Here is a 55,404-nt window from a genome sequence, read left to right on the forward strand (position 1 = left end):
CCTTGCCCTGGAGGGTGGCGCTCGCGTCGTCGACGGTGCGCGTCGTGGAGTCGAGGTTCGCGCTGTCAGCGGCCTTCTGCAGCGGCTGCTGGGCGAGTGCCTGGTCCATACCGCCGTTGATGCTGGTGGGCATCGTGCTCATGGTGCGGGCGTCGACGGGGTTCGCGGTGTCCGTGGTGGAGGCGAACGCGGGGGCTCCCACACCGACTGCCATCACGGAACCGGCCACGACCGCTGCGACCTTCGAGTACTTCACTTGCCACCCTTTCGGTAGCGCGGGATGTCTGTCATCACGCACAACGATTACGGAGCGCGACGGAAACTGTGTGCCGCGTCGCCGCCCGACAATCACCCGATAGAGCGCGGTGTCGGCGCCCCGCGTCGTCGCGCGGGAACGGCTCGGCGGCGGCCGCCGCTCAGGAGTAGGTGCGCCGGATGCGCGCGGCCCGTGCCGAACGCCGGTAGATCAGGGTGCCGCCGGCCAGCAGGAGCGCGCTCGCACCGGCCGCGGTGCCCAGGACACCGCTCGACGCGCCCGTCTCCGCGAGCTGCGTGTGCACCTCGGGCGTCGGGGTCTGCGGGGTGACGGCGGGCGGCTGGGTGCGCTGCGGCGGCACCACCTGCGGGGCAGGCGTGCCGTTCGCGCAGGAGTTGCCGAACGAGGGGTTCAGCAGCCCCACGACGTCCACCGAGTTCCCGCACGCGTTCACCGGCACGTCGACCGGGACGCTCACACTGTTGCCGGACAGCACGCCCGGCGAGCCCTCCGCGGCGCCCCGGGCGGTCGCGCCGCCGCCACCGGCCGCGGCCGCGTTCGCGGCGGCGGCGATGGCCGCTCCGTCCGTCTGCGAGGAGGCCCCGGCGGAGGAGGCCCCGGCGGAGGGGGCCGCGGACGACGAGGAGGCCGCGCCCTCGGCCTGCTGCGACAGGTCCTCGGCCGAGTGGCCGGGGGCGTTCTGCCCGCCCTCTGCCGCGGAGTCCGCGTGCGCGTAACCTCCCGTCACCGCGAGGATGCTGCTTGCCGCAGCAACGGTGAGCAGACCCCGGTTCAGAATCTGTCGTCGCATGGACTTTCTCCGCTCGTGCAAAGGGTGGTGCAGATGACGGACCGCCCCGGAGTGCGCTGCGCGCTCGGCCCGGGGCGGCTCCTGGCCAGCGGCCGGCGGTGTCGCCCGGCCGTCGGTGTCGATCGGCGTACGGCCGTCGTCAGCCGTTGTTCTCGCAGACGTTGCCGAAGGCCGGGTTCAGCAGGCCGATGACGTCGATGGTGTTGCCGCACACGTTCACCGGGACGTGGACCGGAACCTGGACCAGGTTGCCGGACAGCACGCCGGGGGAGTTGGCCGCGCCACCGATCGCGCCGGAGCTGGCGAAGGCCGGAGTGGCGATACCCATGGCCATGACGGTGCCCGCGGCGAAGGCCGCTGCCTTGGTGAGCTTCTTCACGTTTCTACTCCTCTATTTTTCCGGCGCCTGCGGATGGAGCGCCGCCACGGATTTCGTGCCGGCCGGTCCCGGATGACGGGCCCGTGCGCACCGCGCCGATCAGTCAACGAGCATTGATGCCGCCAGGTGACTCCTCTTGCTTCTCCCGAGGCCATCAACCACTCGAATGGAGGGTGGATTTGACATACGGGAGGGAAATGCAGAAGGAGCAGGAACGGCTCCGGCCGCCGGTTCCGCACCGGCGGCCGGAGCCGCGCGAGGGGGCCCTTGCGGGCCTTCCGGACGCGCCCGTGCTCAGCCGTTGGCCTCGCCGTTCCCGGACAGGACCGGGATGTTGTCCAGGATGTGCGAGAGCGGCTCGTCGCCCTGCGACTGGGTCGAGTTCTCGACACACTGCTGGTTCTGCGGCGAGGTGAGGACGTTGAGGTCCTGGACGGTGATCGGGACGACGCCGATGAGCGAGCCGGCGTTGGCCTTCAGCGGCAGGCCGAGGCAGGGCTTGTTGAGCGAGCCCTGGACCAGCGCGAACGACGGGCTCATGTAGCCGTTGGTGTAGGTGTTGCCGTAGTTCTGCTCGGCGCCGTTGCCGTTGACGGTGGTGGTGCCGTTCTCGTTGCCGAGGGCCATCGCCTGCGGGGCGGCGACCGCGGCCGAGATGCCCGCGACGGAGGCGGCCACGGCAGCCGTGGCGAGGAACTTCTTGATCACGGTGGATCCTTTGCGAACGGGAGTGGTGTGCCCCGGAAGACGGGTCGCCGTGACCAACCCCGCGGCGCGCGATTGGTAATGACGTTTCACCCGATTGGATAGTCGTGGACGCGGCGGAAGGATCTCACCAGGTGCGGGGGTGAGTGCCGGGGTTTCGTGTTGACGCGGTGTCAACACGACACCCGGGGAGGTACGTCCGGTGGCGGGTGCCGGATTCGGGTGCGGGCGGTCTGATGGTCGTAAGAGGGCGCAATAATGCGCTCTTTCGCGCGGCTTGCGTGATTTTCGACGCGGTGTCTGCGACGGTGCATTTCTGATTCCGGGGTTTCCGGCGCTTCCGGTTTCCGGCGACGGCGTGACCGGTTCCGGCATGCGTGGGAGAACGCACGGGAGACCGGAGGAGCGCGCGGGCCGTGCGGTGGCCCGCGGGACCGAGTGGCGGGGTTTGACGGGCTCGTAGAGGGAGAACGGCGCGCGATGCCGCAACATCACGACGGACTCGCCGGTCTGACGGTGCTGCACCTGGCGCAGCCCGTCGAGGGCGGGGTGGCCCGCGTCGTCGTCGACCTGGTCCGCGCGCAGGTGCGGGCGGGAGCCCGTGTCGTCGTCGGCTGCCCGGCCCCGGACGGACCCGTCCCGTACCCGGGGCGCGCCGCGGACGGTACGGCCGGGGGCGGCTCCGGTGGCCCCGTCGGGCCCGCTCCCGGCCCCGCCTCCGCGTACGGACCTGTGTCGCTCGGGCCCGACCCGCTCGCCGCCGCCGCGTCGTGCGCGGGCGCGCGCGTCGTGCGCTGGGACGCCCGGCGCGCACCCGGCCCCTGGCTGGCCCGTGAGACCGCGGCCGCTGCGCGCGTGGTGCGGGAGGCGCGGCCCGACCTGGTGCATCTGCACAGCGCCAAGGCCGGGCTGGCGGGCCGGCTCGCCGTCCGCGGCACCCTTCCCACCGTCTTCCAGCCGCACGCCTGGTCCTTCGACGCGGTCGGCGGACCCACCGCGCGTGCCGCGCGCGCCTGGGAGCGGTACGCCGCGCGCTGGGCGGACCGCGTCCTGTGCGTCAGCGACGCCGAACGCCGCGCGGGCCTCGCCGCGGGCGTACGGGCCCGCTGGGCGGTCGTGCGCAACGGCGTCGACCTCGCCCGCTTCACCCCCGCCGCCGAACCGGCCGCCGTCCGGGCCGCGCTGCCCGCGCTGTCGGACGCCGGGCCCGGCACGCCGCTCGTCGTGTGCGTCGGACGGCTGTGCCCGCAGAAGGGCCAGGACGTGCTGCTGCGGGCGTGGCCCGCGGTCGCCGCCGCGGTGCCCGAGGCGCGGCTCGTGCTCGTCGGCGACGGGCCCGAGCGGCAGCGGCTGCTCGCGGGCGCGCCGCCCGGTGTGCTGCTCGCGGGCGCCGCCCGCGACACCCTGCCGTGGTACCAGGCCGCCGACGTGGTGGTGCTGCCCTCCCGTTGGGAGGGCATGGCGCTGGCCCCGCTGGAGGCGATGGCCTGCGGGCGCCCGGTGGTCACCACCGACGTCAGCGGCGCCCGCGAGACCCTGCACCCGCAGGACGCGGACACCTGTGTCGTCCCGGTCGGCGACCCCGTCGCGCTGGCGGCCGCGCTGCTGCGGCTGCTCGCGGACCGGCCGCTGCGCACGGCGGCGTCATTGCGGGCCCTCGCGCACGCCCGCGCCCACCACGACGCGGCCCGCGCCGCGGCGGACGTCGCCGCCCTCTACCAGGACGTGCTCCCGCTCCCCGTCCGCCCGCGGCGGCTGCCGCGGTGACCCCGGAATCCGTACCCGCTCCCCCGGCCGGGCCCGGCGCCGAAGAGGGCAGCCCGGTCCCCGCCGCCCGCCTGCGCCTCCCCCCGGACGCGGAGCCCGCCGACACGGCCGCAGCCCGGCCCGGTCCCGCGGCGGAGACGCCGCAGACTGCGGGCGCGGCGGGGGCGGGCCCGGAAGCCGGTGCGGCCGCGGACGGCGAAGTCGCGGGGGTGTTCTCGGGAGCGGGGACGGGTGCGGGGGCGGGCGCTTCCCGTGGCCCGGACGCGGGTGAAGCGTGGGGCGGCGGTGCGCCGGGAGTGTTTTCGCGGCCGGAGGGTGCGGTGGCCGAGGGGGTGCTTCCGCAGGCCGGTGCCGGGGCGGGGCTGTCCGGGGCGTACGACGTGGGTGGTGCCGCGGAGGACGGGGGCGTGGCGGCCGTCGGCGCCGGGCGGGAGCACGGGCGGGCCGGTGCGGAGGACGGGACGTACGCGTCCGCCGGGGCCCGTCCGCACGACGAGCACGGCGGCGGGCCCGTACCGCGTGCGGCGGGGCTGTCGCGGCGTCAGGCGGCGCGGGAGCGCGTCGGGATGGTGCTGGCCGCAGCGGACTGCGCCGGGGCCCTCACGGGCGTGCTGGCCGTCCTGCCGCCACGGGCGGCGCTGGCCTGCGGGGTCGTCACCGGGTGCCTGCTGGTGGCCCAGCAGCGGGCCGGGCACTACCGTCCGGCCTTCGCGCCCGGGGCCTTCGCCGAACTGCCCGGGATCGCCGCGCGTACGGCGCTGGCCTGGGGTCTGTTCGCCGCGGTCGCGGCGCCCGGGACGCCCGGCTGGGCGGCGCTGCTCGCGGCCGTGTGCGTGACCGTCACGGTGGCGGGTGCGCTGCGGGCCGCGGTGTACGGCGCGCGGCGCCTCGCGGCCCGCAGGAGGCCCGCCTCGACGCTGGTCGTCGCGGCGGACGCGGCTTCGGCGGGGCGTATCGCCGCGGTCCTGCACGCGCGGCCCGAGTACGGGATGCGCCCGGTGGGCCTCGCCGCGCCGGTACCGGTGCGGCCCGCCCCGCAGGAGTCCGAGCCGTCCGCGGCCTTGTCCGCGGCGCCCGCGTCCGTACCTGTCGCCGTACCCGTGCAGCAGGCGCCGCATCTGCCGCCGCCGGTCCTGCCCGTGCTGCCGTCCCCGGGCGAGGTGACGCGGGCGGTGGTGCAGAACGCCGTGCGGCACGCGGTCGTGACCGGCACCGCGGTGCCCGACGCCCGCACCATTGCCACGGTGCGGCTGCTGGCCGCACAAGGGTGCGTGCTGTGGCGGGTCGAAGGCGCGGAGGGTGCCCTGCCGTACGGGCGCGGGCGGTCCGCCCGCGGGCACCTGTGGGGGTACGCGTGCCACCGGCTCGACCCGTACCCGCCGACCGCCGCCCGGACCGCGCGGGGCGCCAAACGGGCACTGGACGCGGCCCTCGCCGCCGCCGCGCTGCTGTGCCTGGCACCGGTGTTCGGCGTGTGCGCGCTGGCCGTACGGCTCGCGGACGGCCCCGGCGTGATCTTCCGGCAGGAGCGCATCGGGCTGCACGGGCGGCCCTTCACCCTGCTCAAGTTCCGCACCCTGCGCCCCGCCGACGAGCGCGAGTCGGCGACGCTGTGGAGCGTCGCGGGCGACCGGCGGATGAGCCGCGCGGGCCGGCTCCTGCGCCGTACCTCCCTCGACGAGCTGCCCCAGCTGTGGAACGTCCTGCGCGGCGACATGAGCCTCGTCGGGCCGCGCCCGGAACGCCCGCACTATGTGGCGCAGTTCAGCCGGACCCTGCCCGGGTACGCCGACCGGCACCGGATGCCCGCGGGCATCACCGGGCTCGCACAGGTGCACGGACTGCGCGGCGACACCTCCATCGCCGACCGGGCGCGGCTCGACAACCACTACATCGACAGCTGGACGCTCTGGCAGGACGTGACGATCCTGCTGCGCACCGCCGTCACGGTGTTCCGCCACGCGGGGAGCTGACGGGCCGTGGACATGACGCTTCTGCTCCCGTCGCGCGGGCCGCGCACGGCCCGCGCGCGGCATATGGCGCGGGCTCGGCATACTGCGCCGCCGTGCGGTGACCGGCGGCCTGCGCCTGCCCGCGCCCTCGTCCGCCTGCGCGGGGGGAGGTGAGGTGCCGTGACGCTCACCGCCGCCGTCGGCCTGCCCTCCGCCGCCGGGCGGGTCGCACCTCTGCTGCGCCGCTACGCCCCGCTCCTGCCCGCGCTGGCCACCGTGCTGCTGCTGGCCCTGCCGGCGTCCGCGGGGAACGTGAGCGCGTCCGGCAAGGTGACGCCCGCCGACGCCGCCTCCGCCGTCCTCGTCCTGACCGCCGCGGTGCGGTGTCTGCGGGAGCGGGCCCGGCCGTTGACGGCCGCCGCCGCGGCCGTGCTCGGCGCGCCGCTGGTGGGGTTCGCCGTCGCCGCTGTGACGTCGCTCGACCCGGGCGCGGGGGCCACCGGATTCCTGCGTTACGTGCAGGTCTTCGTCGCCGTGCCCGCGGCCGTGGTCGTGCTGCTGCGCGACCGGCGGGACTTCGCGGTCGTCGCCGGGGCTGTCGTCCTGCTCGCCCTTGTGCAGGGTGCGGTCGGCACGTGGCAGTACGCCACGGCGCACGGCGCCTCGTACATGGGCCGGGACATCCGCGCGGTCGGCACCTTCGGGCCCTCCGACGTCATGGGGATGGCCACGGTCGTCGCCTACGGCCTCGTCATCGCCCTCGGCTACGCCCTCGCCCCGCCGCCGCCCGGCGCCCCGCGACGGCTGCGGCCCGCGGCGATGTGCTGCGCCGCGCTCCTCGCCGTACCGCTCGCGGTGTCCTTCAGCCGCGGCACGTGGATCGCGACGGCGGTCGCCTGCGCCGTGCTGGTCCCGCTCGCCGGTCGGCGGCAGGTGCTGCGCGCCCTCGCCGGGCTCCTGGCCGTCGTGGCGGCGGGCGTCGTCCTGGTCGGCGGATTCGGCGCCGGGTCTCAGGTGATCGGCGCGCGGGCCGCCAGCATCACGGAGGTCACCGCCGCGCCCGACTCCTCCGTCAGCGACCGCTACACCCTCTGGTCCGCCGCGCTCGACATGTGGCGCGAGCACCCGCTGACCGGCGTCGGCCTCAAGCGCTTCCCCGCCGAACGCGACGGGCACGCGGCCCTCGGCCTCTCCTCGGCGAGCGACACCGGCGGCGCGGGGCAGGGCTTCGCGCGCGAACCCCTGCTCTCCCCGCACAACATGTACCTGCTCGTCCTGAGCGAGCAGGGCCTGCTCGGCTGCACCCTGCTGGCGGGCGGCTGGGCGGCGCTGCTCGTCCTCGGCCTGCGCCGACTGCGCACCGCGCCCGCGGCGGCCCGCGGCGCCGGGCTCGGCGCGATGGGACTGCTGCTGTGGCAGTGCACGGACTTCGGCTACGCCGACATCGGCGGCCCCTCCACCGCCGCGACCGCCCTCCTGCTCGGCCTCGCGGCCTGGTGGGCCCTGCACGCCGACTCCGCCGACCCCGCCAATTCCGCCGGGCCCGAACGGTGAACGCCCCGCTGCGGCCCGCCGCCGCCCTCGCCGCCGCCCGGGCGCGGGCCCTGAGCCGCCTGCGCGACGCCAGGACGCCCGCGGGCACGGCCGCCGTCCCACCACCCACGGCGGGGCCCGCCGACGCGGTGGAGGCCGCCGTACGGGCCGCCGTGAGCCGCACTGCGGCTCCGGACGAAGCGGGTGGGGCCGCGGCATCGGCATTGGCCCCGTCCGGGCCGTCGTCCGGCGTGCGGGGTGCCGGTGGGGCGGAACCTGCGGGGAAGGCGTCGCCCGGGGTGCGGGGTGACGGTCGGTCGAGCGGTGGTGGTCCAGGGACCGTGGCGCCGGGCCCGTCCGGGCCGACGCGCGCCGTGTTGGGTCCTGGTTCGCGGGAGCCTGCGGGGAAGGCGTCGCCGGGGGTGCGGGGTGACGGTGTGTCGGGCGGTGGTGGTCCGGGGGCAGCGGACGCGTCCGGGCCGTTGCTCGTCCCGCGGGGTGCCGGGGGGCCGGGAGCGGGGCCCCGGGGCGCCGGGCGGGGGTTCGTGGCGCGGGCTGCGGGGCTCACCGCGGGGCTCAGTGTGGGCGGGTCGGTGCTCGGGCTGGTGCGGGACCAGGCTGTCGCGCGGTACTTCGGGGCGGGGGCGGGCAGCGACGCCTTCCTCGTCGCCTGGACCGTGCCGGAACTGGCCGCGACCGTGCTCATCGAGGACGCGATGGCGCTGCTGCTCGTGCCCGCCTTCAGTGCGGCGATCGCCAGGGGCGGCACGTCTGTGCTCATCCGCGGCACATTGCCGCGGCTCGCCGCGCTGCTCGCCGCCGTCACGGCCGGACTCTGCGCAGCGGCGCCGCTCGTCGTCCGTGTCCTGGCCCCGGGGCTGCCCGATCCGGCGCTCGCCGCCGCGTGCACCCGGCTGACCGCCACCACCGTGCTCGCCTTCGGCCTGGCGGGCTACCTCAGTGCCGCGCTGCGCGCCCACCACCGCTTCCTGCCGCCCGCGGCGATCTACGTGGCCTACAACGTGGGCATCGTCGCCACCCTGCTGGTGCTCCACCGCCCGTTCGGCGTCCAGGCCGCGGCGCTGGGTGTCGCGGTGGGCGGCGCGCTGATGGTGCTGGTGCAACTGCCGCCGTTCCTGCGGGTGGTGCGGCAGGGGCGCGCGGGGGCCGAGGCCCGGAGGCCGTACCGCTGCGTGCGGGGCAAGGGCGGCGGTGGGCTCGCGGTGGGGCTGGTCGTGCCCGTGGTCGTCTTCGCGGTGAGCCGGCAGGCGCAGGTGCTCGTCGAGCGGTACTTCGCGGCCGGGCTGCCCGCCGGGGCCATCTCGCACCTGAACTACGCGCAGAAGGTCGCGCAACTGCCGATGACGCTCTCGCTCATGGTCTGCACCGTGACCTTCCCCGTCGTCGCCCGCGCGCTCGCCGCCGGGGACCGGGAGGCGGCGCGGCGGCGCGTGGAGCGCGACCTCGCGCTCGCCTGCGTCGTCGTCCTGCTCGGTACGGCGTACGTCGTGGCGTGCGCGCCGCAGATCGTCGGAGCGCTCTTCCAGCGCGGCGCGTTCGGCGCCGCGGACACCGCCGCGACCGCGGCCGTCATGCGCGTCTACGCGCTCGGGCTGCTCGGCCAGAGCCTCGTCGGCGCGCTCGTCCGCCCGTACTTCTCCGCGGCGCGGGCCACGTGGTTCCCCGTCGCGGCGATGGCCGCGGGTCTCGCCGTCACGCTCGGCGCGGACGCGGCCGCCGTGGGGGCCTGGGGCGCGTACGGGATCGCCGCGGGGAATGCCGCGGGGATCAGCGTGACCGCCGTGCTGCTGCTGCGCGGGCTGCCCGCGCGGGCGGTGCCCGTCCGGGTGGGCCCGCTCGCGGCGGTCGTGGCCCGGTACGCGCTCGCCGCCGCCGTGGCCGCGGGTGCCGGGTGGTGCACCGCGCGGCTGCTGCCCGGACCGGCCGTGGCCGGTGCGGGGGTCTGCTGCCTGACCGTTCCGCTCGCTTTCGCCGCCGCGGCCGCCGCGGTCGGCGCGCCCCTGAGGAGCCTGAGCCATGCCGTCTGACGCCGCAGCACCGGCACCGTGGGTGCTGATGTACCACTCCGTCGCCGAGGGCGGCCCGGACCCCTACCGCGTCACCGTGAGTCCGCGGCGGCTCGCCGCGCACCTCGGCTGGCTGCGGCGGGCCGGGCTCACCGGCGTCGGCGTCGGCGAACTGCTGCGCGCCCGCGCGGAGGGCCGCGGGCGGGGCCTGGTCGGGCTCACCTTCGACGACGGCTACGCGGACTTCCTCACCGGCGCGGTGCCGCTGCTGCGGGCGTACGGGCACCGGGCCACCGTCTTCGTGCTGCCCGGCCGGCTCGGTGGCGACAACGTGTGGGACGCGCAGGGGCCGCGCCGGGCGCTGCTGGACGCCGACGGGATCCGCGCCGCCGTGCGGGCCGGGATGGAGGTCGGCTCGCACGGGCTGCTCCATCGCGACCTCACCGTGTGCGAGGACGCCGACCTCGCCGCCGAGGCCGCCGCGAGCAGGCGGATGCTCGCACCGCTCACCGGGGAGGCCCCCGCGGGCTTCTGCTACCCGTACGGGGCCGTCGACGCGCGGGCGGTGGCGGCGGTGCGGGCCGCCGGGTACGCGTACGCGTGCGCGGTGACGCCGCCCGCGGGGCTCGCCGCCGGGCCGTACGCCCTGCCGCGCGCCTACGTCGGTGAACGCGACCACGCCGGGCGGCTCCTGGCGAAGGGCCTCCTCCACCGCCTGCCCGCGGCCCGCTCCGCGCTGCGCCGGGGGGTGGGGTCCGGTGCGTAGGTTCTGCGGGGTGCGGGGAAGGGGGCCCGGCCTCGCGCCTGGGGCGGCTGCGGAGGGGGCGCCACTTGCTGCGGCGTGGCGATGTGCCGGTCCGTTCCGGCCTGGCACGCGGTTCCCCGCGCCCCTGACGCGCCCGGCAGGGCACGCGCCTGCTCCCGCCGAGGCGCACTGCGGGCCTGCGGGCTTCCCGGCGGGGGCACGGGGATGAGGGTGCTGCATGTCATCACCGGACTCGGGGTGGGCGGGGCCGAGCAGCAGCTCAGGCTGCTGGTGCGGCACATGACGGCGGCGGGGGGCGTGGAGGCGGAGGTCGTCGCGCTGACGAACGCCGGGGCCGTGGCCGAGGGGATCAGGGCGGACGGGGTCCGGGTCACGGACCTGGGGATGCGGGGCAACCGCGATCTTGCCGCGCTGCCGCGGCTGACGCGGCTGATCCGGGCGGGCGGCTTCGACCTCGTCCACACACATCTGTACCGGGCGTGCGTGTACGGGCGGATCGCCGCACGTCTGGCGGGGGTGCGGGCGGTGGTGGCGACCGAGCACTCGCTGGGGGATTCGCAGATCGAGGGACGTCCGCTGAGCGCGGGCACCCGGGCGCTGTACCGCGTGACGGAACGTCTGGGCACAGGGACGGTCGCCGTGTCCGCGACGGTCGGGGAGCGGCTGCGCGCCTGGGGCGTGCCGGAGCAGCGCATCCATGTCGTACCCAACGGCATCGACCCGGACCGCTTCCGCTTCGACCCCGCCGTGCGGGAGGCGGCCCGCCGGGCTCTCGGGCTGGACCGGGCGGCCTATGTCGTCGCGGGGGTGGGCCGCCTTGTGCCGGGCAAGCGGTTCGACCTGCTGGTACGGGCGGTGGCCGCGGTCCCGGGCACGTATCTGCTGCTGGCGGGGACGGGGCCGGAGCGCTCCCGGGTGCTGCGGCTCGCCGCGGAGGCGGGGGCCGCGGACCGGGTCAGGATCGTCGGCGGCACCGGGGACGGGCGCGGGGACAGCTCCGGGAACGGTGACGTGCCCGGCGTGCTGGCCGCCGCCGACCTCTTCGTGTCGCCGAGCGCGGAGGAGGCCTTCGGGCTCGCGGCGGTGGAGGCGCTCGCGGCGGGGCTGCCGGTGCTGTACGCGGCCTGCCCGGCGATCGAGGACCTGCCCCCGCAGGACGCGCCCGGCGCGAGCCGCACGGGCGGCTCGGCGGAGGAGATCGCCGCGGCGATCGGACGGCAGCGCCGGGCGGGGCCGGTGCGGCTGGCCGTGCCCGCGGCGGTCGCGCACTACCACATCGCCAACACCGCGGACCGGGTCCTGGCGTTGTACGCCGTGGCGCTCGGGTCCGCCCGGAAGAAAGCAGCTCCTGTATGAGGGCACTCGCACTCCCGAGGTCGGCGCGGTGGGCCGCGCTGCCGCTGGGCGTCGGATTCGGCATGCTCGCGGGTCTGGGCTGGGGCATTGCCGCGACCCCGCAATATGCCGCGACCAGCTATGTGATGGTCGTGTCGCAGCACGCCGACGCGCCGACCGCGCTGGGGTTCGCGCAGGCGTACGGCCGGGTGGTGACCGGCACCGCCGTGCTCGCGGGCGCGCAGGCCGAGGCCGGTACGCCCGCGCAGCGGCTGCGCGGGCACATCGACTCCCAGACCTCCCCCGACGCGCCGATGATCTCGGTGACCGGTACCGCGTCGAGCGGGGCGACGGCGGCGCGTTACGCCAACGCGGTGGCCAAGTCCCTTGCCGCGACCGGCAACCGGGACACCGCCGGGACGGGCGTGAGTCTGCTGCTCTTCGCCCCGGCCGCCGCGCCCGCCGCGCCGTCCTCGCCGTCCGCGGGCCTGTCGGCGGCGGTCGGCGGGAGTGCGGGCGGCCTGCTCGGCGCCCTCGCGCTGCTGGTCCGCCCGGCCTTGCGCCGCACCCCGGCACCGGCCGGCCCCCCGCCCGCCGAGCCCGCAGAGCCGGTCGGCCCCGCCGAAGGGGCCGCTCCCGTCCCCGCGCCCGCGCCGTCCGTCCGGGAAACCGCGTGACCGCCGAGGTGCCGCCGTCTGCTCCCTTGCGGGCCGCGCCCGACGCCGCAGCAGCGGCCGGGGCGCCGCTCGTGGTCAGCGTGTGCCGGGAGGGCGCGGAGTTCGCGGGGCTCGCGGGGGAGTGGGGCGAGCTGTGGGGGCGGTGCCCCGGGGTGACGGGGTTCCAGGGGCACGGGTGGCTGCACTCGTGGTGGCTGGCCTACGGGCGGCGCCGCGACCGGCTGCGGGTGGTGCTGGTGCGCAGCGCGGGGGTGCTGGTGGGAGCGGCGCCGCTGATGCGGACGTACCGGCCGGAGCCGGTCGTGGTGGCGCTCGGCGGGGGGATCACGGACTACGTGGACGTGCTGGTCGCCGCGGACGCTGTGGCCGGGACGGCACCGGACGCGGTGGCCCGCGCGCTCGCCGGGGGGATCCGCGCGGTGGCGCGCGGGGCGGTCGTCGACCTGCGGGAAGTGCGGCCGGGGTCGGCGGCCTTCGCGGTGTACGACGCGTGGCGCGGTCCGAAGCGGCGTACCGCCGGGTCGGTGTGCCTGGAACTCCCGGGGCTGCCGATGGACGAGCTGATCGCGCGCGTGGGCAGCTCGCGCGGGCAGCGCATCCGCGCGAACCTGCGCAGGCTGGACGCCGCCGGGGTCACGGTGCGCGAGGCCGCGCCGCACGAGGTGCCTGACGCCGTGGCGGGCATGCTGCGGCTGCACCGGGCGCAGTGGCAAGGCCGCGGGGTGACGCCGGAGCACCTCCGGCCGCGTTTCGCCGCGCACCTGACCCGCGCGGCGACGGCGATGGTGGCGGCGGGTGAGGCGGCGGTCGCCGAATTCCACCTCGGCGGCCGTGTCGTGGCCGCGAACCTCACCGTGCTTTCCCCCGCCCTGGCCGGCGGCTACCTCTACGGCGCCGATCCGGCGCTGCGCGGCACCAAGGTCGATGTCACGACGCTGCTGATGCGGCACGGCGTGCGGCACGCGGCGGGCGCGGGACGGCCGGTGCTGAGCCTGCTGCGGGGCGCCGAGCCGCACAAATTCCACTGGCGGCCCGAACACGTCGGCAACGAGCGGCTGATGCTCGCGAGCCGCCCGCTCGGCCCCGCGCTGCACGCCCGCTACGCGCTTGCCCTCGCCCGCAGGCGGCTGGCTCGCGCGGCGGCCGCCCGGCTGCCCGTCCTGCGCACCTGGCGGGCCCGCCTGCACGGTCTGCTCGCCCGCCTTCGCCCCCGGACCTGACCTCACCGGGCCCGCCCGCGCCTCCTCACCCTCGCGCCGCCCCGGACGGGCTCGGCACGGCAGCGGCGCCCGGCACCTTCGACGGAGACGCGGCCGACGGAGACACGGTCGGCGAACCGGACGGCCCCGCGGCCTTACCCGGCGGTGTCGAAGCCGTCGCCCGCGCAGGCATACCCGGCGTGCCCGGCGCGTCCGGCACCGGCCCAGAAGTGCCCACCCCCGCCCCCGTACCCGGCGACGGCGGCGAGGACGTACCGCTCGCGGGCGTTGGCGTTGGCGCGGGCGCGGACAGCAGTTCCCGGAAGACCTTCGACGACAGCGGGTTGGCCGTGCACTGCCACACACCGTGCGGGCAGTAGTCGGTGATGGTCTGGTAGAGCGCATGGTGGTCGCTCATCCACCGCAGCATCTGTTCGACGTACGAGGTGTCGTCGCCGTTCTGGAACAGGCCCCACTCCGGGTAGGAGACGGCCTTGCCGTGCTGCGCCGCGAAGTCCACCTGGGCCTGGAGGCCGTACGGCTCGCTGACCTGGTGGTCGAAGGTCTCGCCGGGCGGCTGGTCGTAGGAGTCCATGCCGATGACGTCCACGGTGTCGTCACCGGGGTAGCACTCCGTCCACGGGACGGCGTCCGTGCCGCGGCTGGGCGCGAAGTCGAAGCGGAACTTCTGGCCGGGCACCGCGCGCATCGCCGCGACGATCCGCCGCCAGTACGCCCGCCAGCCCTGTGGGTCGGGGCCGCAGCGGTGGGCGTAGGTCGTCCCGTTCATCTCCCAGCCGAGGACGATCACCGTGTCCGGCACGCCCAGTTCGACCAGATGCTCGGCGAGGAGGGCGAAGTGCGGGTCGAAGGCGCCGTTCGCGCCCTGCCGCAGCAGGCTGCGGACCTGGGCGTCCGAGGTGCGCTCCTCGTTGCCCGCCTGCATCGGCACGTTGAGCACGAACATCCGGTCCGCGGCGGCCCGCCGCCAGTCGGCCCAGGGCTGGAGCAGTTCCTGGGGGCCCTCGATGTCGTCCCATGTGCCGCCGGGCAGATAGGTGTGGCCGACCCGGACCGGGGTGCCGCCGAGCCACTTCTGCAGGCCCGCCAGATTCGCGACGCCCTCGGCACCGGAGTCGGTGAAGGCCCCGAGGTAGGGGAAGGACAGGGTCGCGGACCGGCCGGTCGCGCGGGCCCGCGCGGAGCCACCCCCGTCCCCGCTTCCGCCCGCGGCCGCTGAGCCGAACGCGCCCGCCGCCAGGCCCGCCAGCAGCGTCGCCGTGGCGACTCCCGCCCCCGCTCCCGTGATCCACCGGTGCCGGTCGGCCATGGTCCGTCACTCCTCGCTCGTCGGAAACGACGGGATGAGTGTTCCCCTTCCGGCAAGTCATAACGTATGACCGATAATCCGATGTCGCGGAGTAGCCCAAACGCGCGGTCAGTTCCGTGGTCCGCATTTCCCCTCGCCCCCTGGCAGTGATTGCCGACGTATCGTCAATATGCCCATGGCATACGCGTGCGAATCCGGCCGCCGCATCACTCGCCCGGATGAACTTCCGGCCCGCATAAACCGATAATCCGCAATTCTGCGCCACCGTGTCTGCATGATGGCCCGGCAGCCGACCGGTCACGAACGGACGGAGAGCGCATGAGTTCAGACGTCACCGGACGCCACCGGACAGGACCGAACGAGACCGGTCGACGCCGGACGCCGCCGGACGCCACCGCACAAGACCCGATGGGCCCCGATGAGAACGGACGAGAGGAGTCGGTCGTGAGCGAGTCCGACGCAGCACGGGAAGGCCGCCGGAAACCCGCGCGCACCGCCGTCACCCGCCGACGGGTGATCACGTCCGGCGTGACGTCCGCGGCCGCCGTGGCGGGCACCGTCGCCGCGCTGCGGCCGATGCTGACGGCCGGTCAGCCGACGGGCCCGGCCGGAGCGGTCGCGGTCGGCGGGCCCGCGGGCACCGACGGCAGCGGCGGCGACATCGAGGTGCGGCCCGCGCTCTTCGACGAGGTCTACCGCGGCCGCCGGATCCGGGGCGTCGCCGACACCGGCGAGGACGGCGTGGCCGTCACCGTCGACGGGGAGGCGCTGCCGCTCATGCGCCGGGTCGACGGCAGTTGGATCAGCACCGCCAACCACTACCAGCCCTACACGACGCCGCTGGCCACCGCGCGGGCGGCGGTCGACGTCATCGGCCGGGCGAAGCTGTCCGCGGCCTTCGCGCAGCTGCACCACCACTGACCCGCGTACCACCACCGATCGGGGCGCCACCGGTGAACACCCGCAAGAACCAGCGCAATCTGACCAGCAGCCAGCGCACCCGCTTCGTCGAGGCCGTCCTCGAACTCAAGCGGTCCGGCCGCTACGAGAAGTACGTCCGCACGCACGCGCAGTACTTCGCCTCGGACGGCGAGAGCGGTCTGCGGGTGGCGCACATGGCACCGACGTTCTTCCCCTGGCACCGGCAGTTCGTGCTGTACTTCGAGCGCGACCTCCAGCTGATCGACCCGACTGTCACCGTGCCCTACTGGGACTGGACGGTCGACGACAAGGAGACGTCCGCGCTGTGGGCGGCGGACTTCATGGGCGGCAACGGGCGCGACAGCGACGGCCAGGTGATGACCGGCCCGTTCGCGTACAGCGGGGGCAGGTGGCCGATCACCTTCGGGGTGACCGACGAGAAGTACCTCACGCGCAACATGGGGCGCCCCGACCGGCCGATCGCGCTGCCCACCAAGGCCGAGCTGGACGGGGCGCTCGCGCTCGGCACCTACGACACCGCACCGTGGAACTCGGCGCCCGGCACGCAGGGTTTCCGCAACAAGATCGAGGGCTGGACGGTCAGCGAGACCAAGGGCGGCTACCTGCACAACCGCGTGCACCAGTGGGTCGGCGGGCACATGATCGGCGCGGCCTCGCCCAACGACCCGGTCTTCTGGCTGCACCACGCCTTCATCGACCTCATCTGGGTGCGCTGGCAGCGGCAGCACCCGAAGTCCGGCTATCTGCCGGTGAAGCCGCTGGCCGGGAACGACCCGGAGAGCGGCCGGGTGATCAGCGCCGACGAGCCGATGCCGCCGTGGAACGTGAAGCCGTCGGAGATGTTCGACCACCGGCCGTACTACCGGTACGAGGAGTAGCCGCGGCCCCCGCGGCAGGACGCGAAACGGCCTCCCTGCGCCGTGCGGTGCGGGGAGGCCCGTTCGTGCGTACGGGAAGTGCGCGGTCTACCAGTTGTCGTCGTCGCCCGGGGTGGGCTCGCCGATGGGGGTGGGGTTGGTGACGGGGGTCGGGACGGCCGTGCCCGAGGAGGTGTTGGCGCACTGGTTGCCGAACGCCGGGTTCAGCAGGCCGATCACGTTGATGGTGTTGCCGCACACGTTGACCGGCACGTGGACCGGCACCTGGACGAGGTTGCCGGACAGCACGCCCGGGGAATTGACCGCAGCGCCCGCGGCGCCGGCGTCGGCGGCGGCAATCCCCGCGCCGGCGGCCAGAACGGCGCCCGCGGCGGCGGTGACGGCCGCGGCCTTTGCGATACGCGACATCGAGATCTCCCTGACTGAGATGAAAGAGCGGCCGCAATAAGCTGCGGCTTTGACGCAGTGGGCAACGGGAACGGATCAGCAATAGTCACGCAGGTTGAGCTGAACCGGTGATTCGTTATCGGATTACGCCGTTGGAGTGACAAGCGCCCCGGTCCGGCGCCCCCGGCCGTTAGGGTCCGGCCCATGAGCCAGACCACTTCCGCGTCCGACGCGTCATTGCTGAGCCGGCTGGGCACCTTCATGGTGATCCCGTGGTCCGGAGAGAATCACCAGGACGGCCGCGACATGGCCTTTCTGATGGCCTACACCCTCGGTGACGGGGTCGAGGGCCCCGCGGGCTCGGAGGCGGCCGCGCTCGCCGTCGCGGAGGAGGCGGGGCTGCCGGTCGGCGGCGCGATCCTCGACGTGGCGCAGACGCCCAGGGCGCCCGTCAAGCTGCTGGTCGAGGGCGGCAAGGCGGTCCTGACGATGCCCCACCTGCACGTCGCGTGCGCGGTGCCGGAGGAGTGGACGGCCGCGGCGCGCGGCCGCGGCACGGTGTACGTGATCCTCGCCAGCCGCCCCTGGCCGCAGGCCGTGCCGGGCCGCCAGGTCACCGAGGACGACCTCAAGGCCTTCCTCGCCGACGAGACGGCGCTGACGACCGCCGCCCACTGCTTCGTCCCGGTCGGGTCGCTCACGTCCTGACGCTCCGCCCCGTCCTGCCGCGCACGCCACAAGGCCACCGGTCGTCCGTACGACGACCGGTGGCACCACGACGGGAACGGCCCGCAGCGCCCCGGGACGGGAACGGCCCGCGGGCCCCGGCCGGGAGGGGGCCGGTGCGCCGCGGGCCGGGCGAGGGGCGGGCGCCGCTAGTTGACCAGCTCGTTGCCCGCGTTGACGGCGTCCGTGCCGGCCTGGACGGCCTTCTTCACGGCGCCCACCTTCTTGGCCACGCCGGACTGCGCGACCAGCCCTCCGGCGGCCTGCTGGCCCACCGTCTGGGCGGTGACGGCGGTGCCGCTGAGGGTGCTGCCGAGGTCGGCGGCCTGGGCCGACGCGGTGGTGGCGGCGGTCGCGGACGTGGCTGCGGCGAGCAGGACCGAGCCTGCCGCCGCCTTGCTGAGGAATCGGCGTACGTTCATGGTCCGTCCAACGACCCACCGCCCCCCGAGGGCACGCCGCCTCACCCCCACACGCGGGTGCCCAGCGTCACCCCGGCGGAGGCCATGGCCAGCCCGACGGCCACGCTGAGCAGCGCGTTCCCCGCCGCGTACGCCTTGGCGCCGCCCTCGGCCAGGCGCAGCGTCTCGTAGGAGAAGGTCGAGTACGTCGTGAGCGCCCCGCAAAGCCCCGTGCCGAGCAGCAGCTGCACGTGCGAGGAGGCGGCGCCCACCGCCGCGGCGCCGGTCAGGGTGCCGAGGACGAGGCAGCCGCACATGTTGACGACGAAGGTGCCCCACGGGAAGACCGAGTCGTGCCGGGACTGCACCGCCCGGTCGGTGAGGTAGCGCACGGGGGCGCCGACCGCCGCGCCCGCGACGACGAGCAGCCAGTTCACGCCGTCGCGTTCCCCGGCCGGGCGCTGTGCCGGACGACCTCGCACGCGTCCAGCACGACCATGCCCTTCTCCACCAGGCCGTCCAGCTCGGGGAGGAAGGCACGTACGCGCTCCTCGGTGTCGACGACGATCACCGCCACCGGCAGGTCCTCGCTGAGCGACAGCAGCCGCGAGGTGTGGATCAGGGAGGACGCGCCGAAGCCCTCGATGCCGTGGAAGACGCTCGCGCCCGCCAGGCCCGCACGGCGGGCGCGGTGCACGATCTCGGTGTAGACGGGCTTGTGGTGCCACCGGTCGCTCTCGCCGAGCAGGACGGTCAGCCGCAGCGCGGCGCCGGACAGCCGCCGCTCCCCGTCCGTCGCTGCGCCGCCGGTGCCGGTGCCGGTGCCGGAATTCGTGTCAGGGGTCACGGATGCCATCGTGCCCGCAGGGCCAGCATGCCGCGGGTCGCCCACGCCGAGGCCCACACCGCGCCGAGCGCGGCGGCCAGGGTCGCGGCGGTGTACGCGGCCGCCGTCGCCGCCTGGTGCGCGTCGACGAGCCGCCGGGACTCCACGGCGTACGTCGAGAAGGTGGTGTAGCCGCCCAGCACACCTGTGCCGAAGAACGGCCGGACCAGCCGGTGCGCGGCCCAGACCTCGGTGATGACCACCATGAACGCGCCGATGACCGCGCAGCCCGTGACGTTCACCCCGAACGTCGTCCACGGGAAGGTGCCCGCGCGCTGCGGCCACAGCAGCGCGGCGCCGTACCGCGCGCCTGCGCCCGCCGCGCCGCCGGCCGCGACGACGCCCACCACGGGCCACTGGTCGTGCATCAGACCGGGCACCCCGCGCCGCGCCGGAGACGGGTGGGGCGGCTGCGGCTGCTGCATGCGCGGGCGTCCTCTCGTGCCGTGCCGGGCCCCGGTGGTCAGCGTAGTGCGCGGCCGCTCCGCACCACGGGCGCGAAACCGCGGAACGGCTCGCGGCGCGTTCGGGGAGCGGTCGGTGCGACGGCCCGGAAGGGCGCCCGGCCGCGGTCGGCGACACCGTTGCACGCACGTGACAACGGGCGCACAGGCCAGGGACGTTGTGCCTGCCAGGATGACCGCAGCGCCGCCGCGGCAACGCGATCGGCGTACGACCGCATCATGTCCATGGGGGAATACAGCCATGTCCGTACGTTCCAGAAACCGCCGCGCCGCCGCCGTCGCCGTCGTCGCGAGCGTCACCGCGGGGCTCGGCCTCGTCCTCACCGGCTGCGGCCCGGAGGACGCCACCGGCACCGACGACCCGAACCCGTCGGCCACCAGCACCGCCATCGGCACCGGCGACGGCGGCTCCACCGAGCCCTCCCAGGGCTCGGACGGCAAGGTGCAGCCCGCCAAGCTCAACGGCACCGCCAAGAACGGCCTGACCATCAGCAACGGCTCGCGCTTCGTCGTCATGAACGGCACCCGCGTCGACTTCGGCACCGTCGTCCGCGACCTCGCCTGGTCGCCCGACGGCACGAAGGCCGCCTTCGTGGACGGTGACGGCGACCTCGTCGTCAGCGCCCCCGACGGCAGCAACCGCACGATCGTCGCCAAGAACCCCGGCAACGAGAACTGGTCGCACCCCACCTGGCAGGTGCGTGCCGCGGACACCACCAACCAGCTCCCGAAGCTGAACAACATCTTCTTCGCGGGCCGCAAGGGCGGGGTCTCCCGCCTCTACGGTGTCGCCGCCACCGCGCACAACGGCACCCCGCACGTCCTCAGCCTCGGCAACGAGTCCGGCGAGAACGTCAAACCGCTGCCGCAGACCGGCAACGTCTGGCCCAACGCCGCCGGCAAGTTCGGCGCGGCCGTCTACGCCAACACCGACGACGGCAAGGTCTACGTCCGCGACGACTACCTGCGGCAGCAGGGCGCCGCGATCGCCCCCGGCTCGGAGCCCGCGCCCGCCCCCGGCGACGACGAGGGCTTCGTCTTCGTGCGCTCGGTCGGCGGCCACGACCACCTCTTCCGCGAGACGCCCGGGGACAACGGTCCGGTCTTCAAGGACCTGACCCCGAACGCCACGACCGACTACACCGAGCCGGCCTTCTCGCCCGACGGAAAGACCGTCGCGGCCCGCACCCCCGCGGGCATCGTGACGCTTCCGGCCGACGGCTCGGCCGCGCCCGTCAAGGTCTCCGACTACACCGGGCTGCCAGCGTACCGCGCGTGACGCCCGGTCAGCCGTCCACCCCGCCGGAGACCTCGGCGGCCCTGGCCGCCAGTTCGGCCCGCAGCTCGTCCAGATGCGTGTCGGACACCTCGTGCGGCAGGAACTCCACGATGTCGAGGAAGCGGAAGACCACCTTCGACGGCGTGATCGCGAACTCGTAGTCGGCGAACCCGACCACCGCACCCGTCGCACCCCGCACCGCGCCCCTGACCACATGGTCCGTCATGTCGTCGGGGGAGTCGGCGCCCGTACGGCGGCGGGCGTTGGGCCGGGCCAGGTAGGGGCAGACCATCGAGGCGTACAGCATGCACGCCCGGTGCCCGGGGCCCTCCAGCGTCGGCGCCATGTTCCGGTACGGCCGCCCGGCCGCGAACGCCTCACCCATCGCCGCGCACTCCGACGCGCCCACCACCCGCCACACCGGGCCGCGCGGCATCAGCCGGTCGCACACCGAGCACAGCCGCTCCCGCGCGCACCTCGCGCTGCGCTCGTAGTCGGTGAGCGCGAACTGCGGCTGATCGCCCTCCCACGGAGTGATCGCCGGGACCGGATAGCCCCGGGAATCCCGCGGACGGGCATCGACGGCGGGCGGCACGGGGACGGATTCGAAGCGCACCGCCCCTCTCTATCAGGCCGGACGCGTCCGGCGAAACAGTCGCCGGAAACCCTTCGCGGGGACCTCCCGCGGCTCCGCCTCCGGCTCCGCGGACTTCGGCTTCGGTTCCGGCTCCGGGTGCGCCGCGCGCCAGTCGGCGGCGACCTGCTCGACGTCGAAGAGCCCGCGCATCAGCGGCGGGCCCTGCGGCGGGCGCCGCAGCGCCTCCCGCAGCTCCTCGTTGACCGCCTCCACGATCCGCCGCGCCACCGCCTCCGTCGGCGCGGCCGCGGCCGCCGCCTCCGCGTCCTCCGCCCGCTTGCGCAGCACCAGCGACGGCGGCAGCGCGGACAGCCCCTCGGCCTGCATCTTGCGCCGCACCCACCACATCGGGTCGTACGGCTCGTCCAGCGACGGCAGCGGCTTGCCCGCCCCGTCCAGACCCGCGAAATCCCCGCGCCGCTCGGCGTCCTGGATCTGCTTGTCGGCCCACGTCTCCCAGGAGACCCCGGGCGGCTTGCGTTCCGTCATCGCGCACTCCTCCCCGTGCGTCGCCGCTGCCCCCCAGGTTAGGGCCTGTCGTGTGGATCTCCGCGGCGTCGCGTGCCCCGGCACGCACACCTTCCCCCTGCCTTCGGCGGGAGGGGCCCCCAGCGTTGTCGTCGGTCAACAAAGCTCCGCTTTGCCTCCCTCCTCCGCCTTGCAGCTGGGGGTACCTCCCAGGCGAAGCTCTGGGGGAGCGCCGGACCCCGCTCCTTCCTCCACGGAGATCCACACGACAGGCCCTAGCCCGGTGCCGCCCCGAGCGGCCTGGCGCGGGCCGCGAGCACCGCCACGTCGTCCTCGGCGGCCTCCGGGGCCAGGTGCTGCACGACGCGGGCCAGCAGGGTGTCCAGGGGGCCCGCGGCGTGCGGCAGCACCATGCCGGCCAGGCGGGCGAGGGAGTCGTCGATGTCCTCGCCGCGCCGCTCGACCAGGCCGTCCGTGTAGAGCAGCAGGGTGTCGCCCGCGGGCCAGCGCACGTACACCCCCTCGTACGTACCGCCCAGGTCCGCGCCCAGCGGCGGCCCCGGCGGCACCTCCAGCAGCCGCACCCGGCCGCGCGGATCGACGAGCGCGGGCGGCAGGTGGCCGGCGTTGGCGAAGCGGCAGCAGCCGTGTTCCGGGTCGGCCAGCGCCAGCAGGCACGTCGCCGGGCGCTCGGTGCCCGCCGCCGTGAGCAGCGCGTCCATCCGGCCCAGGATGACGTCCGGCGGATCGCCGTTCCCCGCGACGACCCGCAGCAGCGAGCGGTAGTGGCTCATCTCCACCGCCGCCTCCACACCGTGGCCCATCACGTCCCCCATGGCCAGCAGCGTGACACCGCCGGGCAGCGCGAACGTGTCGTACCAGTCGCCGCCCACCAGATCCGACGCGCCCGACGGCAGATAGCGCGTCGCGACGTCCAGCTGCGGCTGCGCGCCCCCGCCCGGCGTGGCCAGCAGCGCACGCTGCAGCTCCACCGCGATGCCGTGCTCGCGGCTGTAGCGGCGCGCGTTGTCCATGCTGATCGCCGCGCGGTCGGCCAGCGCGACCGCCACCGCCACGTCCTCCTCGCCGAACGCCGGTGACGACCCCGCCCGCACCAGCGTCACCGTCCCCAGCTGCGCGCCGCGCGCCGCCAGCGGCACCACCAGCGCGGAGTGGATGCCCGCCGCGCGGTACGCCGACACCCGGCCGGTGTTCGGCGCGGACCGGCCCATCTCCGCGTCGCCCGGCACGTTGTACGCGAGCGGGCGCCCGGCGTCCAGACAGCGCGGGACGGCCGAACCCGGCTGGTAGTCCACGTGCTCGCCGGGCACCCCGAACTGCTGCACCGCCTCCCGCAGCCCCGTCACCGACGCGAGCGCCGCGCGGCGCAGCCGCAGCGTGCCCGTCGCGGGCGGACGGCGGCCGCCCGTGCCGCCCATCGCCAGCAGCTCCACCGTCGCGACGTCCGCGATCACCTCCACGAGCAGATCGCACAGCTCCTGGCAGGTGCGGTCCACCTCCAGCGTCCGGCCGATCCGCACCGCCGCGGTGTCCATGAGCTGCAGCCGCTCCCGGGCCCGCTCCAGCTCCGCGCGCGCCTCGCGGTCGTCGCTCACCTCCAGCAGCACCATGCCCAGGCCGTGCACACGGCCCTGCGGGTCCTCCAGCCGGTGGTAGCTGCCACGCCACACCCGCAGCCGGTGCGGGGACTCCGCGCGGGTCTGCCCGCTCGACACCAGCTCCCGGGTACGGCCGTCCGCCAGCACCTGGCGCAACGTCCCGAGCCCCGCGTCCACACCCGGCACGACCTCCGCGATCGTACGGCCCAGGTGCGCCTCGGCCGCCACGCCGTTCAGGCGGGCCATCGCCGGGTTGACGTAGACGAAGCGCAGATCCGTGTCCAGCACGGCCACGCCCGCCGCGGTGCCCTCCAGGAGGGCGGCACGCACCCACTCCCCGCCCGGAACACCCGCTCCGGGCGGGGAGACGTCCTCCGGAGCGCCCGCTCCGCCTGCCCTCCCGCCCACCCGCACCTCCACCCGTCCGCCGGCCCTGCACTCCAGCGTGCGCTTCCCTCCGGGGGTGAGCGAGTTTTTGCCCCCCGGCCGGGCGCGGTTGCCCCGCTGGGCGAGCCATTCTCCGCCCCCACCGGCGGGCAGCCGCTTCTCCTGCCGGGAGGGGGACGGTGCGGGGTGCGGTTGCCCTGCCGGGCGAGCCCTTCTCTGCCCCCACCGGCGGGACGGCCGCCGACGCCCCCTGGAGGGGGACGGTGCGGGGTGCCCCCGCAGGAATGCGCATCGACTCCGTCGAGGGTGCGGGTGAGGTCGTACGCGCATTCCGAGGAGGTGCCCCGTGGCGGCACCCGACCCACCCACGCACCGGGTGCGCGATGCCCCGCCGGGCACCCCCAGGGGCGCGGGGAACTGCGCGAGCAACCCACCACCGGCCGGTGGTCCGGAGCGAACCGAACTGCCCCTTTCGGCCGGTCGACTACCCGCACCCCGGTGGGGGCTTGCCGCGCAGTTCCCCGCGCCCCTAAAAACGGATCCCCGGCGCGGCACGCGCAGCCCTAAAAACGGGTCCCCCGCGCCGTACGCGCACCCCGAAAAACGAGGGCCCAGCGCGGCACGCGCTACGGAAAACGAGGGCCCCGGCGCGGCACGCGCAGCCCTAAAAAACGGGTCCACCGCGCGGCACGCGCGCTCCGAAAACGGGCACCCGGCGCGGCACGCGCGCCCCGAAAACGGGTGTCCCGCGCCGTACGCGCACCCCGAAAAACGAGGGCCCAGCGCGGCGTGCGCCCCGGAAAACGAGGGCCCCGCGCGGCACGCGCGCCCCGCGCCGGGGGCGGGGTCAGGGGGAGGGCCTGCGGCGCAGGGTTGCTGCGAGGGCGGGGATTAGTGCTGCCACGAGAAGCGCCGCGGCGACGCGGCGATCGGAGTGGGAGCCGGAAACCCGCGGCGCCACCGTCGCGAACGCACCAAGCACCCCCACCCCCAACGTCGCGCCGAACTGGCGCACCGCGTTGAAGAGGCCGCCCGCCGCGCCCGCGGTGCCGGGCGGCGCGAGGGTGATGACCGCCGTGGTGAGGGCGGGCAGCGCGAGGGAGACGCCGAAGCCCGTCGCCGCGAGCCCCGCGGCGAGCAGCACGTAGGGCGCGCCCGTCCAGACCGCGCCGCTCATGACGCCGGCGCCCGCGGCCAGCAGGCAGAGCCCGGCGAGGACGGGCGCGCGGGGCCCGGTGCGGGCCACGACGCGGCCGGTGAGCAGGGGGTTGAAGGCGGTGGGCAGCGTCATCGGCAGGAAGGCCAGGCCCGTGCCGACCGCGCTGTAGCCGAGCCGTTGCTGGAACAGCAGCGGCAGGACGAAGAGCACGCCCGTGAGGGTGAAGCCGACGGCCGCGCCGGCGAGCAGCATCGCGGCCATGCCGGGGGCCCGCAGCACCGCGCGGGCCAGGACGGGGGCGCGGCTGGCGCGCTCGCGTCGCGCGAAGAGCCACGCCGTGGTCGCGGCCGCGACGAGGGACGCCGCGGCGTGCGCCCCGTGCCGGCCGCCGCCGGCGATCACCGCGTCCGTGCCCAGGGCGAGCGCGGCGCACGCCAGCACCTGGCCCGTACGGTCGATGCGGCGGGAGGTGTCCGCGCGGCAGCGGAGTGCGGCGCCGCGCACCAGGACGAGGGTGAGTGCCGCGATCGGCGCGTTGACGAGGAAGACCGCGCGCCAGCCCGCGAGGCCGACGAGGAGTCCGCCGGCGATCGGTCCGGCGGCCAGCGCGGCGCCGCTGACCGCGGCCCATACCGCGACGGCGCGGGCCCGCCGGGCGGGTTCCGGGTAGAGGGCGGTGATCAGTGCCATCGAGCTGGGCACGCAGGCCGCCGCGGCGGCCCCGAGCACCGCCCGCAGGACGACCAGTACCCACAGGGTCGGCGCGGCGGCGCACAGCAGTGAGGCGGCGCCGAAGACGGCGACGCCGCCGCGGAAGAGCCGGTGCGCTCCGAAGCGGTCGGAGGCGGCTCCGGCGGACAGCAGCAGTGCGCCGAAGGCCACGGTGTAGCCGGTGACCGCCCATTGGAGTCCGGCGACCGAGCCGCCGAAGTCGTGTGCGAGGTCGGGTTCCGCGACCGACAGCACGGTCATGTCGAGCAGCACCATGAAGTAGCCGAGCGCGATGCCGAGCAGCGCGTACGGGGAGCGGGTGGCGCCCTTCGCGGGCGAGGCGGGCGAGGCGGGCGAGGCGGACGTCGGGGGCGGCTGGGGCGACTGGGGGACGGGCTGGGTGGCGGGTCGGGCAGGGGGCTGGGCTGGCATCGGCTCTCCGGTCGTCCGGATTCACCCGGATGGCGGGTTTACGGGGAAGTGCCCGCAGAGGTGCCGCCGAGCATCGGTCGGCACATATCCCCGCGGGAAACGCCCGCCAGCATGCGGCCCGCCCCCGTACCCCCTCCACCGGCGCAGCCGCACGCAGCGTTCGGTCCGGCCGAACGCTCCCCCGGGCCCCGCCGGGCCACCGGTCCCAGCGGGCCCGGGGTCCGCACCAGGTGACGCGCGGTCACCCGGAACCGGCCGGGGACACCCACAGGGGGATGCCCTACGCTGCGCGGGAGGCGGTTCCGCGGGGGCGGGGGGGACGTGAGGCCATGACAGCGGACGCGGTGAACGGGGCGGGCGCCGGGGCGTGGGGATCGGCCCTGTCGGCGCAGGAGTTCGCGGCGGTCACGGGCGCCGGGTTCGACCCGGTCGGGCAGGTCCTGGGGACGGCGGTCGTGCACATCGGCTACACCGGCAACTTGTGCTCGTCCGCGTGGTCGGCCGGCCGGAGCGCGACGACCGTGTCGTCCGTCGCGCGGGCGCCCTTCTCGGACCTGGTGCGGACGATGTACGCGGCGCGCAGACAGGCCCTCGGGCGGGCGGTGAATGCGTGCCTCGCGCTGGGCGGGGACGGAGCCGTGGGCCTGCGGCTGCGCGTGCGCGGCTTCCCGGCGGGCGGTACGGAGTTCACCTTCCTGGGCACCGCGCTGCGGGCCCGTTCGCGCTTCCGGCCGGCGCGGCCCTTCACGGCGCATCTGGACGGCCAGGAGTTCGCCAAGCTCGTCTGCAACGGCTGGGTGCCCACCGGGCTGGCCTTCGGGATCAGCGTCACGAGCAGGCACGACGACTACGAGTCGCGCGTGCAGTCCGGCCGCTTCGCCGGGAGCCGGGAGGTCCGCGGCTTCACCGACCTGGTCACGTACGCGCGGCGGCGCGCGCGCACGCAGCTCGCCGCCGACGCCGCGTCGACCGGCGGCGACGGGCTCGTGCTGGACGCGGCGGACCTGCGGGTGCACGAGCGCCCGTGCGGCAACGGCGACACCGACCACGTCGCGGAGGCCGTGCTCGCCGGCACCTGCGTCGCCCGCTTCAGCCGCACCGCACGGCACACCGGGCCGGTACGGCCCCTGACCATCATGAGACTCGAGCGGGAGAACTGACATGGCGAAGCAGACAGGCGGGGAGCCGGTCGGGCACGAGGCCCAGTTGACGGCCGCGGGGGTGCCCGAGGACGCGATGCGGCGGCTGTCGCAGCTGCGCCCGGGGCAGGCCGGGTCGCTCTTCACGTCCGACCTCTCGGTCAACGAGTTCCTGCTCGTGCGGGAGGCCGGGTTCCGGCCGCTGGGCCTGGTGCTGGGCTCGTCGATCTACCACGTCGGCATCCAGATGGGCCGCTGGTCGAAGAACCAGGAGCTCACGACGCTCTCCCAGGCGATGTACCACGCCCGGGAGCTGGCGATGAGCCGCATGGAGGCGGAGGCGAGCGAGCTGGGCGCGGACGGCATCGTGGGCGTCCGGCTGGACATCGAGATCAAGGAGTTCGGCGCCGACATCGCAGAGTTCATCGCCGTCGGCACCGCCGTCAAGGCGGACGGCGCGGACCCGGGGCACACCGGGACCTGGCGCAACAACAAGGGCAAGCCCTTCACGTCCGACCTGTCCGGCCAGGACTTCTGGACCCTCATCCGCGCCGGGTACGCGCCCCTGGACATGGTCATGGGCTCGTGCGTCTACCACGTGGCGCACCAGAAGCTCGGCCAGGTCATCGGCAACGCGGGCCGCAACGTCGAGATCGAGCAGTTCACGCAGGCGCTGTACGACGCGCGCGAGCTGGCGATGGGCCGGATGCAGGCCGAGGCGGAGGAACTCGGGGCCGAGGGGATCGTGGCCGTGCAGCTGCGGCAGCACTCGCACACCTGGGGCGCGCACACCACGGAGTTCTTCGCGATCGGCACGGCGGTGCGGCCGCTGCGCGACGACCATGTCATCGACCGGCCGACGATGGTGCTGGGCCTCGACAACTGACCGCGGCGCAGCGCGGAGAAGAGCAGAGCGGAGAAGAGGGGACGCCATGTCCGAGAAGGAAACCGGACGGGACGCGCCCGGCGGTGACGGGGAGGTCGAACTGCTCGCCGCGGCACTGCGGCGGGACAGCGCCGACCTGGACCTCTACGCCCGGGTGCTGTCGGTCAACCTGATGGAGTCGCTGCCGCCCGGCGCGCTCCAGGTCGCCCGTAAGCGCTCGGTCGCCGACCGGATGGCCGGCCGGGAGGGCACGGTCACCGCGCTGGACGTCTCGCTCGGGGAGCAGCGGCTGGCGCTGCGCAGGGAGCGGGAGCGGATGGTCGCCGAGATCCGCAAGGAAGTGCGCGGTGTCGTCCTCTCCCGCCGGGAGGTGGGCCTGGACGAGTGGGTCGACGCCCTCGCCCGCGCCCTGGCCGATGCCGCCGCCTCCAGTGCCCGCGCCCGCGAGGCGCTCGAACGCTTCCTGACGTGACCTGAACCGACGTGGGGTGGGACGGGCCGGGTGCCCGTCTCAGTCCCGCAGGTGCGGCGGCAGCGGCACCCAGCGGCGCTCGGCCCGGTGGTCGAGCGCCGTGCGCGCGGCCGTCACCCGCAGGCCGGCCGCGGCGCACACGTAGGCCAGGGCGTTGGCGCCGTACGGGAAGCGGGGCCGGTTCTGCCAGAAACGGAACCGCCAGTACGCGTCCTGGTCCTCCCGGAGGCCGGTGCGGCCCAGCTCGTCGGAGACCAGGACCTCGCCGTCCCGGGCCAGCGTGAAGAACGTGCCGCCCCTGGGATTGAAGTACAGCCCGCACGCGTCCGTACCGGCCGACAGGGCGCGCAGCACGGATCCGTCGTTCGGGAGGTAGCCCACCTGGGTGACGGCGCAGCCGCCCGGTTCGCCGGGGAGGGCCGTGACGCCGACGTGGCGCAGGGACTCCTCGTAGTCCTCCTCGTCGAAGGGCGCGTCCTCGATGGGCACGGGCGGGCACCGGTCCGGGTCCGCGCCGAGCCTGCGGATCAGCTCGTCCTCGGTCAGGCCGCGGACGAATGCGACGCCGAGGCCCTCCGTCCACAGCCCCTGCGTGTCGAAGGCGGCGGTCAGCGCGTCCGCCTCCGCGAAGGCCGCGGCCTCGGCGGCCAGCAGCCGTACGGCCCCGGGCAGGGCGGCGGCCAGCGGCGCGAGCGGCGTGGTCAGCAGCAGGCGGCCCGGCGACCAGGGCCCCTCCTGCGGGGTCCACGCGTCGGCGCCCGCGTCGAGCAGCGCGCGGACGCCCTCCTCGTCCAGGGCGCAGACGGCCGCCCACAGCGCGGTGTGCCCCGCGTCGTCGCGCGCGTCGGCCGGGGCGCCGTGCGCGAGGAGCGCGGCGACCGCCTCCGCCGAACCGCGCTCGGCCGCCAGGTGCAGCGGCGTGGTGGCGGTGCGGCCGTCGGCGACGCGGTCGGCGGGCGCGCCGCCCGCCAGCCGGGCCCGGACCAGGGCGGCGTCGCCCCAGTCCCGGTAGCCCATGCCCTGCCAGTCGGCACGCGGCACGTAGCGCTGCCGGGCCTCCTGCGCGCGGCGCAGCTCGGCGCGCTGCTCGGTGGTGAGCGGCGGCGCGAGGAACGCGGGCGGCCCGCTGAGCTCCATGTGGGCGAGCGTGCGCGGGCGGGCGGGGTCGTCCGGCGGTTCCGGCAGCCCCGGCCAGACCTCCACCGCCCTCTCGGCGGCCGCCCGTATCGCCGCCGTGTCCAGCGGTGTCCGGGTCTCGGGTATGCCCTCGTCCGGCCATTCGACGACCAGTTCCGTGGCGCCCGGCGGGGGCAGTTCGGGCAGGTAGAGATCGACGTCCGTGCGGAAGGGGGAGCGGTGGGAGGGGCCGATACCCGGGTCGAGCGGGATCAGCCCGACGGCCTGCGACGAGGCCGCCGTACGGGTCGCCCCCTGCGCGTCGGTGAACGTCACCCGGCGCGTCACCGTCCCGTCCAGCGAGGTGACCCGGCGGCCGTCCGCGAGCAGCAGGCCCACGCGCAGCCCCGACTGCCTCTTCCCGCGCCCCCGCCCGAGGCCCGTCGGCTCCTGCCGGAGGACGGTACGGAAGACGGTCAGCTTCGCGGTGACCGCCCGCGGCCACACCGACCACCCCACGGACACGATCCGGACCTCCGCCCCCGCACCGACCACCCCGGCACCGGGCAGCACGGCGGGTGCGAAGTGGTCGGCGGGCGGCGCGTACTCACCGGCGGCGGCCCCCGCCGGGCGCAGCGCGGCCCGCACCGGCCGGCCACCGTCGCCGGGCCCGCCCCCGGACCCGTTCCCGGGTCCGTTCCAGGGCCCGCCCTCCGGCTCGGTGACCGGTGCGTCGTCCATGACCAGATCGTCGAAGAATCCCACGCGGCCACCTTCGCACGAGCCTCTGACAACGCCGGGTCGCGGCCCTGAGGCAGCGTCACCCTCGCTTCCGGCGGCGCCCGCCGGCCCGGCGGTCAGCCGTCGGCCCGCAGCACCAGCAGATCCAGCCAGCTGACGGCCCTCTCCCCCGGGTCGGCGGCGGCAGCGGCGCGCAGCCGGGCGAGTCCGCGGGCGTAGGCGGCGTCGCTGAGGGAGCGGAGCTTGCTGTCGGTGCCGCGGCGCAGGCCGTCGGCGTAGGCGGCGAGCGTGGGCGCGGACTCCTGCGGGAGCGCGTGCAGGGCGGTGCGGCGGAAACCGGCGGTGGCGAAGGCGGCGGTGACGTCCTCGACGGTCGGGTATCCGGCGATGGCGTCGGCGGTCTCGGGGAAGAAGCGCAGGCGCAGATCGCGCGCGCCGCGGCCGGGGAAGACGTTGCGGACGAGCACCGGAGCACCGGGCCGCAGCACACGGCGGGCCTCGCGGGCGGCGGCCGCGAGGTCGCCGATGTGGTGGACGACGGAGCCGAACCAGGCCGCGTCCGCGCACCCGTCGCCCACCGGCAGGGCCTCCGCCCGGCCCGCCAGCGCGGTGACGCCGTCGCCCGCCGGGATCAGCGCGCGCATGGCCGCGTCCGGCTCCACCGCCAGGACGTCCACCCCGAACCACTCCCGGAAGGCGGCCGCGAAGCCCCCGGTCCCTGCCCCGACGTCGAGCACCGTCATGCCGGGCCGCAGCCCCGCCTCCGCGGCGAGCGCCTCCCGCCACGCGCCGAGCCCCTCCCGCGGCACCTCCCGGGCGGCCCGGTACGCGGCGGCCGCCTCCCGCGCGTCCGCCGCGACCTCGTCCGTGACCCCGCCCATGACCTCGTCCTCCGCGGACATGTCCCCTCCCCCTGTGCTGCCGGTCCCGCGTGCCCGCCCAGTCTGTACGAGGCGGGACCGCCGTCCCGCGCCCGGTGGCGGAGCCCCCTACTGAGGCGCGGGCAGGCCGTGTTCGGCGGCGATCGGGTCCAGCAGATCGCCCAGCCGGGCGCGTTCGGCCGGGGTGAGGGCGGCCGCGAACTCCGCGTCGGCCGCGTGCGCCAGTTCGCCGCAGAGGGCGAGGAGTTCGCGGCCCTGCGGGGTGAGGCCGAGGATCTGGCGGCGGCGGTCGGCGGGGTCCCGTACGCGCTCGACCGCCCCCAGCTCCTGGAGGCGGTCGGCGAGCGCCACCACCAGGCTCGGGGCGACGCCCATCACGCCGGCGACCTCCAGCTGGGACGACGCCCTGCCGCTGTCGAGCAGCACCATCAGCCCCACGTGCTTGGGCTTGAGGCCGTGCTCCGCCACGCGCGCCGCGAAGAGGTCGGCCGCGATCGAGCCGAGCACGCCGAGGCGGAAGACGACGCTGGAGTTCACCTTGTCAGTGCTCATGGTGGCTAGGCTACAGTGGTGAATGATTCAGTTCGTGAATGATTCTGAGCGTGATTCACGTGCTGGCTTCTTCCCATGCCGTCCGTGCGGGCGGCGCCGTCCGCACCACTTTGTCCGCCGGGGGCCGTTCCGCGGCCGAAAGGGGCTCGCCATGCTCGAATCCACCACCGTCCAGGTACACATCGCCGACCTCCAGGACGGCATCGTCGACCTCAGCGCGACCACCGCGCCCGCCGTGATCAGGCGTTCCGTGGGCTTCCTGGCCGACCTCGCGCGGCTGCTGGACATCCCCGTCACGGTGTCGGCGGCGCCGCGTCCCGGCGGGCCCGCGGTCGTCGCGGAGGCCGCCGTCGCAGGGGCGCCGGTCTTCGTCCGCTCCGGGCCCTGCGCCTGGGACGACGGGCCGACCCGGCGGGCCGTCGCCGCCCACCGCCGCCCGCACCTCGCGCTGTGCGGCGTGACCAGCGAGATGGTCGTCCTGCACACCGCGCTGGACGCGCTGGGCGCGGGGTACGAGGTCACGGTCCTGCTCGACGCGTGCGGCGGGCTGTCCGACCGCACCGAGCAGGCCGCCTTCCGGCAGGTCGAGGCGGCGGGCGGGCGCGTCATGTCGGTCGCCGGTTTCGCCGCGGACCTCGTCCGGGACTTCACCACGCCGGTCGGCCGCGAGGTCATCACCGCGCTGCACGGGTTGCTCGGGCCCGCGACGTCCGCCGGGCCTGCCGAATCGGCCGCCTGACGGCGCGTTCGGCACGTCCGGCGGGTCCGTCGCGTCCGGCGCGTCCGCTCAGCCCGGCGAGGCCGCGAAGCGGGCGATCAGCAGCGACAGCCGTTCGGCGTGCGCCGCCGTGGGGAGGCGGCCGCTGCGGGTGAGGGTGACCAGGCCGTGCAGGGCGGCCCAGAAGGTCTCCGTGAGCACCACGGGGTCGTCGCCGCCGGTGACGGGGGCGACGGCCCGGACCAGCTCGCCGAAGGCGTCCCGCAGGGGCGCGGGGGCCTCCGGGGTGGCGAAAGGCAGGTCCACGGCGTGGGTGAACATCGCGTCGTAGAGGGCGGGCCGCTGTTGCGCGAAGTCGGTGTAGGCCGAGGCCACGGCGGCGAGGGCGCCGGCTCCTGCGGGGGAGTCCGCGGAGGCTCCTGCGGGGGAGCCCGTGGGGGAGTCCGCCGTCCCCGGGGCGGTGCGGGCCGCGCGCAGGGTGGCGGCCAGTTCGGCGAAGCCCTGTTCGGCGACGGCGGCCATGATCGCGCCCTTGCCCTTGAAGTGGCTGTAGAGGACGGGCTGGCTGTACTCGATCTCGGCGGCCAGCCGCCGGGTGGTGACGGCGTCCCAGCCCTCCGCCTCCGCGAGTTCGCGCGCGGTCGTGACGATCAGCCGCTCGCGGTCGGCTCGTTCGCGCTCCCGGCGCGTCTGGATGCTCATGACCTCGATTCTAGCACCGCTAGCAATTGTGCTGGCGCTATGTTAGCTTCGCTCTTGTCCCTAGCGCTGCTAGCAAGGAGTCCCGGCATGACCGCCACCGCGTACACCCTCGCCGCCGTCCTCGACGTCCTCGTGCTCTTCATCGGGGTCCGCTTCCTCTTCCAGCCGTTCCCCGCCGCCGCCGACTACGGCGTTCCCGCCCAGCCCGCGGGCGGCGCGGCCTACCTGACGGTCAAGGGGCTGCGCGACGCGGTGTCCGGCGTCATGGGCCTGGCGCTGCTGGTTTTCGCCGGGGCGCACGCCGAGGCGTGGTTCATGCTGACGGTCGCGCTCGTGCCGCTCGGCGACACGCTCATAGTGCTGCGCAACGGCGGGACGAAGGCCGCCGCCTTCGGGATCCACTGCGCGACCGCCGTCGTCGTCCTCGCGAGCGCCGCGCTGCTCTTCGCCGTGTGAGGGCGGCGGCCGCGCCCGTACGCTCCCGAAGATCAACCCTCCGGGCCCGCGCCACGTCCGTCCCTACGGGACACCGCCCGGCAGCCCCGCGCCTCCGCACCCCGACAGCCCCACCCACCCCACCCCACTCAGGAGTTCGCCATGTCGCTGATCGTGCCCGCCTTCGACGAGTCCGTGATCGTCCGCTCCACCGACGCCGAGGTGGTCGGCCGGGCGCCCACCACCGTGCGGCTGCTCGCCGACAGCAGCGCGACCGGTGGCGCGCTGTCCACGCAGCGCGTGACGCTCCTCGACGGCGCAGACGGCGCGCGGCCGCACCGGCACGACCGCTCCGCCGAGATGTTCTACGTCCTGGACGGCGCCGCGCAGTTCCTGTCCGGGGACGAGGCGGTGACGGCGGAGACCGGCGACCTCGTCGTCGTCCCGCCCGGCCGCCCGCACGCCTTCGCCGCCGCGCCCGGCAGCGACGCCGACCTGCTCATCGTCATCACGCCCGGCGTCGAACGCTTCGAGTACTTCCGCCACCTGCAGCGCATCGCGCTCGGCCAGGCCACCCCGGAGAGCCTGCTGGAGGTCCAGGAGATCTACGACACCTACTTCCTGCAGAGCGCGGCGTGGGAGGACACCCGCCGTGCGGGGGAGCGGCGTTGAGGACGCACGGCGGACGGCCGGAGGGCGCGGCACCGTACGATCGGCATGTGATCAACGGTGTGATGTTCGACTTCTCCGGCACGCTGCTGCGGATCGAATCCGCCGAGGAGTGGCTCGCCGCCGTCCTGGCGGAGAGCGATATGCACCCGGCGGAGGACGAGTTCGCGCGGTGGGCCGCGCGGCTCGACGTGTACGGGGCCGTGCCCGGCGGGACACCGCCGCAGCGCATGCCGGAGGAGGCCGCGAAGCTCTGGGACGAGCGTGACCTCAGCGCCGAGCAGCACCGCGCCGCGTACACCGCGCTCGCCCGCGCCGCCGAGATCCCCGTCCCCGGCGTCGAACAGGCCCTGTACGAGCGGCATATGAGCCCCGCCGCCTGGCGCCCCTACCCCGACACCGCCCCGACCCTGCGCGAACTGCGGCGGCGCGGGATCCCGGTGGCCGTCGTGAGCAACATCGGCTGGGACCTGCGGCCCGTCTTCCGCGCGCACGGGCTCGACGAGCTGGTCGACACCTATGTGCTGTCGTACGAACTCGGCGTCCAGAAGCCCGATCCGGAGATCTTCACCGCCGCCTGCGCCCGGCTCGGACTGCCGCCCGCCGAGGTGCTGATGGTCGGCGACAGCCGCGAGGCGGACGGCGGGGCGGCGCGGCTGGGCTGCCCCGTGCACTTCGTCGACCACCTCCCGGCCGACCGCCGCCCGTCCGGCCTGACCCCGCTGCTCGCCCTCCTGGACCCGGAGTCCGCGACCGGCTGACCGCCCGACCACCGGGCCGGGCGACGCGGTCAGTGCATGGGGAAGACCGGGCCGCGCGGGGCGAAGGGCAGGCGCGCGCCGCGCGGGACGAGGAAGGCGTGCGGGCGCGGGATGCGCAGCGGGTCGCACGCGCCGTCGGTGATGACGAGGACGGGCGCGGTCGGCGGGAAGTCGTCAGCTCTGAGCAGGAGTTCGACGCCCGGCTGGAGCACGGTGCCGCCGCGGCCCCGGACCCGGACGCGCCCGGCGATGTCGGCGGGCGGGAGGTAGCCCGCGTCGTAGGGGGCCGCGTCGCAGAAGACCACGCGGGCGGCGGGCACGTCGCGCGCGGCGGCGTAGGAGGCGATGGCGCCCAGCGCCTTGCCGAGCAGCCGCGGGCTCATCGAGCCCGAGGTGTCGAGCACCACACCGAAGGTGCAGCGCTCCAGTTCCTCGGGCGGGTAAGCGCGGCCCGCGCGGGGGATGTCGGGGGTCGAGGCCTGGCGCCGCGCCGGACGGGCGAAGCTGCGCAGCGGTTCGGGCCGCGGCACGTACTCGTCGAACCAGCGGGCCAGCCGCACGTCCCACGGCAGCGGCGGGTGGGCCAGCGCGCGGATCTCCTCGACGAGACCGGCCGGGAGCGTGCCGCGGGTGCGGTCGTGCAGGTCGAAGCCCTGGAGCAGGCCGCGCCGGTAGAAGGCGTCGAGGTCGACATGGTCGGCGGGCGCCCCGGTGCGCGGCAGCGGCTCGCCGAGGACGTCACCGAGCCCCTTGCCGCGCAGCGTCGCCAGGCGGCGCCTGCGCCGGGCCTCGGTGGTGACGCGGTCGTAGACCTCCTCCGCGGACAGGCCCGCGAGCACCGGGTCGTACAGCAGCCCGGACGGCATCGCGCCGACGCCCATCTCCAGCAGCCACGCGTTGATGACGTAGTCGCAGGCGACGTTGAAGAGGTACGGGTCGCGCGCGCCGCAGCGGTCGCCGTGCCGCAGCGCGGCGTGCAGCATCTCGTGGGCCAGGACGAAGCGCCACTCCTCCTCCGTGTAGGCGCGCAGCGGGTTGACGTAGATCTCCCCGGCGGCGGCGTTCACCGCGGCGATCGCGATGTGGTGGGCGCGTGCCAGCTCCGCGTCCGCGACGACGGTCATGCCCGCGGCGATGCCGCCGAGCAGCGGGTAGGAGGCCACGAACCAGTCGAGCGCCGCCGTCCACGGCCCCTTGCGGCTCCCGTCGGGCGCGTTGCCGCCCGCCTCGCGCATCGCGTCGGAGACGGTACGGGTCAGGGCGCGCGCGAAGTCCGTGCGCCAGTCGCGCGGGTCGCGCCCGTACGGCCACGGGTCGAGCCGCTGGTCGGCGCCGGAACCGCCGACGCCGCAGTGCGCGAACCGCTCCGGGATGCCGTCGCGGCGGAAGCGCTCGGCGAGCTGCTCCTCGTCGCCGTCCGGGAAGGACTCGGGGAGGTCCAGTTCGGCGGGCGGGACGCCGACCGGGAGGGTGTGCTGGAAGCGGCTCACCACCAGGCAGCGCGCCGCCAGTTCGTACGCGTCCGGCTGTGTGCGGGGGCCGCGCGCGGCGGGCACGTGGCCGAAGCCGAGGTGCAGCAGGCAGTGCGCCAGCGCCCAGGCCCATTCGCGCGGCTCGGCGAGCCGCCGCGGGTGGACGTGCACGCAGCCGTCCGAATCGGCCACCGCCCAGCCGTCCTCGGGCACGACGCGGCACCCGGTGCGGCAGAACCGGACGTCGAGCGAGCCGAGCGCCGGGTCCTCACCGACGAGCGAGCGGCCCTGGCGGTAGGCGAGTTCGGCCCGCGGGTCGGGTACGAGCGACTCGCCCTGCGTACTGCGCGCCCCGCGCCGCCGCCCCCGGCTCACGTACCGTCCCCCCGCTCGCGCTCCAGTTCCCGTACGCGCAGGCGCGTCGCCGCGCTCATCGGCGGGCCTCGACCAGCCGGGGCATGTCCCGGGCCGCCTCCACCAGGAACCAGCCGGGCAGCACCGGGTTGCCGTCCTCGTCGTCGGCGATCACCGTCTGGGCGACCTCGACGGAGATCTCGGCGAGCTGCACCAGCAGCGCCTGCGCGCGGTACGCGTTCTGCCGCACCGACGGCGAGGCCTGCTCCTTGCTCGCGGGCAGCTCCTTGACCAGGCGGCCGCGGAAGGACTCGGCGAGGTAGTACAGCAGATCCCGGTCCTGGAGCCGGCCCGGCCAGCGGGCCTGGCCCTTGACGATGGCCTCGATCCCGAACTCGCTGCGCACGATCTTGACGTAGCCGCGGAAGGCGGCCGCGTGCGCGGGCGTGAGCATGCCGTGGGCGAGCACCGTGAGGGTCGCCTCGTCCAGGGTCGGACCGAAGGAGTGCAGCGCGTCGGAGAGCATGTGCCACGACCGCGGGGTGGAGAACGGCTCCTCGGTCTTCGGCGCCTTGGACCACAGGTGGTGCGGCCGGTCGGTGAGGTAGTCCGTGACCCACGGGTGGATCCCGGCGCCCGCCGCCCAGCGCAGCCAGTCCGTCGCCGACGCCTCCAGATGGACGTGCGCGAGCCGGTTGACCAGCGCGGACGCCAGCGGACGCGCCAGCGCGTTGTCGGACGTCCGGTTGCCCGCGCCGATGACGATGCTCCCCGCGGGCAGCTCGTAGCCGCCGATGCGGCGGTCGAGGATCAGCGAGTAGAAGGCCTTCTGCACATCGGGCGTGGCCGCGTTCAGCTCGTCCAGGAAGAGGCAGTACGGCTCGTCGCGCGCGATCATCTCGGGCGGGCAGAAGACGGAACGCCCGTCGCGGATCTGCGGCACGCCGATGAGGTCCTCGGGCGCGAGCTGCGTCCCGAGCAGGCTCACGCACTCCAGGCCCAGCGACTCCGCGAACTCCCGCACCAGGGAGGACTTCCCGATACCGGGCGCCCCCCACAGGAACACGGGCCGCACGGTCGCGAGCCCGAGCAGCAGCTCGGGCACCTGCGCCGGACTCACGGCGACGGCGGACTGCACGCGACAACTCCTCCGGGGAAAGGGTGTGATGGGCGGTCGGACGTCCCGGACGTCCCGGATGTCCTGGACTTCCCGGACGTCCTGGACGTCCCGGATGTCCCGGGCGGACCGCACCTCATCGTCCACCGCGCGGCGCTGCGAGCGCATCCGGATTAACCGGGCGACGGCGGGCGCGGCGGCTGCCTACGATGCGGACCGCGTGCGCGGGGCCTGACGCGCGGGGCCCGGCCTGTGCGCCGAACTCCGTCCGCCGAGCCCGCCCGGGAGACCCCTGTGCACTACGACCGATCCGCCCTCGTCGACTGCCGGCTGCACGTCCTGGCGGGCCCCGGCAGCGGCTTCGGCGACTACTACCGCGGAGGCGAGGCCTACAACGAGGCGCTGGCCGCCTACTGCGCGGAGCTGGAAGCGGCCCTGGAACGGCGCTTCGGCGCGACGCTCGTGGGCAGCCGCGCGACGGACTTCGACGCGCGGGTCCTGCTGATGCTCTTCGGCAGCACCGCGCGCTCGTACCTCGCGATCCGGACGCCCTGGTCGGGCTACCAGGAGGCGGGTCTGCTCGTGAAGAAGCTGGACGAGGCGGGCCCGGCGGGCGCGCGCGTCCGCGCGGCGAGCGACCGGATCGAGGAGGCCGCGCAGGTCTCCCGCGCGGCCCACCGGGAGATGCTCGACACGCTGGCCGGGCACGTCCTGGGCGACCGCGCGGACACCGTCGTCACCTCCGCCGAACTGCTCGCCGACGGCTTCGACGACGCCCGCCGTCCCGACCCCGCCGACTTCCCGGCGTACGAGGACTGACGGCGGGGGGCCGCGGGCGGGCGCGGGCGGTGACGGGCGGTGACGGGGCGCGGGCGGTGACGGGGCGCGGGCGGGCGCGAGCGGCGGTGCACGCGGACGGGTCCGGCCCCGTGCGCTCCGGCGGGGGCGCGATCGGTCGAGTGCGCCCCGCGTACGCCTGCGCGGGCCGCGCACCTCCGCGTAACGGCTCGTGGCGTAGCCGCAGGTTGGCGGCGTCGTTGCCAGGGCATGATGATCGAGAACCCGCCGCCGACCTCCGCATCGGCCCGGATCCCCGCCCAGGAGTCCGGTACGCGGCCGGCGGCGCTCGCGGCCGTGCTGTACGAGGACGGCCCGGGGGAATGGCACGGCCTGTGGCGCAAGGCCGTGTCCACGGACGTCTTCCGCCACACACCGCACCTGCCCGACCGGGAGCGGTGGGCGCAGGCGTACGGGCGGCTGCGCGCGCTGCACGACGAGGTGCCCGACCCGGCGGCCCTCGCCTGCGACGTGCGCGGGCTCGCGGCACTGCACGAGTGGACGGGCCAGGTGGACGGCGCCACGGCGACGGTGGCGGGCATCCACTTCAACCTCTTCCTCGGCAGCGTCCTCGACGACACCGCCACGGAACCGGCTCACGACGTTCGCGAGTTCACGTCACTGCGACGCACGGGCGTGTTCCTGTGCACCGAGCGCGCGCACGGCAACGACGTCGGGGCGCTGGAGACCACCGCGACGTGGGATCCGGCCGACGGCGGCTTCGTCCTGCACACCCCGCACCCGGGCGCGGCCAAGTTCATGCCCAACACCGGGCCCGCGGGCGGTCCCAAGACCGCCGTCGTCGCGGCGCGCCTGCTCGCCCGCGGCACGGACCACGGGGTCTTCCTGCTCCTCGCCCCCCTCACCGGCGAGGACGGCGCCCCGCTGCCCGGCGTGCGGATCGAGGAACTGCCGCGCCGGGCCGGCGACCCCGTCGACCACTGCGCCACCGCCTTCGAGCACGTCCGGCTGCCGCCCGGCGCGCTGCTCCAGGGCCGGCACGGCAGACTGCGGCCCGACGGCACGCTCGACGCCGAGGTCGGCAGCGTCCGGCGCCGGGTGCTGCACGCGATCCGCCGGGTCACCGTCGGCAAGCTGTGCATGAGCGCCGCCACCGCGGGCGGGGCGCGCGCCGCGCTGGCGGTCGCCGTGCGGTACGGCGAGCTGCGCGTGGTGTCCGGTGCCGTCCCCGGCAGCCGCGTCCCGGTCAACGCGCTGCGAAGCCACGCCGCCCCGCTGCTGCGCGCCACCGCCACCGCGTACGCCATGACGCTGTGGCACCGCCGGGTCGTACGCCGCTGGATCGGCCACTCCCCGCACGAACGCGCCGCGGCCGAGCGGCTGGTGGGCATCGCCAAGGGCTGGATCACCTGGCAGGCCCGGGACGTCATCGCCGAATGCCGCGAGCGCGTCGGCGCCCGCGGACTCTTCCCGGCGAACGCGCTGACCGACTACTACGCCAACGCCGAGGGGGCCGTCACCGCCGAGGGCGACAACTTGCCGGTGTGGTGCAAGGCGGGCAGCGAGATGGTCTTCGGGCAGTCGCTGCCGGCCGCCCCGCCCCCGCCGACCGGCACCGAGTCGCTCACCGACCCCCGCTTCCTGCTGGGCCGCGCCGCAGCCGCCGAACGCCACTGGCAACTGCGGGCCCGCGAGCGCATGCGGGACGCCCCCGCGGGCAGTCCGCTGGAGCGCTGGAACCACGCCTCGGGTGCGGCGGTCGAGCTGGTGCGCGCGCACGCGGTACGGGCCGCGGGCGAGGCGCTGGCCGCCGCGGGCGAGCGGTGCGCCGACCCGCGGGCGGCCGCGCTGCTGGACGGGCTGGCCGCGCTCTTCCTGCTCGACCACCTGCGCGCCTCGACCGGCCCGCTGCTCGCCGACGGCGCCCTCACCCCGCGCCAGGCCAGCGCCTGGAGCGGCGCCCGCGACGACCTGACCGGCCGCCTCGCCCCCTACCTGCCGCTGCTGACGGCGGCGTTCGAGGTCCCGGAGGAGCACTTGCAGCGACTCCCCCTGCTCCGGGAGCCGCTGTAGGACGCGGACGGCCGGGGTCGGCCGGGGCATCGGCGGGGTGGCTGGGGGCGGGTGCCGCTGGGTTCTGCCGGGCGCGGCGTACGAGCGGGGACGGCCGGGGCCCCGGAGCTGCCGGGCGCGGCGGGAACGGGAGCCGCCGCAGGGCGGAGCGGCCGGGGAGACGCTGGGGGCGGGTGCCGCCGGGAGCGGCCGTAGTGCCGTGTGGGCGCGGGGCCGGCTGCGGTCAGGCACGGGTGACTCGCGTCTCGCGCGTGAGGCGGGAGAGTTTCTCCGGGTTGCGCACCACGTAGAGCGCGCTGATCAGGCCGTCGTCGACGCGGACGGTCACGACGTCGTCGACCTCGCCGTCGATTCGGACCAGCAGTGCGGGGGAGCCGTTGACCTGGAGCCATTCCAGCGTGGCCCGGCGGCCCAGCTCGGGCAGGCCCACGGACAGCGTGGCGCCGACCGCGTCGGCGCCGCTGACCGGGGCGGTCGCCGCGGTGCGCACGCCGCCGCCGTCGCCGACGAGGACGACGTCGGGCGCGAGCATGCCCAGCAGCTCGCGCAGGTCGCCGGTCTCCACGGCCAGCCGGAAGGCGGCGAGCGCGCGGCGGCTCTCGGCGGCGGCCACCGCGCCCCGCGCGGCTCGCGGGCGGCGGGCGGCGACGTGCGTACGGGCGCGGTGCGCGATCTGCCGCACCGCCGCCGGGGACTTGTCGACGGCCGCGGCGATCTCGGCGTAGTCGACGGCGAAGACCTCGCGCAGCACGAAGACCGCTCGTTCGGTCGGTGTGAGCGTCTCCAGCACGAGCAGCATCGCCGTCGAGACGCTGTCCGCCAGCTCGACGTCCTCGGCGACGTCCCGCGTGGTCAGCAGGGGTTCGGGCAGCCAGGGGCCGACGTAGGTCTCCCGGCGGCGGCTCAGCGTGCGCAGCCGGACGAGCGCCTGGCGGGTGGTGGCCCGCACCAGGTAGGCGCGCGGCTCGCGGACCTCGGCGAGATCGACGGCGATCCAGCGCAGCCACGTCTCCTGGAGGACGTCCTCGGCGTCGGCGGCCGAGCCGAGCAGCTCGTAGGCGACGGTGAAGAGCAGGTTGCGGTGTGCGACGAAGGCCTCGGTCGCCGCGTCCATCCCGCGCCCTTCCCGGTCGCCGGAACGGAGGCCGGAACCGTAACCGTAACCGGAACCGTAATCGGGACCGGGGCCGAGGTCGGGGCCGTCCGGGGTGGCGGCCGCCGCTTCGGCCGCCTCCGTGCCGTCGGTGGTGTGCTCGCTCATGTCCGCTCCTGCCCTTCCCCGCCTGCCCGTTCGCGGACGGCGCCGCCCACGTGACACCGGCCGGGGCGGCGCTGTGACGTGCGCGGAGCGTGGCGCTCGTCACAGCGGCCGGGACGTCACAGGGCGCGAACGGCCGGTGTCCTGTGGGCGATCCGCGCCGCGCACCACCGCGACGGCGCGCCCACCGTACGGGAGGACACCCCATGGCACCCCGCTTCGACCTGCTCGCCGCCCCGACGTCCGGGAAGGTCGGCAAGCACTTCTACGCGACCTCGCTGGCGCTCCTGGAGTCGACGACGCTGCCGCGCGCGCTGCTGGAACTGGTGCAGTTGCGCGTGAGCCAGATCAACGGCTGCGGCTACTGCGCCGACGTGCACATCAAGGAGGCCACGGGCGCTGGGGAGAGCGCGCTGCGGCTCGGCCTCGTCGCGACCTGGCGGCACACCAGCGTCTTCACCGAGGCCGAACGCGCCGCGCTGGCCTTCGCCGAGGAGGGCACCCGGATCGCCGACGGCGCGCCGGGCGTCACCGACGCGACGTGGGCGGCGGTGCGCGAGCACTACGACGAGGACCAGACCGGCACGCTGATCGTCCTGGTCTCGCTCATCAACGCGGCGAACAGGATGGGCGTCATCGTCCAGAACCAGGGCGGCTCCTACAGGTCGGGGGCCTTCGCGGCGCTCGACTGAGCGGGGGCACCCTGCCGGGCGCCGCGAAGGCGGGACGGGCCCGCGGCGGAACGGACCCGGGACGGGGGCTCCGGCGACCCGGGCGGCTCCAGGGGGAGGGCCGCCCGGCCGGTCGGCGGAGCCGGTATGCCGTTCAGGCCGCGGTGTCGGCCGTGTCGGCGGCCTCGGCGACCAGGTGGTCGCCGGGGATGCCGGCCTTGTCGGGTGCGTAGAAGTCCTTGATCCCCTCGGTCCATGTCCGTACCCCGATGCGGTCGTCGGGGGTGGGTGAGAAGGCGTCGAAGAGCGTGTCGATGTTGGCGCGGCGGAAGCCGATGGCCAGCATCAGCGCCATGAACGCGGGCCTCTCGACGAGTCCGTCGCCGTCCGGGTCGCCCAGTTCGGCGAGCGCCTCGGCGAATTCGGCGACGGTCGGCGCGAAGCGTGCCGGGGACAGGACGCACGACTGGTACTCCTCGAAGTCGATCCGCCCGTCCCGGTCGGTGTCCAGCTCCTTCAGAAGCGTCGTCCAGTAGCGCGCGAAGGCGGCGTGCATCCGCTCCTGGGCCGCTGTGCCCGCGCGGGGCGCCGCGGCGACGACGCGGTCGCTCATGAGTGAGAAGTCGTCGGCCTCCAGCACCCCGTTGCCGTTCGCGTCGAGCAGCGAAAAGACGAGCGCGACCCTCCGGGTGGCCTCTGTGCGCATGGCTCCGTTGCCTCTCTTGCCGTGATGCTGCCGTGGTGGGGATGGGGATCCCGCAGCCGGACCTTCTGTCCGGCTCGTGGGAAGAGGTGCCCGGCGCCCGGGACTCGCACACCGCAAGCGCACACGGTTACCCGCAAAGGGGGAAATACCGGCATTACGGTGTGAGTTCGGGCGGGATCGGGTAAATGGCCAAGCGCACACCCGGCGTTCGGCCCCCGGCTCCCGGATCGTGGCCGGTCGGCGCCGGGACGGGGCGTTGTCAGACCCTTGGTGCAGACTCTCTTCAAACGGCGGGAAGTCCGCGAACAGGACGATTGCGCGCGAAACCCCGGGAGCCGTACGGGACGGCTCCCGGAGCGCGGTTCAGCTGGAGAGGGAGGAGGGCTGCGGAAGGCCCTAGTCGGCGGCGGCCATCACGTCGACGGGGCGGGGACGGAGGGCGAAGCGGCCGGGGAGGGCGGTCGCGGGGAGGGCGAGCAGGGCGGCGAGTGCCAGGACGGCCAGGTAGGGGAGAAGCGCGAGGGTCGGGGAGGAGGTGCCGGTCATGCCGGTGCTGAAGGCGGTGAGGACGGCGAGGGAGATCGCGGTGCCGAACAGCGCCGCGAGGGCGACGACGGAGCCGGCCTCGCAGGCCAGCATGCGCAGCACCTGCCGCCGGGTGGCGCCCGCGAGCAGCAGCCGGGCGAATTCCCGGACGCGCTCGGCGGTCGACATGGCGAGGGTGTTGACGGCGGCGATGGCGGTGAAGACCAGGACCAGGCCCATGGCGAGGAACTGCGCCTCGGCGTTGCCGCGCCGCGCGGTCGGGGCCAGTGCGTCGGCGGCGTGTCCGGGGGTCAGGACGCGGATACCGGGGTAGTCGCGGACGGCGGTGGTGAGCGCCGCGCGGCCGGTACCCGGCGTGGTGCGGACGAGGACGGCCGCGGCGAGCGGGTCGTCCACGTGCCGGGCCACCAGCGCGTGGGTCATGGTGAGATCGCCGAAGCCGAGCCCGCGGGCGTAGACGGCGGCGACGGTCAGGGTGACGGGTGTGCCGTCGCCGAGGGTCACCCGCAGCGTGCTGCCGGGGTGCACGTGCCGGGTGCGGGCGGCGGTCTCGCTCACCGCGACGCTCGTGTCGCCGAAGCCCGCGAGCGAACCGTCCACGACGTCCGGGTCCAGGTCGCGGCCGAGCGATCCGGCGGTGACGCCCTGCGCGGGGAATTTGTCCAGGCCGATGCGGACGGTGGTGCGGACGACCTCGGTGACGGATGTGACGCCGGGGGCGCGGCGTACGGCGTCGGCGGCCGCGCCCGGCACACCGAGGCCGTCGGAGGTCAGCGCCCAGGCACCGCGGGTGCCGGCCGCGGCCTGGTCGTGGGCGGCGTGCTGAAGCGTCGTCTGGGTGAAGAGGACGGTCGAGGTCATGGCCACGAGCAGGGCGAGCGGGGTGACGGCGGCGGCGTTGCGGGTGGCGTTGCCGCGCAGGTTGCGCCGGGCCAGGACACCGGGGAAGTGGGCCGCGCGCAGCGGTCCGGCCAGCAGCGCGGCACCGCCGCGCACCAGCAGCGGACCGAGGAGGGAGACGGCGATGGCGAGGACGATCACGGTCAGGAAGGTCACCGGCGTGGCGGCCGGTTCGGTGTGCAGCGAGCGCAGGACGGCGACGAGCACCGCGCCGCCGCCGAGCAGCAGCAGGCCCGCGACGGTGCGGCCGGCGGACGCGCCGCGCTCCAGCAGCGATTCGGCGAGCGCCTGCGCGGGGCTCAGCCGGGTGATGCGGCGCGCGGAGATCCGGGCGGCGGCCCACGCGCCCAGCGTGGTGGCCAGGGCGCCCGCGGCCATCGGCGCGAAGCCGATCGAGGGCCGCAGGGTGTCCGGGATCGCGCCGAAGGACACGAAGCGGCCGAGCAGCCAGTGGGCCAGGGGCAGTCCGGCGAGTGCGCCCAGCACCCCGGCGGTCGCGCCGACGACCAGCGCCTCGCGCCCGATGAGCTGCCGCAGCTGGCGGGAGGTCGCGGCGACGGCCCGCAGCAGGGCGAGTTCGCGGTGCCGCTGGCGCAGCGACAGTGCGAAGGTGCCGACGACGACGAGGATCGCGACCAGCAGCGCGGTGCCGCCGATGGCCCCGCCCATGCTGATCAGCTGGACGCGGGCGCGGGCTGCGTCGGGGAATTCGGCCGCGCCGCGTCCGTCGCCGGTGTGGACGCGGGCCTTGGTGCCGTCGAATGCCTTCCGCAGGGCGTCCGGGTCGGGACCGCCCCCGGCCCGCGGCAGCACGCCGAAGGCGGCGACCTGCCCCGGGTGGGCGGCCAGCCGTTCGGCCTCGGCCTGGCTGAAGAAGAGGCTGGTCTGCTCGGCGAGGTCGGCGTGCGCGCCGCCGCCCGGCGTGGTGGGGGCGGCCACCCCGCTGACGCGGTACGTGCGCGGGGCGGCTGTCGACTGGACGGTGAGCCGGTCGCCGGGGGCCAGGTGGGCCCGCCGGGCGAGGTCGCGGTCGACGACGACCTCGTCCGCGGCGGCGGGTGCGTGCCCGGTGACGAGCGCGAAGGGCGTGAGCGCCGCGGAGCTCCAGGCGTGCCCGTTCGCCCGGCCGTACGACGCGGCGCCCGAGCCGGTCGCGCCGGGGCCCGTACCGGATCCGGCGGGCGCGAAGGCCTCGGCGGGGAAGGTCAGTTCGGGGACGACCGCGCGGACGCCCGGGACGGCGGCGATGCGGGGGGCGAGGTCGGCGGGGAGCCACACGCGCTCGGCCAGCGGCTTGGCCTTGTGCTTGACCTTCGTCTTGCCCTTCTTGTGCTTGACGGTCGTCTGGTGCACGTCCTGGTCGGCGGTGACCACGACCGGCGCCGCGCCGTACCGCTCGGTGGTGATGCCGCCGACGAGCCCCGTCTCCAGCAGGCCGCCGCACGCGGTGATGAGCGCCGCGGCGCAGAAGAGGGCGAGGAAGGCGCCCAGGAATCCGCTTCTGCGGGCCTTCAGGGTTCTCAGCGCGAGTCGCGTCAGCATCGTGGACCGGTCCTCGTGGCAGTGGCGTCCGGACCCGTCCCCCGGGCCCGCCGGCCGGCGTCCCCCGACCTGCCTCAACGATCCCGTCACGCCCGCCCCCGCACACTCCGGGCGCCCGGCACCTTCGTGGTGGGGACAGCCCCACCAACACCCGTGCCACGCACGGCGGTCGGGCCCGCGGGCGAGGTCGCCCCGTCCGCGCATGGGCAACCATCGGTTGCGCATCGCACGGGCGGCCGGTACCGTCATACGCAACCGAACGTTGCGGGAGGTGCCGTCGTGGAGACGGAGACGAACACGCGGACCGAGTACGGGTCCATCGAGCGGGAGATCCGGATCGAGGCGACCCCGGAGGTGGTCTTCGACGTCGTGAGCAGTCCCGAGCACCTGCGGGAGTGGTGGCCGGACGAGGTGGACCTGCCGGGGATCCCCGGGACGGCCGGGCGCATCGGCTTCCGGAAGGCGGAGGACGGTGAGATCGACTGGATGCGGTTCACCGTGGTCGACGCGGTGCCGCCGCGGCTGTTCTCCTTCCGGTGGACGCACCCCGAGGGGGAGGCGGCCCGGCAGGGGAATTCCCATCTGGTGGTCTTCGAGCTGGAGGCCGCCGGGGACGGGGCGACGCTGCTGCGGATGACCGAGACCGGCTTCCGGGAGCGCGGCTGGAGCGAGGCGGAGATCGCCGACCAGTACGGCGACCACTCCTCCGGCTGGAACCACTTCCTGCCGCGGCTGGTCGGCTACGCCGCCAGGGTCCAGGCGGGCCGTTAGCCGTGACGGCGACCGGCACCGCTGCCGCGCCCGGCGGCGGCATCGACGACGACCTCTGGTCCGCGGTCGGCGACCCGACCCGGCGCCGCATGCTCGACCTGCTGCTGAGCGAGGGCAGCGGGACGGCGACGGGCCTGAGCGAGCGGCTGCCCGTCACCCGGCAGGCGGTCGCCAAGCACCTCGCCGTCCTGGACCGGGTGGGCCTGGTGCACGGCACCCCCGCGGGCCGCGAGAAGCACTACCGCGTCGACGAGGCCCAGCTCGCCCGCGCGGTCGCCCAGCTCTCCGGCGTCGGCGCCGCCTGGGACAACCGGCTGCGCCGCATCAAGCGCATCGCCGAGACCGTCCAGCGCCGCAAGGACGCCCACGAGCAGGCCCCGCCCGACCCGACCGGCCTCACCGGCACAGCCCGTCCGCGCGACGCGGCCGACGACACCGACGCGGCCGACGACACCGACGCGGCCGACGACACCGACCAGCCCTGACCGACGAAAGGCACGGCCATGCCCGACATCCTGCACCGCATCGGCGTCCAGGACGCCACCCCCGACCAGGTCTACGCGGCCCTCACCACGCTGGAGGGCCTGTCCGGCTGGTGGGCGGAGAAGACGACCGGCTCCACCGACGTCGGCGGCGTCATCGCCTTCCGCTTCAGCGCCGGCGGCTTCGACATGAAGGTCACCGAGGCCGTCCCGGGCCGCCGGGTGGCCTGGGAGGTGGTGGAGGGCCCCGAGGAGTGGATCGGCACCACCGTCGCCTGGGAGCTGCGCCGCGAGGCCGGCGACGGCGGCTTCACGATCGTGCTCTTCCGGCACGAGGGCTGGCGCGAGCCGGTGGAGTTCATGGCGCACTGCAGCACCAAGTGGGCGACGTTCCTGATGAGCCTCAAGCAGTTCGTGGAGACCGGCGAGGGCGCCCCCGACCCCCGCGACGTGCGCATCAGCGACTGGCACTGACCTCTGCCGCGGCCTGCGCCGCGCACGACGGGCACAGCCCCCGGTAGGTGACCTCCACCGTCTCGACGGTGAAGCCGAACCGTTCCGCCGGGGGCAGGTCCGCCAGCGGGCTGCCCGCCGGGCGGACGTCGCGGATGGTGCCGCAGCGCGAGCACACCAGGTGCTGGTGCGGGTGGTGGGCGTTCGGGTCGTACCGCTTGGCGCGGCCGTCCGTGGCGACCTCGATCACCTCGCCGAGCGAGACCAGCTCGCCCAGCGTGTTGTAGACGGTCGCCCGGGAGATCTCCGGCAGCAGCTGCGCGGCCCGCGCGTGCACCTCGTCGGCGGTGAGGTGGACGTGGTCGCCGTCGAGGACCTGCGCGACCACACGCCGCTGCGAGGTCATCCGCCAGCCACGGCCGCGCAGCCGCTCCAGCAGGTCGCTCATGTGGGTCCACCAATCAGGGTCAGGCTCCCGGTAGCCAAGAGTTTACCAAGTGCGTCGGAAAATCGATGGTGTGTACGACTGGGAGGTGTGTACGACTAGGTGATTTCTTGACTTGGACTGAGTCCATCGTAGGATCGGTTCCGGTGACAGGCCAAGTCTCAGGTCGGGAAGGACCCTCACAATGACTGAGAAGCACGACGCACTCGAGGCGGCCCCGGTGGCCGCGGGCGGCGGCTGCCCCGTCGCGCACGGGCGCGCACCGCACCCCACGCAGGGCGGCGGCAACCGCGGCTGGTGGCCGGAGCGGCTCAACCTCAAGATCCTCGCGACGAACCCCGCGGTCGCCAACCCGCTGGGCGAGGACTTCGACTACCGCGAGGCCTTCCTCTCCCTCGACCTGGCGGCGGTCAAGCAGGACATCGCCGAGGTGCTCACGACCTCGCAGGACTGGTGGCCGGCCGACTTCGGCAACTACGGCCCGCTCATGATCCGGATGGCCTGGCACAGCGCGGGCACGTACCGCATCAGCGACGGCCGCGGCGGTGCCGGCGCCGGTCAGCAGCGCTTCGCCCCGCTCAACAGCTGGCCGGACAACGGCAACCTGGACAAGGCCCGCCGCCTGCTGTGGCCGGTCAAGAAGAAGTACGGCCAGAACATCTCCTGGGCCGACCTGATGATCCTCACCGGCAACGTCGCGCTGGAGCAGATGGGCTTCGAGACCTTCGGCTTCGCCGGTGGCCGCCCCGACGTGTGGGAGGCCGACGAGGACGTCTACTGGGGCCCGGAGACCACCTGGCTCGGTGACGAGCGCTACACCGGCGACCGCGAGCTGGAGGAGCCGCTCGGCGCCGTCCAGATGGGCCTGATCTACGTCAACCCCGAGGGCCCCAACGGCAACCCGGACCCGGTCGCCGCCGCCCGCGACATCCGCGAGACCTTCCGCCGGATGGCGATGAACGACGAGGAGACCGTCGCCCTCATCGCCGGTGGCCACACCTTCGGCAAGACCCACGGCGCCGGCCCGGCCGACAACGTCGGCCCCGCCCCCGAGGGCGCCCCGATCGAGGCCATGGGCCTGGGCTGGGCGAACACGCACGGCACCGGCAAGGGCGCCGACGCGATCACCAGCGGTCTTGAGGGCATCTGGACGGACACCCCCACCGCCTGGGACAACAGCTTCTTCGAGATCCTCTTCGGCTACGAGTGGGAGCTGTTCCAGAGCCCCGCGGGCGCCAACCAGTGGCGGCCGAAGGACGGCGCGGGCGCGGACACCGTGCCGGACGCGTTCGACCCGGCCAAGCGCGTCGCCCCGACGATGCTCACCACCGACCTCGCGCTGCGCTTCGACCCGGCCTACGAGCAGATCTCGCGCCGCTTCAAGGACAACCCGGCGGAGTTCGCCGACGCGTTCGCCCGCGCCTGGTACAAGCTCACCCACCGCGACATGGGCCCGATCGTGCGCTACCTCGGTGCCGAGGTGCCGTCCGAGACGCTGATCTGGCAGGACCCGCTGCCGGCCGCCGAGGGCGAGCAGATCGACGCCGCCGACGCCGCCGCGCTCAAGGAGCAGGTGCTCGCCTCCGGCCTGACCGTCGCGCAGCTGGTGTCCACCGCGTGGGCCTCCGCCTCCTCCTTCCGCGGCAGCGACAAGCGCGGCGGCGCCAACGGTGCCCGCATCCGCCTGGAGCCGCAGCGCGGCTGGGAGGTCAACGAGCCCGACGAGCTGGCGCTCGTGCTGCGCACCCTCGAAGGCGTCCAGGCGGCCTTCAACTCCGCGCAGACCGGCGGCAAGCGTGTCTCGCTCGCCGACGTGATCGTGCTGGCCGGCGCCGCGGGCGTCGAGAAGGCCGCGCGGGATGCCGGGGTGAGCGTCGAGGTGCCGTTCACGGCGGGCCGCGTGGACACCACGCAGGAGCTGACCGACGTCGAGTCCTTCGCCGCGCTGGAGCCGCTCTCCGACGGCTTCCGCAACTACGTGGGCAAGGGCCAGCGGCTGCCGGCCGAGTACCTGCTGGTCGACCGCGCCAACCTGCTGACGCTGAGCGCGCCCGAGATGACCGTCCTGGTCGGCGGCCTGCGCGTGCTGGGCGCCAACCACGCCGGCACGAAGCACGGTGTGTTCACCGACCGGCCCGGCACGCTGACGAACGACTTCTTCGTCAACCTGCTGGACCTGGACACCACGTGGCACGCCACCTCCGCGGACGCCACCACCTTCGAGGGCCGCGACGCCGCCGGCGCCGTCAAGTGGACGGGCAGCCGCGCCGACCTGGTCTTCGGCTCGAACTCCGAGCTGCGCGCGCTCGCCGAGGTCTACGCGAGCGACGACGCGAAGACGAAGTTCGTCACGGACTTCGTCCAGGCGTGGGCCAAGGTCATGGACCTGGACCGCTTCGACCTGGTCTGACGCCCGGAGCGCCCGCCGGGGCGCGACTGCCGTGCGGGGCCCCGCGGTTCAGCCGAACCGCGGGGCCCCGCCGCGTTCCCGTCGCCGCGCCGCTACCGGCCCATGACGCTCAGGTCGTTGATCACGCTGCTGATGAGGCCCGTTCCCTCCCACGCGACGGTCACGACACCGCTCGTCGCCTGCTGCGGGGCCAGTTCGGAGTCCGATCCGACCTGGTTCCAGGAGGAGTCCGGCGTCGGCGGCGGCACCGGGGTGCTGCTCAACTGCCGCCCGGTGGCGGCGTCGATGACGACGAGCCGGGCGTCGTACCGGTCGAACCGCGGCTTCAGGTCGTCGTCCAGCTCGACCCGGGTCGGCTGCTGCACGACGTAGACGCGGTCGCCGACGAGCAGCGGGCGGCCGTACCTCAGGCCCTCGGCGGCCTGGGCCGTCCACCGCTGCCGGTGGTCGGTGAGGCCGAACGCCGCGAGCGCGCCTTCGTGCTGGCGGTTCTGCGGGCTGTTGTCCGAACACAGCAGGATGCCGCCACCGGCGGCGACCGCGGGGAAGTCGGGCCCTGCGGAGAAGGTGGTGACGGCGGGCTTCGCACCGGAGACGTCCACCGTCGCACCGGTGCCCTCGTCCGTCCACATGCTGCTGACCAGGGTGTGGTCGTCGGCCGGACGCAGCGACCTGAACTTGTCCGCGAGCTTCCAGCGCAGCGCGCCGCTCTGCTCGTCGAAGCCGAAGAGCTGGTTCTCCTGGGGCTTGCCGCACATGCCCTCGGCCACCACGGTCTTCGCCATGAGCCGCACCATGCCGTACGTCTGGCCGCAGCCCTCGGGCAGTTCGGCCGTCCACTTCTTCTTTCCGCTCGCCGCGTCGTAGGCCGTGAGGTCGGCGCGGCGCTGGGCGAGCACGAGGCCGCCGCTCATGCGCAGGTCGGCGATGCCGCCGCTGTCGCCGGGGAGGTCGCCGTAGCTGAGCTTCTGCCGCCAACGGGGTGTGCCGGTGCGGACGTCGAGGCCGGTGATCAGGCCGTCCTCCCACCACACGGCCACCGTGTCGCCGGTCCCGGAGAGCGCGACGCGGTCCAGGTCGGTGCCGGTGCGGGTGTAGCGCCAGTAGGACCTGCCGGTGCGCAGGTCGTGGGCCTCGACGCCGTCGTGGTGCAGATCCCGGTCGGCGATCTCGTCGACCGACAGCGCGCCCGTCACACCGTAGGAGTCGGCCGTGCGGCGTATCGCCCTGCCCGGCGCGTCGGGCGGCGCGCTGCCGAAGGCGGCGGGGTAGGCCCCCGCCGCCGTGGTGACGCTCTCGTGGTGGTCCTCGCCCTGCCGTACCCACAGCCACCCGCCCGCCGCGACCGCGATCGCGACGACCCCGGCAACCGCCGTACGCCGCCAGGTCCTTGCCGGTGCCATGCCCGTCCCCCACCCGTGTCGGCCCTCGCTGAGGGCCCAGGTTACGACGGGCCGGTCACCACGGGCCGGTCACCGCCGGCCGGTCACCGCCCGGTCAGTAGCCGCCGCCGCTGGAGGAGCCGGACTTGGTGATCTGGTTGCCGTCGGTGCCCACGACGTACCACTTGGCGCCGAAGTTGTTGAGGCCCTGGCCGCGGGTGTTGCCGGAGCCGGTGTCGGCGGCGAAGAGGTAGAGGGGGTGGCCGTTGTAGGTCACCTGCGTGCCGCCGTCCGAGCGCTTCGTGGTGCCGAGCTTCTTGGAGTCCGCGCCGCCGGAGGCCGTCGGCTTGCCGTTGACCAGCAGCGGCGGCCACACCTTCGCGCACGCCCCGGTGCACGTCGACTGGTTCTTCTTGTCGGCGAGGAAGAGGTAGAGCGTGCGGTTCTTGGCGCCGCCGACCAGGACCTTGCCGAAGGGCGAGATGTCCTTGGTGGTCACCGTCGCGGGGTCGGACTGCGCCGCCTGCCCCGCGGGGCTCGCGGTCACGGTGGCGGCGGTTCCGGTGTCGTGGCTGCCGCTCGTGCTGCTGCTGCTGCCGCTGCCGGAGCAGGCGGTCGCGGTGGCGGCGAGCAGGGCGGCGGCGACGGCGGTCGTGGCGGTGGCGTGGAGCCTCACGGCGTTTCCTCCGGGCGGTCGTGACGGTGTGGGGGTGTGCCGTACGGCGGTACGGCAGGCCGCGCGCGAGGGCTTGCTGGCACGCGCGGGGTGCGGCGGCGCGGTCGCGGGGGCCGCACAGAGCCCACTACACGCCAGCCCCGCGCACCCGGCCACGCGGGAGCGCCGTCCGGAGTACCCGCCGGGGGCGCCCGGCGCGGCCCGCCCGTCGCGCGGGAATGTCGCGGCCGTGTCGCGGCTGCGTCCCGGCACCGGTACGGCAGGTTCCGGCACCGGTACGGCGGCGGTACGGCAGTGGCGCACGCCGGGCGGACAGTGCCACAGTGTCCACTCCGGGGGCGCGCCGGACGGCGTCCGGCAGGCGCACCGGCAGTCGCAGGACCCAGGCGTGCGGGGCGCGGTACGAGCGCCGGCCGCGGGCGCCATGAACCACTACGGGGGCAACACAATGGAACCGCTCAAGGCCGGCGACCCGGCCCAGGTCGGGACGTATCAGCTGGTGGGCAGGCTCGGCACGAGCGGACTCGGGCAGGTCTTCGCCGGGCGCGGCCCGGACGGGCGGCTGACCACCGTGACCGTGCTGCACGCCCGGCTGGCGGGCGACCCGGACTACCGCGAGCGGTTCCGCCGCGACGTCGAGAGCGCCCGCCGCATCACCGGGCCCTCGCTCGCGCCCGTCGCCGCCGACACCGAGGGCGACGTCCCGTGGGTCGCGACCGGCAGCGCCGACGCCCCGACCCTCGCCTCCGCCGCCCTGAGCGGCCCGCTGCCGCCCGCCGCCGTACGGGACATCGGCCTCGCGCTCGCGCACGCGCTGCGCGTGGTGCAGGCCGCGGGCGCGAAGCTCACCGGGATCGAGCCCTCGCAGGTGCTGCTGACGCCCGAGGGACCGCGGCTGACGCACTTCGGGATCACCCAGCCCATGGTCGGCCCCGGCAGCACGATCGCCGCGGTGCCCTCCGACGCCGAGGCGGTGCGGGCCCTCGGCCGGATGCTGCACTTCGCGGCGACCGGGCGGCCGGCCCCCGCGGGCGGCGGCTGGCAGCAGCCCGCCCCGCAGATCGCCGACCCCGCCCTGGCCTCGATCGTCGCCGACTGCCTGGCCGCGCAGCCCGCCGGGCCCGGCCTCGACACGGTCGCCGAGCGGCTGAACAGCGCCGCGCCGCCCGCCATGGCGCCGCCGCCCGGCTTCGGCCCGGCCGCGGGCCCGGGGATGCCGCCGGGACCGCCGGGCGCACCGGCCGGGTTCGCCGCGGGCGGCTTCGCGCCGCCGCCCGGCGGGGGCATACCGCCCGCGCCCGCGCGTCAGCCGTGGTGGCGTACGACGAACGGCCAACTGGTCGCGATCGTCGCGGTCGTGGCCGTCGTCGTCGCCATCGGCGTGGCGACCAGCGGGACGAAGGACTCCTCGTCCTCCGCCGCCAAGCCCGCGGTGACCGCGTCCGGACTGCCGTCGATGCCCTCCCTGCCCGGCGACACCAGCAGTGACGAGGACAGCGGCAGCTCCGACGGCGGGAGCGACGGCGGCGACCACAGCAGCGACGAGCCCAGCGACCCGCCCTCCGCCGATCCCGTCGCGGACGCGGTGACGGGCGACTGCTTCGACAACTCCGGCACCGCCTCCACCCCCGAACTGACCTCCGCCCTGTGCGAGTCGGGCACCTTCAAGACCGTCGAGGTGCTGCACGGCACGAGCGACACGCACGGCTGCGACAAGGTCCCCGGCGACGACTGGAACGTCGGCTACCCCGGCCGCGACCTGGTGCTGTGCCTGAGCTACCAGTACGAGCACGGCACCGCCTACCACGCCACGTCCGGCGACTGCGTCTACGGCCAGAGCGCCACCACCGACTGGGACGAGATCGACTGCCAGACCGGCGCCTTCACCGTCCTCGCGCGCTACACCGGCACCACCAGCTCCGCCAAGTGCAAGGGCCTGCGCGACTACGACTGGTCCGAGCACTTCGGCGTCACCGGCCGCTCCGACCTCGACGTCACCTTGTGCCTGTCGATGGTCTACCCGGACGACGCCGGGCACGCGGTGCTCAACGAGTGCCTGAAGTTCACCGGCACCTATTCGCAGCCGCACATGAAGTCCGTGTCGTGCTCGGCCGCGAACGTCATCGTCACCGGCCGCACCGCCAAGTACAGCGCCAAGTCCTT

At 75.3% G+C, this 55,404-nt stretch carries 52 protein-coding genes and 1 pseudogene (2 of these 53 running past the window's edge); 27 read left to right on the top strand and 26 right to left on the bottom strand.

Annotation, left to right across the window (positions count from 1 at the left end):
• The 4 genes from ACH4PY_RS03820 to ACH4PY_RS03835 form a co-directional block, all read right to left on the bottom strand.
• Positions 1-256, bottom strand: partial view of a hypothetical protein gene (locus tag ACH4PY_RS03820; RefSeq protein ID WP_398175530.1) — the 5' portion only. 158 nt of this gene lie to the left of the window's left edge; only the first 256 of its 414 coding nucleotides appear in the window; the start codon lies at positions 254-256; its stop codon lies off the left edge, out of view.
• Positions 257-416: 160 nt separating this feature from the next.
• A complete protein-coding gene (locus ACH4PY_RS03825; RefSeq protein WP_398175532.1) occupies positions 417-1,067 on the bottom strand; it encodes a chaplin in 651 nt (216 codons plus the stop codon).
• Positions 1,068-1,206: 139 nt separating this feature from the next.
• On the bottom strand, positions 1,207-1,401 hold the full coding sequence (locus ACH4PY_RS03830) for a chaplin (RefSeq protein WP_398176074.1): 195 nt from the start codon (positions 1,399-1,401) through the stop codon (positions 1,207-1,209).
• A 339-nt stretch (positions 1,402-1,740) separates the two neighbouring features.
• Positions 1,741-2,154: a rodlin gene (locus tag ACH4PY_RS03835; protein WP_398175534.1), complete on the bottom strand. Its 414-nt coding sequence runs from the start codon at positions 2,152-2,154 to the stop codon at positions 1,741-1,743.
• 477 nt (positions 2,155-2,631) lie between these two features.
• Between ACH4PY_RS03835 and ACH4PY_RS03840 the strand changes: the two genes are divergently transcribed.
• From ACH4PY_RS03840 to ACH4PY_RS03875, 8 genes are all read left to right on the top strand, one after another.
• Positions 2,632-3,918 carry a glycosyltransferase gene (locus ACH4PY_RS03840; RefSeq protein ID WP_398175536.1) on the top strand — a complete coding sequence of 429 codons (1,287 nt, stop codon included), beginning with the start codon at positions 2,632-2,634 and terminating at the stop codon, positions 3,916-3,918.
• Between the two features lie 320 nt (positions 3,919-4,238).
• Positions 4,239-5,891 (top strand): sugar transferase, encoded by a 1,653-nt coding sequence (locus ACH4PY_RS03845; protein ID WP_398175538.1) that lies wholly within the window; start codon positions 4,239-4,241, stop codon positions 5,889-5,891.
• Between the two features lie 159 nt (positions 5,892-6,050).
• Positions 6,051-7,424, top strand: a complete 1,374-nt coding sequence (locus tag ACH4PY_RS03850) for an O-antigen ligase family protein (protein WP_398175540.1) — start codon at positions 6,051-6,053, stop codon at positions 7,422-7,424.
• Between the two features lie 560 nt (positions 7,425-7,984).
• Entirely contained in the window at positions 7,985-9,451 is a 1,467-nt protein-coding gene (locus tag ACH4PY_RS03855; RefSeq protein WP_398175542.1) for a lipid II flippase MurJ, read from the top strand.
• Positions 9,441-10,196, top strand: coding sequence for a polysaccharide deacetylase family protein (locus tag ACH4PY_RS03860; protein ID WP_398175544.1), 756 nt, complete (start codon positions 9,441-9,443; stop codon positions 10,194-10,196). Before ACH4PY_RS03855 ends, ACH4PY_RS03860 begins: the two co-directional genes overlap by 11 nt.
• Positions 10,197-10,400: 204 nt before the next feature.
• Positions 10,401-11,552 carry a glycosyltransferase gene (locus ACH4PY_RS03865; RefSeq protein WP_398175546.1) on the top strand — a complete coding sequence of 384 codons (1,152 nt, stop codon included), beginning with the start codon at positions 10,401-10,403 and terminating at the stop codon, positions 11,550-11,552.
• The gene (locus ACH4PY_RS03870) at positions 11,549-12,208 is read left to right on the top strand and encodes a lipopolysaccharide biosynthesis protein (RefSeq protein WP_398175548.1); all 660 of its coding nucleotides are present in this window, start codon (positions 11,549-11,551) and stop codon (positions 12,206-12,208) included. The genes ACH4PY_RS03865 and ACH4PY_RS03870 overlap by 4 nt, the downstream gene beginning before the upstream one ends.
• Positions 12,205-13,428 carry a GNAT family N-acetyltransferase gene (locus ACH4PY_RS03875; protein ID WP_398175550.1) on the top strand — a complete coding sequence of 408 codons (1,224 nt, stop codon included), beginning with the start codon at positions 12,205-12,207 and terminating at the stop codon, positions 13,426-13,428. Before ACH4PY_RS03870 ends, ACH4PY_RS03875 begins: the two co-directional genes overlap by 4 nt.
• Positions 13,429-13,453: 25 nt before the next feature.
• On the opposite strand, the gene ACH4PY_RS03880 is transcribed toward ACH4PY_RS03875, so the two are convergent.
• A complete protein-coding gene (locus ACH4PY_RS03880; RefSeq protein ID WP_398175552.1) occupies positions 13,454-14,737 on the bottom strand; it encodes a glycosyl hydrolase family 26 in 1,284 nt (427 codons plus the stop codon).
• Positions 14,738-15,181: 444 nt separating this feature from the next.
• On the opposite strand from ACH4PY_RS03880, the gene ACH4PY_RS03885 reads away from it, so the two are divergent.
• Both ACH4PY_RS03885 and ACH4PY_RS03890 read left to right on the top strand, forming a co-directional pair.
• Positions 15,182-15,658 (top strand): tyrosinase family oxidase copper chaperone, encoded by a 477-nt coding sequence (locus ACH4PY_RS03885; protein ID WP_398175554.1) that lies wholly within the window; start codon positions 15,182-15,184, stop codon positions 15,656-15,658.
• A 32-nt stretch (positions 15,659-15,690) separates the two neighbouring features.
• Positions 15,691-16,557 (top strand): tyrosinase family protein, encoded by an 867-nt coding sequence (locus tag ACH4PY_RS03890; RefSeq protein WP_398175556.1) that lies wholly within the window; start codon positions 15,691-15,693, stop codon positions 16,555-16,557.
• An 87-nt stretch (positions 16,558-16,644) separates the two neighbouring features.
• Here ACH4PY_RS03890 and ACH4PY_RS03895 read toward each other — a convergent pair whose 3' ends face one another.
• Positions 16,645-16,965 (bottom strand): chaplin, encoded by a 321-nt coding sequence (locus ACH4PY_RS03895; protein ID WP_398175558.1) that lies wholly within the window; start codon positions 16,963-16,965, stop codon positions 16,645-16,647.
• A gap of 183 nt (positions 16,966-17,148) precedes the next feature.
• On the opposite strand from ACH4PY_RS03895, the gene ACH4PY_RS03900 reads away from it, so the two are divergent.
• Entirely contained in the window at positions 17,149-17,652 is a 504-nt protein-coding gene (locus tag ACH4PY_RS03900; RefSeq protein WP_398175560.1) for a DUF5949 family protein, read from the top strand.
• A gap of 167 nt (positions 17,653-17,819) precedes the next feature.
• Here ACH4PY_RS03900 and ACH4PY_RS03905 read toward each other — a convergent pair whose 3' ends face one another.
• From ACH4PY_RS03905 to ACH4PY_RS03920, 4 genes are all read right to left on the bottom strand, one after another.
• Entirely contained in the window at positions 17,820-18,092 is a 273-nt protein-coding gene (locus tag ACH4PY_RS03905; protein ID WP_398175562.1) for a hypothetical protein, read from the bottom strand.
• Between the two features lie 41 nt (positions 18,093-18,133).
• Positions 18,134-18,508: a fluoride efflux transporter CrcB gene (crcB, locus tag ACH4PY_RS03910; RefSeq protein ID WP_398175564.1), complete on the bottom strand. Its 375-nt coding sequence runs from the start codon at positions 18,506-18,508 to the stop codon at positions 18,134-18,136.
• A complete protein-coding gene (locus ACH4PY_RS03915) occupies positions 18,505-18,849 on the bottom strand; it encodes a DUF190 domain-containing protein (RefSeq protein WP_398176076.1) in 345 nt (114 codons plus the stop codon). The genes crcB and ACH4PY_RS03915 overlap by 4 nt, the downstream gene beginning before the upstream one ends.
• A 65-nt stretch (positions 18,850-18,914) precedes the next feature.
• A complete protein-coding gene (locus ACH4PY_RS03920; RefSeq protein ID WP_398175566.1) occupies positions 18,915-19,382 on the bottom strand; it encodes a CrcB family protein in 468 nt (155 codons plus the stop codon).
• A 280-nt stretch (positions 19,383-19,662) separates the two neighbouring features.
• On the opposite strand from ACH4PY_RS03920, the gene ACH4PY_RS03925 reads away from it, so the two are divergent.
• Positions 19,663-20,700 carry a hypothetical protein gene (locus ACH4PY_RS03925; RefSeq protein ID WP_398175568.1) on the top strand — a complete coding sequence of 346 codons (1,038 nt, stop codon included), beginning with the start codon at positions 19,663-19,665 and terminating at the stop codon, positions 20,698-20,700.
• 7 nt (positions 20,701-20,707) lie between these two features.
• Here the strand turns inward: ACH4PY_RS03925 and ACH4PY_RS03930 are convergent, their stop codons facing one another.
• The 4 genes from ACH4PY_RS03930 to ACH4PY_RS03945 form a co-directional block, all read right to left on the bottom strand.
• Positions 20,708-21,316 carry a hypothetical protein gene (locus tag ACH4PY_RS03930; RefSeq protein WP_398175570.1) on the bottom strand — a complete coding sequence of 203 codons (609 nt, stop codon included), beginning with the start codon at positions 21,314-21,316 and terminating at the stop codon, positions 20,708-20,710.
• 12 nt (positions 21,317-21,328) lie between these two features.
• Complete coding sequence (locus tag ACH4PY_RS03935; protein WP_398175572.1) at positions 21,329-21,826, bottom strand: DUF1992 domain-containing protein; 498 nt, start codon at positions 21,824-21,826, stop codon at positions 21,329-21,331.
• Between the two features lie 254 nt (positions 21,827-22,080).
• Positions 22,081-23,754 carry a SpoIIE family protein phosphatase gene (locus ACH4PY_RS03940; protein ID WP_398175574.1) on the bottom strand — a complete coding sequence of 558 codons (1,674 nt, stop codon included), beginning with the start codon at positions 23,752-23,754 and terminating at the stop codon, positions 22,081-22,083.
• Between the two features lie 904 nt (positions 23,755-24,658).
• Positions 24,659-26,113, bottom strand: coding sequence for an MFS transporter (locus ACH4PY_RS03945; RefSeq protein WP_398175576.1), 1,455 nt, complete (start codon positions 26,111-26,113; stop codon positions 24,659-24,661).
• A 329-nt stretch (positions 26,114-26,442) separates the two neighbouring features.
• Between ACH4PY_RS03945 and ACH4PY_RS03950 the strand changes: the two genes are divergently transcribed.
• The 3 genes from ACH4PY_RS03950 to ACH4PY_RS03960 are packed head-to-tail and all read left to right on the top strand — an operon-like array spanning position 26,443 to position 28,610.
• A complete protein-coding gene (locus ACH4PY_RS03950) occupies positions 26,443-27,273 on the top strand; it encodes a hypothetical protein (protein WP_398175578.1) in 831 nt (276 codons plus the stop codon).
• Position 27,274: 1 nt separating this feature from the next.
• The gene (locus ACH4PY_RS03955; RefSeq protein ID WP_398175580.1) at positions 27,275-28,138 is read left to right on the top strand and encodes a heavy metal-binding domain-containing protein; all 864 of its coding nucleotides are present in this window, start codon (positions 27,275-27,277) and stop codon (positions 28,136-28,138) included.
• 46 nt (positions 28,139-28,184) lie between these two features.
• Positions 28,185-28,610 (top strand): hypothetical protein, encoded by a 426-nt coding sequence (locus tag ACH4PY_RS03960; protein ID WP_398175582.1) that lies wholly within the window; start codon positions 28,185-28,187, stop codon positions 28,608-28,610.
• Between the two features lie 39 nt (positions 28,611-28,649).
• On the opposite strand, the gene ACH4PY_RS03965 is transcribed toward ACH4PY_RS03960, so the two are convergent.
• The 3 genes from ACH4PY_RS03965 to ACH4PY_RS03975 all read right to left on the bottom strand — a co-directional run bounded on the left by ACH4PY_RS03965 (position 28,650) and on the right by ACH4PY_RS03975 (position 31,900).
• A complete protein-coding gene (locus tag ACH4PY_RS03965) occupies positions 28,650-30,491 on the bottom strand; it encodes an ankyrin repeat domain-containing protein (protein ID WP_398175584.1) in 1,842 nt (613 codons plus the stop codon).
• Positions 30,492-30,583: 92 nt separating this feature from the next.
• Positions 30,584-31,369 (bottom strand): class I SAM-dependent methyltransferase, encoded by a 786-nt coding sequence (locus tag ACH4PY_RS03970; RefSeq protein WP_398175586.1) that lies wholly within the window; start codon positions 31,367-31,369, stop codon positions 30,584-30,586.
• An 87-nt stretch (positions 31,370-31,456) separates the two neighbouring features.
• Positions 31,457-31,900 (bottom strand): MarR family winged helix-turn-helix transcriptional regulator, encoded by a 444-nt coding sequence (locus tag ACH4PY_RS03975; protein ID WP_398175588.1) that lies wholly within the window; start codon positions 31,898-31,900, stop codon positions 31,457-31,459.
• Between the two features lie 151 nt (positions 31,901-32,051).
• Between ACH4PY_RS03975 and ACH4PY_RS03980 the strand changes: the two genes are divergently transcribed.
• Positions 32,052-32,639 carry an isochorismatase family protein gene (locus ACH4PY_RS03980; RefSeq protein WP_398175590.1) on the top strand — a complete coding sequence of 196 codons (588 nt, stop codon included), beginning with the start codon at positions 32,052-32,054 and terminating at the stop codon, positions 32,637-32,639.
• A 48-nt stretch (positions 32,640-32,687) separates the two neighbouring features.
• Here ACH4PY_RS03980 and ACH4PY_RS03985 read toward each other — a convergent pair whose 3' ends face one another.
• Entirely contained in the window at positions 32,688-33,320 is a 633-nt protein-coding gene (locus ACH4PY_RS03985; protein ID WP_398175592.1) for a TetR/AcrR family transcriptional regulator, read from the bottom strand.
• Between the two features lie 87 nt (positions 33,321-33,407).
• Here ACH4PY_RS03985 and ACH4PY_RS03990 point away from each other — a divergent pair, with 87 nt between their 5' ends.
• The 3 genes from ACH4PY_RS03990 (at position 33,408) to ACH4PY_RS04000 (ending at position 35,185) form a co-directional block, all read left to right on the top strand.
• The gene (locus tag ACH4PY_RS03990) at positions 33,408-33,776 is read left to right on the top strand and encodes a DUF4267 domain-containing protein (protein ID WP_398175594.1); all 369 of its coding nucleotides are present in this window, start codon (positions 33,408-33,410) and stop codon (positions 33,774-33,776) included.
• Between the two features lie 141 nt (positions 33,777-33,917).
• Positions 33,918-34,427, top strand: coding sequence for a cupin domain-containing protein (locus tag ACH4PY_RS03995; protein ID WP_398175596.1), 510 nt, complete (start codon positions 33,918-33,920; stop codon positions 34,425-34,427).
• A gap of 50 nt (positions 34,428-34,477) precedes the next feature.
• A complete protein-coding gene (locus ACH4PY_RS04000) occupies positions 34,478-35,185 on the top strand; it encodes an HAD family hydrolase (RefSeq protein WP_398176078.1) in 708 nt (235 codons plus the stop codon).
• Between the two features lie 29 nt (positions 35,186-35,214).
• Here the strand turns inward: ACH4PY_RS04000 and ACH4PY_RS04005 are convergent, their stop codons facing one another.
• Together ACH4PY_RS04005 and ACH4PY_RS04010 are read right to left on the bottom strand one after the other, a co-directional pair.
• Positions 35,215-37,032 (bottom strand): VWA-like domain-containing protein, encoded by a 1,818-nt coding sequence (locus tag ACH4PY_RS04005; protein WP_398175598.1) that lies wholly within the window; start codon positions 37,030-37,032, stop codon positions 35,215-35,217.
• A 55-nt stretch (positions 37,033-37,087) separates the two neighbouring features.
• The gene (locus ACH4PY_RS04010) at positions 37,088-38,149 is read right to left on the bottom strand and encodes an ATP-binding protein (protein ID WP_398175600.1); all 1,062 of its coding nucleotides are present in this window, start codon (positions 38,147-38,149) and stop codon (positions 37,088-37,090) included.
• Positions 38,150-38,422: 273 nt separating this feature from the next.
• On the opposite strand from ACH4PY_RS04010, the gene ACH4PY_RS04015 reads away from it, so the two are divergent.
• Complete coding sequence (locus ACH4PY_RS04015; RefSeq protein ID WP_398175602.1) at positions 38,423-38,947, top strand: hypothetical protein; 525 nt, start codon at positions 38,423-38,425, stop codon at positions 38,945-38,947.
• A 228-nt stretch (positions 38,948-39,175) separates the two neighbouring features.
• Positions 39,176-40,999, top strand: a complete 1,824-nt coding sequence (locus ACH4PY_RS04020) for an acyl-CoA dehydrogenase (RefSeq protein ID WP_398175604.1) — start codon at positions 39,176-39,178, stop codon at positions 40,997-40,999.
• A 223-nt stretch (positions 41,000-41,222) separates the two neighbouring features.
• On the opposite strand, the gene ACH4PY_RS04025 is transcribed toward ACH4PY_RS04020, so the two are convergent.
• The gene (locus ACH4PY_RS04025; RefSeq protein WP_398176080.1) at positions 41,223-42,113 is read right to left on the bottom strand and encodes an RNA polymerase sigma-70 factor; all 891 of its coding nucleotides are present in this window, start codon (positions 42,111-42,113) and stop codon (positions 41,223-41,225) included.
• A 350-nt stretch (positions 42,114-42,463) separates the two neighbouring features.
• On the opposite strand from ACH4PY_RS04025, the gene ACH4PY_RS04030 reads away from it, so the two are divergent.
• Positions 42,464-42,949, top strand: coding sequence for a carboxymuconolactone decarboxylase family protein (locus ACH4PY_RS04030; RefSeq protein ID WP_398175606.1), 486 nt, complete (start codon positions 42,464-42,466; stop codon positions 42,947-42,949).
• Positions 42,950-43,082: 133 nt separating this feature from the next.
• Here ACH4PY_RS04030 and ACH4PY_RS04035 read toward each other — a convergent pair whose 3' ends face one another.
• Complete coding sequence (locus ACH4PY_RS04035) at positions 43,083-43,634, bottom strand: EF-hand domain-containing protein (RefSeq protein ID WP_398175608.1); 552 nt, start codon at positions 43,632-43,634, stop codon at positions 43,083-43,085.
• Positions 43,635-44,030: 396 nt separating this feature from the next.
• Positions 44,031-46,622: an FtsX-like permease family protein gene (locus tag ACH4PY_RS04040; RefSeq protein WP_398175610.1), complete on the bottom strand. Its 2,592-nt coding sequence runs from the start codon at positions 46,620-46,622 to the stop codon at positions 44,031-44,033.
• Between the two features lie 279 nt (positions 46,623-46,901).
• On the opposite strand from ACH4PY_RS04040, the gene ACH4PY_RS04045 reads away from it, so the two are divergent.
• From ACH4PY_RS04045 to ACH4PY_RS04055, 3 genes and pseudogenes are all read left to right on the top strand, one after another.
• Positions 46,902-47,393 (top strand): SRPBCC domain-containing protein, encoded by a 492-nt coding sequence (locus ACH4PY_RS04045; protein ID WP_398175612.1) that lies wholly within the window; start codon positions 46,902-46,904, stop codon positions 47,391-47,393.
• A 41-nt stretch (positions 47,394-47,434) separates the two neighbouring features.
• Positions 47,435-47,752: pseudogene (locus ACH4PY_RS04050) on the top strand (ArsR/SmtB family transcription factor); the annotation flags it as partial.
• Positions 47,753-47,896: 144 nt separating this feature from the next.
• Positions 47,897-48,349 (top strand): SRPBCC domain-containing protein, encoded by a 453-nt coding sequence (locus ACH4PY_RS04055; RefSeq protein ID WP_398175614.1) that lies wholly within the window; start codon positions 47,897-47,899, stop codon positions 48,347-48,349.
• Here ACH4PY_RS04055 and ACH4PY_RS04060 read toward each other — a convergent pair.
• Positions 48,333-48,776 (bottom strand): Fur family transcriptional regulator, encoded by a 444-nt coding sequence (locus tag ACH4PY_RS04060; RefSeq protein WP_398175616.1) that lies wholly within the window; start codon positions 48,774-48,776, stop codon positions 48,333-48,335. The genes ACH4PY_RS04055 and ACH4PY_RS04060 overlap by 17 nt on opposite strands.
• A gap of 181 nt (positions 48,777-48,957) precedes the next feature.
• On the opposite strand from ACH4PY_RS04060, the gene katG reads away from it, so the two are divergent.
• On the top strand, positions 48,958-51,183 hold the full coding sequence (katG, locus tag ACH4PY_RS04065) for a catalase/peroxidase HPI (protein ID WP_398175618.1): 2,226 nt from the start codon (positions 48,958-48,960) through the stop codon (positions 51,181-51,183).
• A gap of 92 nt (positions 51,184-51,275) precedes the next feature.
• On the opposite strand, the gene ACH4PY_RS04070 is transcribed toward katG, so the two are convergent.
• Together ACH4PY_RS04070 and ACH4PY_RS04075 are read right to left on the bottom strand one after the other, a co-directional pair.
• The gene (locus ACH4PY_RS04070) at positions 51,276-52,586 is read right to left on the bottom strand and encodes a PQQ-binding-like beta-propeller repeat protein (RefSeq protein WP_398175620.1); all 1,311 of its coding nucleotides are present in this window, start codon (positions 52,584-52,586) and stop codon (positions 51,276-51,278) included.
• Between the two features lie 94 nt (positions 52,587-52,680).
• On the bottom strand, positions 52,681-53,241 hold the full coding sequence (locus tag ACH4PY_RS04075; protein WP_398175622.1) for a hypothetical protein: 561 nt from the start codon (positions 53,239-53,241) through the stop codon (positions 52,681-52,683).
• Positions 53,242-53,689: 448 nt separating this feature from the next.
• On the opposite strand from ACH4PY_RS04075, the gene ACH4PY_RS04080 reads away from it, so the two are divergent.
• Positions 53,690-55,404 carry the 5' portion of a hypothetical protein gene (locus ACH4PY_RS04080; RefSeq protein ID WP_398175624.1) on the top strand. The gene runs 82 nt beyond the window's last position, so 1,715 of the gene's 1,797 nt are visible here — the first part of the coding sequence; it begins with the start codon at positions 53,690-53,692; the stop codon falls past the right edge of the window.

This window comes from Streptomyces sp. NPDC021224 (assembly GCF_044332905.1).
Classification (GTDB): Bacteria; Actinomycetota; Actinomycetes; order Streptomycetales; family Streptomycetaceae; genus Actinacidiphila.

Excerpts from the sequence above, each read along its gene's own strand:
- ACH4PY_RS03970 (WP_398175586.1), bottom strand. The coding sequence starts at position 31,369 with ATGTCCGCGGAGGACGAGGTCATGGGCGGGGTCACGGACGAGGTCGCG.
- ACH4PY_RS03950 (WP_398175578.1), top strand. The coding sequence starts at position 26,443 with ATGACAGCGGACGCGGTGAACGGGGCGGGCGCCGGGGCGTGGGGATCG.
- ACH4PY_RS03960 (WP_398175582.1), top strand. The coding sequence starts at position 28,185 with ATGTCCGAGAAGGAAACCGGACGGGACGCGCCCGGCGGTGACGGGGAG.
- katG (WP_398175618.1), top strand. The coding sequence starts at position 48,958 with ATGACTGAGAAGCACGACGCACTCGAGGCGGCCCCGGTGGCCGCGGGC.
- ACH4PY_RS03920 (WP_398175566.1), bottom strand. The coding sequence starts at position 19,382 with ATGCAGCAGCCGCAGCCGCCCCACCCGTCTCCGGCGCGGCGCGGGGTG.
- ACH4PY_RS03955 (WP_398175580.1), top strand. The coding sequence starts at position 27,275 with ATGGCGAAGCAGACAGGCGGGGAGCCGGTCGGGCACGAGGCCCAGTTG.
- ACH4PY_RS04040 (WP_398175610.1), bottom strand. The coding sequence starts at position 46,622 with ATGCTGACGCGACTCGCGCTGAGAACCCTGAAGGCCCGCAGAAGCGGA.
- ACH4PY_RS03990 (WP_398175594.1), top strand. The coding sequence starts at position 33,408 with ATGACCGCCACCGCGTACACCCTCGCCGCCGTCCTCGACGTCCTCGTG.
- ACH4PY_RS04020 (WP_398175604.1), top strand. The coding sequence starts at position 39,176 with ATGATGATCGAGAACCCGCCGCCGACCTCCGCATCGGCCCGGATCCCC.
- ACH4PY_RS04070 (WP_398175620.1), bottom strand. The coding sequence starts at position 52,586 with ATGGCACCGGCAAGGACCTGGCGGCGTACGGCGGTTGCCGGGGTCGTC.
- ACH4PY_RS03985 (WP_398175592.1), bottom strand. The coding sequence starts at position 33,320 with ATGAGCATCCAGACGCGCCGGGAGCGCGAACGAGCCGACCGCGAGCGG.
- ACH4PY_RS04060 (WP_398175616.1), bottom strand. The coding sequence starts at position 48,776 with ATGAGCGACCTGCTGGAGCGGCTGCGCGGCCGTGGCTGGCGGATGACC.
- ACH4PY_RS03900 (WP_398175560.1), top strand. The coding sequence starts at position 17,149 with ATGAGCCAGACCACTTCCGCGTCCGACGCGTCATTGCTGAGCCGGCTG.
- ACH4PY_RS03865 (WP_398175546.1), top strand. The coding sequence starts at position 10,401 with ATGAGGGTGCTGCATGTCATCACCGGACTCGGGGTGGGCGGGGCCGAG.
- ACH4PY_RS03860 (WP_398175544.1), top strand. The coding sequence starts at position 9,441 with ATGCCGTCTGACGCCGCAGCACCGGCACCGTGGGTGCTGATGTACCAC.
- ACH4PY_RS03905 (WP_398175562.1), bottom strand. The coding sequence starts at position 18,092 with ATGAACGTACGCCGATTCCTCAGCAAGGCGGCGGCAGGCTCGGTCCTG.
- ACH4PY_RS03945 (WP_398175576.1), bottom strand. The coding sequence starts at position 26,113 with ATGCCAGCCCAGCCCCCTGCCCGACCCGCCACCCAGCCCGTCCCCCAG.
- ACH4PY_RS03895 (WP_398175558.1), bottom strand. The coding sequence starts at position 16,965 with ATGTCGCGTATCGCAAAGGCCGCGGCCGTCACCGCCGCCGCGGGCGCC.
- ACH4PY_RS03995 (WP_398175596.1), top strand. The coding sequence starts at position 33,918 with ATGTCGCTGATCGTGCCCGCCTTCGACGAGTCCGTGATCGTCCGCTCC.
- ACH4PY_RS03975 (WP_398175588.1), bottom strand. The coding sequence starts at position 31,900 with ATGAGCACTGACAAGGTGAACTCCAGCGTCGTCTTCCGCCTCGGCGTG.
- ACH4PY_RS03980 (WP_398175590.1), top strand. The coding sequence starts at position 32,052 with ATGCTCGAATCCACCACCGTCCAGGTACACATCGCCGACCTCCAGGAC.
- ACH4PY_RS03830 (WP_398176074.1), bottom strand. The coding sequence starts at position 1,401 with ATGGCCATGGGTATCGCCACTCCGGCCTTCGCCAGCTCCGGCGCGATC.
- ACH4PY_RS03825 (WP_398175532.1), bottom strand. The coding sequence starts at position 1,067 with ATGCGACGACAGATTCTGAACCGGGGTCTGCTCACCGTTGCTGCGGCA.
- ACH4PY_RS03925 (WP_398175568.1), top strand. The coding sequence starts at position 19,663 with ATGTCCGTACGTTCCAGAAACCGCCGCGCCGCCGCCGTCGCCGTCGTC.
- ACH4PY_RS03880 (WP_398175552.1), bottom strand. The coding sequence starts at position 14,737 with ATGGCCGACCGGCACCGGTGGATCACGGGAGCGGGGGCGGGAGTCGCC.
- ACH4PY_RS04055 (WP_398175614.1), top strand. The coding sequence starts at position 47,897 with ATGCCCGACATCCTGCACCGCATCGGCGTCCAGGACGCCACCCCCGAC.
- ACH4PY_RS03935 (WP_398175572.1), bottom strand. The coding sequence starts at position 21,826 with ATGACGGAACGCAAGCCGCCCGGGGTCTCCTGGGAGACGTGGGCCGAC.
- ACH4PY_RS04030 (WP_398175606.1), top strand. The coding sequence starts at position 42,464 with ATGGCACCCCGCTTCGACCTGCTCGCCGCCCCGACGTCCGGGAAGGTC.
- ACH4PY_RS03840 (WP_398175536.1), top strand. The coding sequence starts at position 2,632 with ATGCCGCAACATCACGACGGACTCGCCGGTCTGACGGTGCTGCACCTG.
- ACH4PY_RS04025 (WP_398176080.1), bottom strand. The coding sequence starts at position 42,113 with ATGGACGCGGCGACCGAGGCCTTCGTCGCACACCGCAACCTGCTCTTC.
- ACH4PY_RS03870 (WP_398175548.1), top strand. The coding sequence starts at position 11,549 with ATGAGGGCACTCGCACTCCCGAGGTCGGCGCGGTGGGCCGCGCTGCCG.
- ACH4PY_RS04035 (WP_398175608.1), bottom strand. The coding sequence starts at position 43,634 with ATGCGCACAGAGGCCACCCGGAGGGTCGCGCTCGTCTTTTCGCTGCTC.